Genomic DNA, 56,177 nt, shown 5'->3' on the forward strand with positions numbered 1-56,177 from the left:
CGATCCCGTAGGACAGGCGCCCCAGCAGGGTGGCGCCGAAGGGGCGTGCGGCGCGCGGGACGCGCAGAACGGAGGCATACGAAAGAGACACGACGGCATTCCTCGTGAGGGCGGCGCGCGAAGGGCGCCGGGACGTGCGGGGACACCGGAGGGGCCCACCCGGGACGGGGTCCGGGGCGAGGGCGTGGAGCGGCACACGCCCGGGGGCCGTGGCCCGGGTCTACGCACGGAGGAATGACATGCGGGCAAATTATCAGAGCGGGCGCGGCGGCAGCGGCGCACGTCCCTCGGTGGTCTCCGTGATCTCCGGGTTGGCCGCCAGGATCTCCTCGGCCGCCTCCCACAGCCGGGGGAGGAACCGCAGCACCTTCTCGCCCCGGGCCGGCAGCTCGTCCGGCCCCGCCACCCCGGTGAGCGCCGCCACCGCCGCCCGGAACGCCGGCAGCCGCTCCGCGTGCAGCGCCGGGGCGTCCGCGGCCAGCACCGTGTGGCAGCGGGCGAACGTCGCCACGATCCAGAAGACGGCCTCCCGGTGCTCGCCGCGCTCCACCAGTTCCCGGCTTCCGTCGACGGCGACCGGCCGCGCCTCGGCGGTGAGGTCCCCGCTGAAGAAGAACGGGGTGCGCGCCACCGGCACCGTCGCGTCGAACGTCCGGGCCAGCTCGTCCAGATGGTGCCCGACCGTCTCCGCGGGCACCTCGGCGCAGCCCAGCAGGTCCAGCAGTTCACGGTGCAGCTCCGGCCGCCCGTACGCCTCCAGCACCTCGCGGGCCGCCCGGTACCGCAGCCGGATCGTCGGATTGCGCAGCGCCGCCACCAGCAGCACATGCGTGGTGACCCCGGTCGGGAACATCCACGCCGTCACCCGTTCGTGGAACGGGGCGCCGGGATCGTACGCGGCCAGCCGGGACTCGATCCGGTGCCGTGCGTCCAGGCACCGGGCCCGCACCCGATCCCGCTCGGCGAACCGGGGCGCCACCGCCGCGTGCAGCGCCCGCAGCGCGCCGCTCGGATCGTCGATCACCGTGTCGGTGCGGAAGGCGCCCGCCAGATGGTACGAGGAGAGCACGGCCCCCGGGTCCCGCAGCTGGGCCCACGGCTCGATGCTGACCTCCAACAGGGCGCCCCCGTAACGGAACTTGCCCGGCTTGACCGGTGGGTCGTCCGCCTCCGTCACCACCATCACGTCCACGTCGGACGAGGGCGCAAGCTCGGCGTCGTCGGGCTTCCCCACCGTCGATCCGCCGAAGTAGGCGCCCCGGTAGCCCGGGAGGTCGCGGGCGTGCGCGGCCACCCAGCGGCGCGCGGCGGCGCGTGCGGTTCCGACTCTCATCCGGACGACTCCTCGGGGCGGTGCGGCGGGGGGCGGTCCGCCGAGCGTAGATCACGACGGGTGCGGGGGTGCGGCGCCGGCCGTCCGCCGGGACCCGAGCGCCGCCGTACCGTACGCCCGCGCCGGGCCGCCCGCGCATCCGCTGGAGCGCGAGCACGGGCATCACGCGGCGAGCCGGCTCAACCGCGCGCCGATCGAGGCCGCGTCGGGGCGGTCCAGTTCGTCCACGACCAGGCCGTCGGAGAGCAGCAGGACCCGGTCGGCGTACGCGGCGGCGACGGGATCGTGGGTCACCATCACACAGGTGCTGCCGTCCCGGTCGACGCCGTCGCGCAGCAGCCCGAGGATCTCGCGGCCGGTGGCACGGTCCAGGGCGCCCGTGGGCTCGTCCGCGAAGAGCACCTCGGGGCGGGAGACCAGGGCGCGGGCGATCGCCACCCGCTGCTGCTGGCCTCCGGACAGCTGGCCGGGCCGGCTCCGCTCCCGGCCGGTCAGACCCACCCGGGCCAGCGCCTCGCGGACCCGGGCCCCTTCGGGGCGGTGCCCGGCGAGCCGGCCGGGCAGCTCGACGTTCTGCTCCACGGTCATCGCGGGCATCAGATTGAACGCCTGGAAGACGAACCCGGTCCGCCGGCGCCGGAGTTCGGCCAGGCGCCGTTCCGGAAGCCGCGACACCTCGGTGGAGCCCCAGCGCACCGAGCCGCGGGTGGGCCGGTCCATCCCGGCCAGACAGTGCAGCAGCGTGGTCTTGCCCGATCCGGAGGGGCCCATCACGCCGTGAACGTCCCGGGCCGCAGGGCCACCGACACCCCGCGCAGGGCCCTGACCGCCGTGCCGCCGCGCCGGTACTCGCGGTGCAGTCCGTCCGCCCGCGCGGCCCATTCCGTGGTGGTGCTCGTCGTCTCAGCCATGGCTCCATCCTGGGGCCGTGCGCGGCGGCGATCGATCCCGGCAGCCCCCGGACCGGGGGTTCGGAAAACCGAACCACCGAGGGGCGCGAACCGCCCGTACGAGGTGCCCCTCCGGGGCCCCGCCGCCCGGTAGGGTCGGGGCACGCCCGCTCCCGACACCCCGGTGAGGTCCGCGATGCGCAAGATCATCTACTCCATGTCGATCTCCCTCGACGGCTACATCGAGGGCCCGGACCAGGACATCGGCTGGCACCGGGTCGACGACGAACTGCACCGGTACTTCAACGAGACCATCGCCGAACTGGGCGGATTCCTGCACGGGCGCGTGGTGCACGAACTGATGGCGGACTTCTGGCCCACCGCCGACGAGGACCCGGCGAACGCCGGAGCGACGGCCGAGTTCGCGCCCATCTGGCGCGACATGCCGAAGTACGTCTACTCCCGCACGCGGGACCACATCGACTGGGCGACCGCCGTCATCCACGACGTCGTGCCCGAGGAGGTGCGGGCGCTGAAGGAGCGGCCCGGCGGCGACCTCGGGCTCGGCGGCGCCGACCTCGCCGCGTCGTTCGCGGCGCTCGACCTGATCGACGAGTACCGGGTCACCGTTCACCCCGTGCTCATCGGGCGCGGGCGGCGTATGTTCCCGCTGACGGACACGGTCACCCCGCTCCGGCTCCTCGGGACCCGGTCCTTCGGCAGCGGGGTCGTGGAACTGCACTACGCGCGCGACACCGAACGCGGGGACTGACCCGTACGCCGACGGCGGCGCACGGGCCCGTCCCGACGCTCACGCGGCCAGCAGGCCCGAGGTGTCCAGGACCTGGCGGATCGCCCGGCCCGAGGCCAGCTCCTCCATCGCGTCGTTGATCCCGTCCAGGCCCAGGGTCCCGGTGTGCATCAGCTCCACCGGCATGAGTCCGGCCCGCCACAGGTCCAGGAAGCGGGGGATGTCCCGGCGCGGCACCGCGTCGCCCATGTACGAACCGAGCAGCGACTTGCCCTCGCCCGCGAAGGTGAGCGCCGGCACCTCCAGCGTCCGGTCCGGGGCCGGCAGCCCCACCGAGACGACCTTGCCGCCGCGCGCCACGGCCGTCAGGCACGCGGCCATGACCTTCGGGCTGCCCACGGCCTCGACCGCCACCTCCGCCCCGCCGGACGTCAGTTCGCGGATCGCGGCGACCGCCTCCTCGGGGGCGTACGCGTGCGTGGCGCCCAGCCGCAGGGCCAGGTCGCGCTTCTCCGGCACCGGGTCGACGGCGATCACCGGGTACGCCCCGGCCGCCCTCGCGCCCAGCACCGCAGAGAGGCCCACCCCGCCCAGCCCGTAGACCACGGCCGACTGACCGGGGCGCAGCGCCGCCGTGTTGATGACCGCGCCCGCCCCGGTGAGCACCGCGCAGCCGAACATCGACGCCACGGTGAACGGGATGTCCCGGGGGATCGGCACCAGGGACTCCTGGGCGACCACCGTGTGCGAGGAGAACGCCGAGACGCCCAGCTGGTGGTGGACGGGTGCGCCGGAGGCGTCGGTGAGCAGGGAGGGGCCGTGCAGCAGCGCCCCGGCACCGTTCGCGGCGGCGGCCTGGGCGCACAGGGCGGGCCGCCCCGCCGCGCAGTCGGCGCAGAAACCGCAACTCGGCACGAAGACGAGCGCCACATGGTCACCGGGGGAGACCCGGCGCACCCCCGGCCCGGTCTCCTCGACCACGCCGACCGCCTCGTGGCCGAGCGCCATCGGCAGCGGGCGGACCCGGTCCCCGTTGACGACCGAGAGGTCCGAGTGGCACAGGGAGGCGGCCGCGACCCGGACCAGGACCTCGCCCTCGCGCGGGGCGCCGAGCTCCAGCTCCTCCACCGCGACCGGACAGGAGTCCGTGTACGGCCGCGCGGTCGAGGTCCGGCGCAGGACGACGGCCCGGGTCCTCATGCGTCCGCCCCCTCGCGCGGCGTGCAGCGCAGGACTTCGCGGCTCTCCAGCAGCGGGACGACCCGGCCGAGGACGATCTCCCGGAAGTGCGGGGTCTCGCAGTGCGCGGTGAAGTCGGCCTCGCTCGCGTACTCCTCGTAGAGCGCGATCGCGCGGGGGTCCTCGGTGCCCTGGTGGACGCGGTAGGCGAGATTGCCGGGCTCGGCGCGGGAGGCGGCGGCCATGGTGTCGAGGAGCGGCAGGACGGTGTCCTCGGCGCCCTCCCGGGTGCGGTAGCGGGCGATGACGACGTAACTCACTTCGGTACTACTCCTGGGGTGGGGAGGGCCTCTTGAGGGCGCCCGGCGGGACCGGCGGCAGCTGGTCGCGGCGCAGATGCCAGAGGCGGGGGTCGGAGGTGGCGGCGGCGACCGAGCCGAGGGCCAGGGCGAGCGCCACGTCCGAGGGGTCTTCCACGAAGCCCGCGGCCACCGACGGGGACATCGCGCGCTGGGACTGCGCGCTCATCCGGGCGATGATCGGGGCGGGCATGACTTCGACCAGGTCCGGCGCCCCGCGCGCGATCGCGTCCGTGGAGCGGCGCAGATTGGACCGGTCGGTGACGAACACCTTCATCATGGTCAGCAGGCCCAGCGGCCGGCCCTTCTCTATGAGCGAGAGCCGGGTGCTGACCACGCCGTGCGCGCCCATGTTCTTGAGGAACTCCAGCGCGCCCCGGTCCTGCGCCAGACCGGGGCTGCTGTCCACGTTCACGAACACGAGCTTCCCCGCCCGGCCCAGCGCCGGCACGACCTGGGGCAGCTGCCCCACGGCGAACGACGCGAGGATGCACACCCGGGCCGGTGCGGTCAGGAACTGCCGCAGCGGCTGGGCACCGACGACGGACGCGATCACCGGCACCTCGGCGAACGCCGAGCCGAGCCGGGGGTCGAGCGGGGCGCCGGACCGGGACGGGGAAGGGGTCATGGCATGGCCTGCCTGGGAGGAGAGGTGCGACTGCGCCGGATCAGTTCAGCGGAGACGTACCGAATCGGCTGGGAAGGCCCAGTTTGCCAGGGTTGAGAATGCCGGCCGGGTCCAGGGCCTTCTTCACCGCGACGAAGGTCTCGAAGCCCGCGCCCAGCGATTCCCGCAGGTAGGGGCCGCGCAGCAGACCGCAGCCGTGGTGGTGGCTGAGCGCCGCCGCGTGCTTGATCAGCACGGCGTTCGCCGCGTCCCACACCGCGCGGTACCAGTCGCGCCGCGCCTCGGGGGCCACGTCGCCGCGGAGCGAGAAGTAGACGCAGGCGCCGTCGGTGTAGGCGTGCGACTGGTGCGCGGAGGCCGCCAGGGTGCCGGGCACCGCCTGGATCGCGGCCACCACCTCGTCGTAGATCACCGGCAGGTCGGCCCAGGAGGCCGCCATCTCCAGGGTGTCCGCGACGAAGCCCGGACCGGGGGTGAAGCCGTCCGAGGACTTGCCGACCAGCATCCGCTCGTCCAGCCAGCGCTCGAACACGGCCCGGGAGTCCAGCTCGGGGCCGTACTCCGCGCAGACCTCGGCCGCCACCTTCAGCGAGGCGTCCACGATCGCCGGGTCGCCCTCGTCCGCGATCAGCAGCAGATTGGTCTCGGGGTGGCCGAAGTGGGTGCCCGACTCCAGGGCGTCGTACAGCCGCAGCACCGCCGGGGTCGCCCCGCGCTGCATGATCTTCCGGCAGGCGTCCAGACCCTCGGCGAAGGTCGCGAAGCCGAACGCGACGGCGTTCGCGTACTCCGGGAGGGGGTGCACGCGCAGCCGCGCCGAGACGATGACGCCGAGCGTGCCCTCGGAGCCGACGAAGAGCTGGCGCAGGTCCGGGCCGACCGCCGCGCGGGCGTAGTCCCCGTAGGTGGCACGGGTGCCGTCGGCGTGGATCACGTCCACGCCCACGACCATGTCCTCGATCTTGCCGTAGCGGGTCGAGAGCTGGCCGGCGCCCCGGCAGGCGATCCAGCCGCCGACCGTGGAGACGGCGAACGCGGACGGCCAGTGGCCCGTCGTCACGCCGTACTCCTCCTGGAGCTGCTTCTCGAAGAGGTCGCCGAACATGCCGGCCTGCACGTCCACCACGTTCGACTCGGCGTCGAAACCGGTGATCGCGTTCAGCCGGCACACGTCGAGCACCACCCCGCCGAAGACGGGGAGCGCCGCCCCGGTCACGTTGGAGCGCCCCGCCGACGGGGTGACGGGGATACCCGCCTCGTGGCAGATCCGCAGCACGGCCGCGACCTGGTCCGCGTCGGCCGCCTCGACGACCACGGCGTCCGGCGTCGCGGGCCGTCCCTCGGTCTCGCCGATCATCGAACCGGCCCACCAGTCACGGGTCCGCGCGACGACCTCAGCGCGCTCCACGTGGACGGCCTCCGCGACCTCGCGCAGCGCCTCGATCACGGTCTCCGGCACCTCGACCGGGCTGCTCTGGAGCGCGGCGTCGCCGTCCCCGACGGGGGTGTTCCGGGCCCACTTGGCGGGGCTGGGCGCGCCGACCGTGTAGTCGCCCCGGTTGAACGGATGGGTGATGGTCTGACGGCTGATCATGCTGCGGCCCCTTCGAGGAGTACGGACTTTTCGTGGCGGACGGAGGCGAGGTAGTCGGAGACGGAGCGCTCCACCTCGGACTGGCTGAGGTTCAGTTCGCGGCCGAGGATCGCGCCGACGGTGCCGGCCGCCTCGGCGGAGGCGTCGCGGGCGAAGAGCCGGGCGCGGGTGCGGCGGGAGAGGACGTCGTCGACGGAACGGGCCAGCTCGGCCCGTGCCGCGTACACCACCTCGGCCTTCGTGTACGGGAGTCCGGCGACGACCGGTTCGGCCAGCGCCGGGTCCTCCTGGATGAGGTCGCCGACGAAGCGGGCCTCGGTGCCGAAGCGCTCGCCGAGATGGGCGGCGAGCCCGCCGGACGCGGCCACGGCCTCGGCGTCGTAGCCGGCGCCGCCGAGCAGCGGAAGGTCGGTGGTGCGGCTCTTCCCCCGGCGGCCCAGGACGGTCATCACCTTGTCGATGACCAGCTCGCCCATGTGCCGGCTGGTGGTGAGCTTGCCGCCGGTCACCGTCACCATGCCGGTGCGGCCGACGCTGATGTGGTGGTCGCGGCGCATGTCGAGCGTCGCGCCCTCCTTGCCGCCGACCAGCGGGCGCAGCCCGCCGATCGAGCCGACCACGTCGTCCGGGGTGAGCTTCCCCTCGAAGGCGGTGTTGGCGCCCTCCAGCAGGAAGTCCATCTCCTCGCGCGTGCAGTGCACGTCGTCCGGCGAGCCCTGGTAGTCCTCGTCCGTGGTGCCCAGCACCACGGCGTTGCCCCAGCGGGTGCAGGTGGCGCGGCGGGCCCGGCCCGGGATCGGGACGGTGACCGTGCAGTTGATCCGCACCTTGTCCCACGGCACCACGATGTGCACGCCCTTGGCGGGCCGCACCTGGGGCCGGTGGCCGTCGACGGCCTTGGCGTCCAGTTCGTCGGTCCACACCCCGGTGGCGTTGACGACCGCCCGCGCCCGGATGTCGAAGGTGTCGCCGTCCGCCGAGACCCGCGCCCCGGAGACCTTCCCGGCCTCCATGAGCAGTCCTTCGGCCTTGGCGCCGTTCAGCACGGTCGCGCCCAGGGCGGCGGCCGTGCGCACGATGGTGAGCACCAGCCGGGCGTCGTCGGTGCGGGCGTCGAAGTAGACCAGCCCGCCCTTGAGGTTCTCCGCGCGCAGCGTCGGCGCCTGCGCGAGGACCTCCGGGACGGTCAGCCGCTGGTGCAGCTTGCCGATCCGCCAGCCGCCGACCAGGTCGTACGTCCAGAGCAGACCCTCGAAGCCCTTGGCGAGCCGGGCGTCGAAGACCCCCTCCTTCTCCAGGATCGGGAAGAGGAACGGCAGCCGGTGCACCAGGTGCGGGGCGTTCTTGCGGAAGCGGTGGCGCTCCAGGAGCGAGTGGCGGACCAGGTTGACGTTGCCCTGCTCGATGTAGCGCAGGCCGCCGTGCACCATCTTCGAGGACTTCGACGAGGTCCCCGAGGCGAAGTCGTCCTTCTCGACGAGCGCGGCGCGCAGCCCCCGCGAGGCGGCGTCCAGCACGGCGTACGCCCCGGTGACGCCGCCGCCGATGACGAGGACGTCGTACGTGTCGTCGGCCAGCCGCCGCTTGGCCGCCGCGCGGTCCAGCAGCAGCGGGGTGCGGCGGGTCGCCGCGGCGGCGCGCCGCGGTTTCCTGGCGGGCATGGTGATCACAACATCAACTCCTGGTGGTTCACGGTGCGGCGGCCGCGTGGTCGGGCGGCCGGTCGCGTGCCGACGGCCGGCGGGCCGTCAGCGAGGGGTGAGGGGGGTGAGGGCGGGGTCCTGGAGATGGCCGATCAGCACCTCGCGCCAGGCCCCCCGCTGGGCGGCGCGTTCGTCCGCGCCGAGGGACGGTTCGAAGATCCGGCCCCGGGGCTGCGCCTCGACGACCTCCTCCAGGGAGCCCCACAGCCCCTGGGCGACCCCGGCGAGATAGGCGGTGCCGCGCAGGCTGGCGGTGGCCGAGTCGGCGACCCGCTCCAGCGGCAGACCGGTCAGATCGGCCTGGATCCGCAGCAGCGGGTCGCTGCCCGCGACCCCGCCGCCGACCCGCAGCCGGGTGAACGGGGCGTTCATCGTGGCGGCGACCCCGTCGACGAGGTCGCACACCGAGTGCGCGATGCCGTCCAGGACGGCGCGGGCCAGATCGGCCCGGGTGGTGGCGAGGGTGAGCCCGGTGAGGGCGGCGGTGGCCTCCGGGTGCCAGACCGGCGTCCTGACCCCGGCGAGCGCCGGGACGAAACGCGGGGTGCGGCCCGGCCGGGTGGGGACCCGGCCCGCCTCCTCACCGAGCTCCTTCGGCGACGCGAACAGGCCCAGGTCGTCGCAGAGCCAGCGCAGCGCCGACCCCGCCGTGGAGGTGTACGCCTCCAGGCTGTAGTGGCTGGTGGAGCCCTGCCGGTAGCCGGGCTGGGCGAGGACTCCGGCGATGTCGGGCCGGGGCAGGGCGGGGGTGGTGCCGGTCGCGGCGTCGACGAAGGCGCCCGTCCCGTACACACACATGCCCTGCCCGGCGGCCAGCCCGCCGAGCGCGATCAGGGCCGCGTGCTGGTCGCCCATGGAGGCGGCCAGCGGTACGGAGATGCCGAGGGCGGCCGGGTCGGTGGTGCCGAACCCGGCGTCGTCGGAGCGGAGCTCGGGCAGCAGGTCGAGGGGGAAGCCGAGATGGCCGATCCACTCCTCGTCCCAGGCGTGGTGCTGGAGCAGATAGCCGCCGGTGGACGCGGCGTTGGTCGGGGTGGTGGCGTGCACGGCGCCTCCGGTCAGCCGCCAGATCAGCCAGGTGTCGACGGTGCCGAAGAGCAGCCGGCCCGCGCGGTACGCCTCGGCCGCCTCCGGGTGCGCGGCGATCTGCCGGGCGGCCCAGAGGAACGGCGCGCGGGCCCCGACGGGGCGGCCCTGCCGGGCGGTGAGGACGGCGTCCCACCGCTCCTCGTGCGCGGTGAGTTCGGCGGCGTACCGCCGGTCCTGCCACACCACGGCGGGCAGCAGCGGCCGCCCGGTCACGCGGTCCCACAGCATCGCGGTGGCCCGCTGGGTGGAGAGGGCCACGGCGGTGACCGTGATCCCCTCCGCCCGCGCGGCGGCGACGGCCCGGCGCGCCACCTCCAGCGTGGCGGTCCAGATCTCCATCGGGTCCTGTTCGACCGAGTGGTCGTCCGGGTGGCTGACCGCGATCGAGCGGTAGAACACCTCGTGCGCCCCGCCGGAGTCGAGTACGACTCCGGCCCGGGTGCCGGTGGTGCCCTCGTCGATGGCCAGCACACCGCGCCGGGAGGCGGCGCCGGGGAGCGTCTGCGTCATTGCGGGCCTTTCCTTGCGAGCGTCGCGAGCTGTACGGAGGGGGAGAGGGACCATCGTGGGGTGCGGCGGGACCGGCGGACGGTCAGCGCGCGGCGGTGGCCGGCGCGGATTCCCGCGCGTCCGGTCCGGCGGCGTCCTGCCCCGCCATCTCGTCGGGCGAGGGGGCCTTCATCGGGTCCCACTTGATCGCCAGGCAGGTGATCATGCCGAGCAGCGGCACGACGGACAGCACCAGGAAGGTGTCGGCGAGGCCGAGCCCCTCCTTGATCTGCGGGAAGAGGTAGAGCCCGGCGACACTGCCGAAGCTGCCGACCATTCCGGTGACGCCGGTGCCCAGCGCGCGCACGTCGCTGCTGTACGAGAGCGCGGCGATGGACTTGCCGTTGGCGCCCGGCCCCGTGGAGTGGCAGAGGATGAACAGCACCGGCAGCAGGAACGCCACCGCCGTGGGCACCTTCTCGAAGGTCAGCCCCATCGCCACCAGGGCGACGAACACCCCGGCGAACCCGGCGGCGGAGCTGAGCCGCAGCCCGAGCCGGCGCCCGAAGTACGCCGACAGCAGCCCGCCCGCGATGCCGAAGGCGTTGAACACCATCGAGCCGATCGTGGCCTTCTCGAAGCTCTCGCCGAAGATCGTCAGACTGATCAGCGGGAGGTACCAGCCGACCGCGAAGTACTGCATCGACTGACCCAGTGAGATCACCGAGGACAGGATCGTGCGCGGCAGGTAGTCGCCGCGGAACAGCACCCCGGCCTGCCGGAAGCCGATGGCGGGGGCCTCGCTCGCGGCCCGGGTCGCCTCGTCGGGCTTCCCGGCGACCGCCTTGATGCCGTAGATCCGGTCGAGGTTGAGGACCGCCTCGTCCAGCCGGCCCTTGCTCGCCAGCCAGGTGGGGCTCTCCTTGAGCATCAGCCACTGGCCCAGCAGCAGCGCGACCGCGACGACCGCGGCCGACCCCACCGACCAGCGCCAGATGTCCGCGCCGACGTCCAGGTTGAAGAAGAGCAGGGCGAGCGCCAGATTGCTGGTGGTGGCGACGTACCAGACGGCCTGCCACAGATTCAGCCGGCCGCCCAGCTTGGCGGGGGTGTACTCGGCGAGCAGCGCCATGGCGACGGCGAAGTCGATGCCGTACGCCACGCCCACCAGCACCCGGCCCAGCCAGACGACGGTGAAGTCGCCGGCGAACGCGGCGAGCAGCGCGCCCGCGATGGCGAAGACCTTGGCGAGGAGCAGCGGGGGTACCCGGCCGATCCGGGTGGCGAGCCAGCCGCCGAGCGGGTTGAAGACGATCGCCAGGGCCGGAGCGGTGGCCGTGAGGATCGAGACCTGGGTGCTGGTCAGCTCCATCTGGGTCGTCATCGGCCCCAGACCGGCGCTCAGCGCCGCGTTCGAGTAGGCGTCGAGGAACAGCCCGCCGAATACGAGGAACCAGATGACCTGCGCCCGGCCGGTGATCTTTCCCAGCCCATCGATGAGCGCAACGACGTCGCCGACGCCTTTGACGCTCGGACGTTGTGCCATGAATCCGCCTTCGAGGAAGACCCATCGGCGGCACGGGGAGCACAAGAAAACAGGCATGACGAAACCACCGACAGGTGGTCTATGTCTGTGCCTGCCAAAACACTGCGGAAAGCGCCGCAGCACGTGAAGTGCGACTTACACGAGGAGGTTAGGAACGTCCCCGGAGGCGCGTCAAGGGTTTCCGGCAGGTTACCCAAACGTGACGAACGGTCCCGGAGCCGCCGCGCGGCCCCGGGACCGCGCAGGTCAGCGCCCTGCCTGGAGCGCCGCCCAGGTGGCCGGGCCCACGATCCCGTCGGCGGACAGACCCCGGGCCGACTGGTAGGAGCGCACCGCGGTCGCCGTCGCCGGACCGAAGGTGCCGTCGATGCCGACCGTCGTGCCGAGCGCCGCGGTCAGCGCCCGCTGGAGCCGCTTCACCGCGTCCCCGGAGCCGCCCTCGGCCAGCGTGGGCGTGCTGCCCGCCGACAGCAGCGCGGTCCAGGTTCTGGCCCCCACCACCCCGTCGGCGTCCAGCCCGCGCGCCGTCTGGAACGCGGTGACGGCCGACGCGGTGGCCGGTCCGAAGCTGCCGTCGACCGAGCCCGCCGGGAAGCCCTGCGCGTTGAGGAGCGTCTGCACGGCGCTCACCTGCGGGCCCGCCGAACCGCTTCGCTGGGTCGCGTACGAGGGGAAGCTGAGCGCGTCCGTGCCGGGCGAGCCGCCGGTGCTCCCGCCGACCAGCTGCATGTAGCGGTTCCAGTCCCAGTACTGCCCCGGGTCGGTGTGGTCGTTCCCGGGCGCCTCGCTGTGGCCGATGATGTGCGCCCGGTCTTTCGGGATGCCGTACCGGTCGCACAGGTACGCGGTCAGCGCGGCCGAGGAGCGGTACATGCTGTCGGTGAACCAGGTCGGGTCGTCGATGAAGCCCTCGTGCTCGATGCCGAGCGAGGAGGAGTTGGCGCTGCGCGCGTGGTACGCGGTGTCGGCGTCCCGCACCATCTGGGTGATCTGGCCGTCCGAGGAGCGGATCACGTAGTGGGAGCTGACCTGGGAGGCCGGGTTCTGGAACCAGCTGATGGAGCCCGCGTACGAGCCCTGGGTGACGTGGACGACCACCTTGTCGATCGTCGCCGAGCGGCCCTTGGCGTAGTTGGCCGGGTCGGCCGGCACCCAGAGGGCGGAGGGGTAGTCGGCGCTGCGGGTGCTGACGGCGGTGGCGGCCGCGTCCTTGCGCGGGGAGACGGGACGGGCGGTCACCGAGACGGGTTCGCCGTCGGGGGTGACGGCGTCCAGTCCGTCCGCGAGGAAGGTGAAGACGGTGTCGGCGTAGAGGGCGGCCGTGGGGCCCTGCGAGCCGCTGTAGCGGGCGACGACCGGGTACCAGGCGTTCAGGTCGTCGCGGTCCTTCGCGTCGAGGCCGAGGCTGTCGGCGTACCCGCGCAGCACCGCCGCGCCGCCCAGGATGTTGGTGGTCGTGTCCGTGCGCAGCCGGATCAGGGGGGCGCCGGTGAGGTCGGCGGCCCGTTCCAGGGTGTGCTGGGCGGGGTTGCTGACCAGGTGCATCACCCCGAAGCCGTTCGCCTGGCTGGGGCGTCCGTGGTGGCCGTCCAGCCGGGTCTCCCCGTAGCCGACGGCGGCGAGCAGATCGCGCGGGACGTCGTAGGCGGCGGCCGCGCGGGCGAGGGCCCGGTTCATCGGGTGCCCGGTGTCCGTCGAGGCGAGGGCCGGGGTGCCGGTCGCGGCGAGGACGGTGGCGGTGAGGGCCGCCAGCACCGAGGCGCGGGCCTTGGTGTGGGCGGCGGCGCGTGTGGGCATACCTGCTCCTGCTCTGTGGGGGAGAAGAGGAGCGGCCCCCGGGCCCGACGGGCGGGCCGAGGGGCCGCGAAGCCCGCCCAGGGTATCGATCTGTTCAGGGCATGACAACGAACCTCAGGCGTGTCGAACGGCCTTTCACCCCAATGGAGTTGACGGCATCAGGGGGGCCGGGGCCCGGGGTGATCGGGCCGCCGGGCCCCGGTCCGCGGACCGGGGCCCGGCGCCACGGACTACCAGCGGTCGCGGTGGATGACGTCGGCCACCGGGCGGCGCCGCACCGGACCGAAGTTCCCCATCGGCCAGCCGACCGGGATCGCCGCGAAGGTCTCCATGGACTCCGGGATGCCCAGGGCCTCCTTCCACTCCCGCTCCAGCATCAGATGCCAGATGGTGATGTTCGCCGCGAGCCCCAGCGCCCGGGCGGCGAGCAGAATGTTCTGCACCCCCGGGTAGACGCACGAGCCCTCGGCCAGCGCCTGGAAACGGGTCTGGGTGCTCGTCATGTGCTCGACCCCGGCGGGACCGAGCGCCTGCGCGTAGGCCACGAGCCCCTCCTCGTCCAGCCGGGGCTCGGGGAAGCGGTAACAGGGCACGATCAGCGCCGGGGTGTCCGCGAAGTGGTCGCGCTGGTACTCGATCGCGGCCACCATCCGCCCGTACGCGGCCTCGTCCATGCCCTCCGGCGCGAACTTCCCGGTGGTCGCGAGGTATGCGTCCACGCACCGCTTCCACAGCGGCGCCAGACGCGCCATCACCTCACGGTCCGTCACCACCACGTACTCGTAGCACTGCATGTTGCCGCCGCTGGGTCCCCAGACGGCGGCCTGTATCAACTGTTCCAGCGTCTCCTGCGGAACCGGCTCCGGCTTGAGGCGGCGCATCGCGCGCATCGTGGACATCGTGGCGAACAGGGCCTCGGACGCGGCCGCTTCGGCCCCGCGCGTCGTTTCAGTGGTCATGATCGCGGAGTGTACGGGCGCGGGCGCCCGCGCCCGAGGAGCCCCCCCGCCGTCAGCCGGTCCGGCGCAGCCGCACGACCGGGATCTCGCGCGAGGTGCCCTCCTGGTACTGCGCGTACCGGGGGAAGAGCGCCACCAGGCCCGGCCAGACCCGCTCCTTCTCCCGCGCCGACAGCGTGCTCGCCTCGGCCGGGAAGCGCTCGGTGCCCACCCGCAGCTCCACGGCGGGATTCTCCAGCAGGTTCAGATACCACAGCGGATGGCTGTCGGAGCCGCCGTTGGACCCCACGATCAGATAGTCGTCCCCGTCGCGCCCGTACATCAGCACCGTGCGCCGCACCGCCCCGCTGCGCCGGCCCACGTAGTCCAGCAGCAGGCAGGGTACGCCGAGCTGCGTGGTGCCCTTGGTGCCGCCCGAGGACTCGTACAGCTCCGCCTGCTTCGCCACCCAGCCGCTCGGGCTGAGCCGCGGGGCCGCCCCGCCGCCGTTCTCCACCGTCATGCCGACTCCCTCGCTCGTCCGTCCGCCCATCGTCGCATCCCCACCCCGCCCACCACGGGATTCGCACACCTGGACAGGCTTCCCATCGCACGGGGGAACGCGGACCGGAACGGCCTCCGACAGGGCGTATAAAAGGTTCCTCCGGACCGGCCGGCGTCCCCCGACGGCACTCACACCGCACGCGGCAAGGCGTCACCGCGTACGACAGGCAGGAGTGCCCCCATGAACACGGCAGACGAGATCCGCACCTTGCTGGTGACGAACTTCGGGACCGACCCGGTGGCGATCGGCCCCGAGGTGCCGCTGCGTCAGCTGCGGCTGGACTCCCTGGCCCTGGAGGAACTGCGGCTCCTCATCGAGGACCGGCTCGGTGTGGACCTCGACGACGTCCAGCTCACCTCGCGCGACACCGTCGGCCGGCTCGTCGAGGCGGTCCGCGGACGGGCCGCCGCATGACCGCCCCCCACCGGGCCGCGCCGTTCGCCGCCGCCGTCACCGGCATCGGGCTCGTCACCTCGGCCGGCGTCACGGCCGCCGCCGCCTGGCACGGGGTCACCTCCGCCCAACAGGCCCCCCACGTCCCGCACCGGACCGAACTCCACGACCTGCCCTGCGACTTCATGTACACCGTCGCCGGGCTCGACCCCAGGGCGGTGCTCGGCGTCGCCGCCCAGCGGCTCATGGACCGCTTCTCCCAGTTCGCCGTCATCGCCGCCCGCGAGGCCGTCGCCGACGCCGGACTCGACCCCTCGGCCTGGGACAGCGGACGCGTCGCCGTCGTCATCGGCTCCGCCCACGGCGGACTGCCCTTCTACGACGAACAGCACACCGCCCTGACCGAGCGCGGCGCCCGCCGCGTCTCCCCGAAGCTCGCCCCGCTCTCCGTCGTCAACGGGGCCGCCAGCAGCGTCGCCACCGACCTCGGCGCCCAGGGGCCCAGCCAGGCCGTCTCCACCGCCTGCTCCTCCGGCACCGTCGCCATCGGCACCGCCCACCAGATGCTGCGCACCGGAGCCTGCGACATCGTCGTGGCCGGCGGCGCCGAATCCGTCTGCTCCCGGCTCCTCATCGCCAGCGCCTGCCGCCTCAAGGCCGTCTCCACCCGGCGCGACGACCCGCAGGCCGCCTGCCGTCCCTTCGACACCCACCGCGACGGCTTCGTCGTCGGCGAGGGCGCCGGACTCCTCGTCCTGGAACGCCCCGAGCACGCCGCCGCCCGGGGCGCCACCGTCCGCGCCCTGGTCGCCGGTTACGGGGCCTCCAGCGACGCCTACTCCGCCGTCGCCCCCGACCCCGACGGGCTCGGCATCGAACGCGCCCTGCGCACCGCGCTCGCGGACGCCGGACTCACCGCGACGGACATCGGCCACGTCAACGCCCACGGCACCTCGACGCTCGCCAACGACCTGATCGAGGGGACCGTGCTCCACCGCGTCCTGGGCGACCACCCCCTGATCACCTCGACCAAGGCGATGACCGGGCACACCCTCGGAGCGGCCGGCGGCATCGAGACCGCCCTCACCGTCCTCGCCCTCCAGCACCAGCTCGTCCCGCCCACCGCCAACCTCGACGCCCCCGACCCCGAGATCCCGGTCGAGGTGGTGAGCAAGGAGGCCCGACCGGCCGTGTTCGACGCCGCCGCCAAGACCTCGCTCGGCTTCGGCGGGCACAACGCCGCGCTGATCCTCACCCGGGCCTGACCGACGGGACCCCCACCCCATGCCCCTGCCCACGCCCGACGAGACCGTCCGCGCCCTCACCGTGCGCGGACTGCGCTACCGCTACCGCGTCCTGCGCTGCCCCGAGCCCCGCACCGAACCGGTCGTCCTGCTCGGCGGCGCGCTCCAGGGCATCCACGGCTGGCCGCAGATGGACGCCCACCTCGGCCCGTACGCCGACGTCGTCACCATCGACCTGCCCGGCGCGGGCGAGGCGGACCCGCTGCCGTCCGGCGGCGACGGGGACGACCTCCTGTGCGAGGCGGTCACCGGGGTCCTCGACGACCTCGGCGCCGCACGCGTCAACCTCTTCGGCTTCTCCTACGGCACCACGATGGCGTTCGGCTGCGCCCGCAGCGACCCCGGCCGGATCGCCCGGCTGGCGCTCGGCGGGGTGCCCGCCCACATCGGGGACGCGCAGCGCGAGCGATGGGCGGCCGCGGTCGCCCGGCTGCGGGCCGGGGACGCCGAAGGGCTCGCCGTGCTCGCCTCGGACGTGCTGCTCTGCACCGACCCGGAGCGGCCGGTCCACCGCAGGGCCCTCACCCGCAGCTATGTCCGCCGGGCGTTCACGCAGGCGCTGACCCGGTCCCCGCACGCCGAGCGCTCGCTGATCCGGGCGCTCGGCCACCGGCCGGACTTCTCCGGCGGACTGAGCGGGGTGCCCGCCCTCGTCTTCGCGGGCGAGCACGACACGGTGACCTCCGCCGAACGGCAACGGGCCTTCGCCGCGACGATCGAGGGCAGCCGCTTCCTGACGATCGGGGAGTCCGACCACTGGGTGGTGCTGGAGCGCTCCGAGGACGTGGCGGAGCTGATCACCCGCTTCTTCACCGACCGCCCGCTGGAGGGCGCCGCCGCGCTGCGCCCCGTCGCCCCGCTGCCGCGTCCGCGCGCGGCGGACGCGGCGCCGCCGGCGGTCCGGGGCCGGGACGCCCGCTGAGCGCCCCGGCCCCGGACCCGCTCCGGTGGATCAGGGGCGGCCCTCCACCGTGACCCGCACGATCTGCGGGTCGTGGTCGCTCGCCTGGTCGGCGAACTCCGCGTTGATGTGCACCACGTCGTAGTCGAACCGGCGGATGCCGGGGCTCGTCAGGATGTGGTCCAGCGTCTGCGAGTTCCCGTCGTACACATAGCTGTACCGCTCGTCCGCGGGCAGCGTGGTGATGAGCGGCTTGAGGACCTTGCCGTCGGTCAGCGCCGAGACCGTCGGCGAGAACGCGAAGTCGTTCAGGTCGCCGAGCGTGATGACCCGGGCCGACTTGTCCGCCGCCAGCAGGGACTTGACGAAGGCGTTGACCTCGGTCGCCTGCTGGATCCGCTTGGTCTCGGAGCTGCGCGAGGGCTCCTGGTAGCGGCCGTGCAGCGGCTGGTCGCCGCCCTTGGAGGCGAAGTGGTTGCCGATCACGAAGACCGGCTTGCCGTGGAAGCGGAACTCGCCCACCAGCGGCTTGCGGCTGTCCGCCCACGCGGCGCTCGCCGGGTTGATCCGGCCGGGCGACACCGACAGGGCCACGCCCTTCTTGGTCGGCACGGCGGCCACCGGGGTCGTCGCGTCGCCGCCCGCGCGGTCCACGAAGGAGACCCGCTCCGGGTTGAAGAGGAACACGTTGCGGATGTTGCCGCCCGGCTCCCCGCCGTCCTGGCCGTCCTGCGGGGCGACGTACCGCCAGGCGTAGCGCGGCCCGCCCGCCGCGACGATCGCGTCGGTGAACCGCTTCAGCGTGGCCTCGGAGCCGACCGTGCCGTCGTTGACCGCGCCGTTGTCGTCCTGGATCTCCTCCAGCGAGACGATGTCGGGGGAGGAGAGGTTGACCGCGATGCCCCCGGCGAGCGTGTCGAACTTGGCCTGGTCGTCCAGCGCGTCCAGGTTCTCCACGTTGTACGTGGCGACGGCGAGTTCGCCGCCCTTCTGCCGCCGGGTGACCTCCCGCTCCAGGTGATGGTCGGTGAGGGTGCCCATCTCGGTGGCCTGGAGGTTGTACCCGCCGTACGAGGCGTAGTCGATGACGCCCGTGGTGGGCCCCGACAGCACGTCACCCACGTTGCCGACCGGGAAGGGGCGGCCGGTGTCGAGCGACATCACCTTGATCCGGCCGCTGTTCTGGTCGGTGTAGGAGGAGTAGAGCGTTCCGCCGCGTGCGGTCGGGTTCTGCTCCGGGGCTACGGTCACCCAGATCTCGTCGTACGCAGTCGTCGCACCCGTGACCCGGGTGTCGGCGATCCGCACCCGGACGCCCTCCAGCGACTCGTAGAGGTCGAGGGCGTACGCGGACGGCTTCAGCGGCAGTCCGTCGATCGAACCGCCGCCCGCCGTCGGGCTGTAGGCGGCGGGTACGGAGGCGGCGTCGAGCACCACCGGGGCGGGCAGCGGGTTGCCGGAGGACAGCACGGTGACCCGGGGCGCCGTGATCTCGGTGACGGACTGGGTCGTGGACGAGGGGTAGTACTCGTCGACCACTCCGCTGACCAGCACCGCGTCGCCCACCGCGACCTTCGCGTCGGCCGAGCCGGTGTAGACGAACACCGCCTCGCTGGTGCGCGGGTCGGCGTCCGGAGCGGTGTCCTGGATCCAGAAGCCGCGCGAGCCCGAGGTGCGGACGGCGGTGACGACGCCCGGGACGCCGGTGACGGCCTTGCCGTCCAGCGGAGAGACCCGGGTGGTGCCCTGGATGTCGTGGACGCGCACGGTGCCGGGCTCGGTCGGATTGCCCGGCTCGCCGGGGCCCTCGCCGCCGCCGGAGGTCTCGCCCGCCGCGTTGACCGGGGTGGGCGTCCCCGCGGCGAGGTCGGCCGCGTTGTCGTCGGTGTCCGCGAGGGAGGCCGGGCGGGCCACGGAGGCGGCGGCGGAGGCGCCGGTGGCGGGGCCGCTGCCCTCCCGGACGACGGCGGAGCCGTAGCCCACGAGGTCGACGATCCGGGTGTCGGCGGCGCAGTCGGCCGCGGTCTTGCAGGTCAGCGGGGTGGTCCCGGAGACCAGGGCGATGGTGCCGCTGGTGGCGGACATGGCGACGGTGCCGGTGGCGTCCGGGGTGGGCAGGGCGACGGTGCCGCCGGTCCCCGCCGCCTCGGCGACCAGATAGCGGCCGCCCGCGCCGACCGAACCGCTCAGTGCCGAGACCTGCCACAGCGAACCCGCGGAGGGGGCCCCGGGCAGGTACTGGACGCTGTACCCGGACAGGTCGAACGCGCCGGAGCCGACCCCGGCCAGCTCGACGAAGTCCCGGGTGAGCGTCGCGCCCGAGTTCCCGCCGCCGCCGTACACCTCGGAGATCACGACGGTGGAGGACGGAGCGGCGAAGGCGGCGGGCAGCGCGGTCGCCGAGAGGGTCACGGCTACCGCGCCGGCCAGCAGGACGGAACGGTGTCTGGATATACGCACGGAAACTGCCCCTCAGAGTGTGGTGAGGGTGCACAAGCTATGCGCGTAGAACAGCCGATGACAAGGCATCAGAGGTTAATTCCAGGAATCGGTCCGATCCGGTCCGGACCGGGCGCGGGCGGTCAGATACAGCGCCGGGACCGGGAAGAGCAGCAGGAAGAGGTTGGGGATCCACCAGGTGGGCGACCAGTCGCCGCGCAGCGCCCAGAAGGCGACCGCCTGGAGACCGGCGGTGCTGGTCAGGGTGAGCGAGACGGTCATGAGCGTGTGCTGTCCGGGCCGGCCGCGCCGGGCGAGGACCAGGGCGGCCAGGCCCGTGGCGCTCGCGGCGGCGTCCAGCGGGAGGAAGGAGTAGTTCCAGTCGGTCATGACCGGGTCGGTGTAGTCCTTGTAGGCCAGCTCGGCGGGGATGAGGCCGAGCAGGGCCGTCGCCCAGTAGAGGGCGAACCCCAGATCGGTCACGAGCATGGTGGCCTTGACCGTGCCGAGGGCGGAGGGCCGCCGGGGCGGGCAGGAGGCGAGGGCGGCCGGACGTGCCATCAGTGGGAGAGCCCTCCGCCCAGATACATCACGGCGACCCCGAGCACGATGAGCCCCGCGCCCGCCACCGTCGCCGTGCGCAGCTGCTCGTCGAAGAGGAGCACCCCGCCGACCAGGGCACCCACGGTGCCCAGACCGGACCAGACCGCGTAGACGGGGCCGACGTCCAGGCTCTTGAGGGCCTGGGCGAGCAGGACGAACGCCGCCGCGTAGCCGAGGACGACGACCACGGTGGGCCACGGCCGGCTCAGTCCGTGCGAGGCGCGCAGCGAGAGGGTGGCGATCACCTCGGAGACGATGGCGCCCGCCACCATGACGAACCCCATCAGACGCCCTTCGCCGGCTCGATCATCCCGCGCACCAGGGCGCGGAGCCGGCGGTGGTCCTCGCCGCGCGGGTCGGCGAGACCGAGCAGCCGGGCGGTCCACCAGCCGTCGACGGCCATCCGGACCAGGGTGCTGACCCCGGGCGGCAGCCCGTCCCGGTCCAGGCGCTCCTGCCAGGCGCGGTAGCGCTCCTGGAGGACGTCGAGCACGGCGGGGCCGTTGGCGGCGGCGAACAGGGCGACCGGGACTGAGCCCTTCGTCGGGTCGTCGTCCTCGGGGGACTCGGGCGGGATGGAGGCGTCGAGCCAGGCCAGGGTGAAGGCCCCGGGCGGGGCGTCCTCGCCGGGCAGGACCGCCTCGAAGCGGCCGACGAGCCGGCGCACCACCCCTTCGACCAGGGCCTGGCGGGTGGGGAAGTGGTGCAGCAGCCCGCCCTTGCTCACCCCCGCCTCGGCCGCCACGGCGTCCAGCCGGACCCCGTCGATGCCCCTTTTCAGCAGCACGCTCTCCACTGCGTCAAGGATTCGATCATGCATCGACGGGCCCCGTTTCTCCGACTTTCGGCATTGTCCGACCGTCTGGACGGTCGAATGCAGGCTAGCATGGCGCCCGAGGCCATTCCCGGGAGGGTTCCGGGGGGTGTTCCGAGGGTGGGGCAAAGCGGCTCCATTAATCGGAACCGTTAATTCCATGCCGACGTCCGGGCGCTCCGGGCGCGGGTTGACATGGCGTCGGCGACTTGCCTACGTTCTTTTCGATGGGGCCGGTTCGGACACGGAAAGCGGCTGAAGTGATCTTTCAAACGGGGGGATTTGAATGGTTCACGGTTCGTCCGAGAGGTAACGGCGACTCCCGGGTGCTCCCGAGCCCCGGTTGAGCGACCACGGCGAGCGCATTCCGGTGGATCAGCGTCGATCCGTCGCGCTCGCGCGTCCGGGAATGACGCACCGGACCAGGTGACGGCTCGTTTTCGAGTTCTTGCGATATGTCCTCGGCATGCGCCCAGGACATGATCGCCCTTTTCTCTGGAACATCCGAATGAGGCGGGCGCCTGTGGCGTGCCCGCATTCCGGTGGGAGAGTTTCGTGAACGCTCGATTAACATTCCCCGACGTCTACGACCGGCTCGACGAATACCGTGCGGCCTCCGATCTGATGAGCGCGGGAATGTACCCGTACTTTCTCCCTCTCGACGGGCACGAGGCGTCCGTCGTCCGACGCGCCGGCCGCGAGCTCATCATGTGCGGCTCCAACAACTACCTGGGCCTGACCGGCGACGACCGCCTCGTCGGAGCCGCCGAGGACGCCCTGCGCCGGTACGGCACCTCCTGCACCGGCTCCCGCTTCCTGAACGGCAACACGGACCTCCACGAGCAGTTGGAGGCCGAACTCGCCGCGTTCCTCGGCAAACCCGCCGCGCTCGTCCTGCCCACCGGCTACCAGGCAAACCTCGGTGCCGTCGCCGGACTGCTCTCGCCCCGGGACTACGTCGTCGCCGACCGGGAGGCCCACGCCTCGCTCATCGACGGCTGCCGGCTCAGCGGCGCCCGGATGCGCTGGTTCCCGCACAACGACGCCGAAGGGCTGCGCACCGCCCTGGAGCGCATACCCGACGACGCCGCCCGGCTCGTCGTCGTGGACGGCGTCTACTCCATGGAGGGCGACCTCTGCGACCTCCCCGCCGTCGTCGAGGTCTGCGCCGAGTACGGCGCCCGGCTCCTCGTGGACGACGCCCACGGCCTCGGGGTGCTCGCCGAGGGCCGGGGCACCGCCGCCCACTTCGGACTGACCGACCGGGTCGACCTGATCACCGTCACCTTCAGCAAGTCCCTCGCCTCCATCGGCGGAGCCGTGCTCGGCAGCGAGGAGGCCATCCACTACCTCAAGCACCACGCGCGCAGCCTGATGTTCAGCGCCTCGCCCACCCCCGCGAGCACCGCCACCGCCCTCACCGCCCTGCGGGTGCTGCGCGCCGAACCCCATCGCGTGGGCCGGGTCCTCGCCAACGCGGCCCGGGTGCGCCAAGGCCTGGCACGGGCCGGCATCCCCACCGGCGACAGCCCCACCCCGATCGTCCCCGTCCCGATGGCCGGGGCCACGGAGACCCTCACCGCCTGGAACCGCCTGGTCGAACGCGGCGTGTACGTCAACCCGGTCATCCCGCCCGCCGCCTCGCCCCGGCTGCGCACCAGCTACACGGCGGCGCACACCCCCGAACAGCTCGACCGGGTCGTCGAGGCCCTCGCCGCCGAGGTCCCGGCCGGCGGCCCCCGGCACCGTGCCGCGGCAGCGGCCACCGCGGCCTGATCCGGTGCGGCCCGCCACCGGCGCCCTCCCGGCCGTGGCGGCGGCGGCCGGGGTGATCGCCACCGCGTACGTACGCCCCTGCGCCGACCGCTTCGGGACGGGATCCGTCCTCGCCGCACTGCTCGTCTGCGCGGCGGCGGGCGCGCTCGGCTGCCGGTTCGCCGCGCGGCTCGCCACCGCCCGGCTGACCGGGGCGCTGGCCGCCGCACTGCTCGGACTCGGCACCGCCCTGGCCCTGCCCGGCACCCCGGCGGCGACGGGCACCGCCGCGGCCGTGCTGCTCGCCGGGGTCCCGGCGGCGGTCTTCGCCACCGGCTGCCTGCTGCGCGCCCTCGCCCCGTCCGCCCTGCGCGCCTGCGTCCGGGCCGGGCCCGCGCTGGCCGCCGGGGGAGCGCTCGGCGCGCTCTGGCCGCCGCAGGCCCGCGCGGCGGCCGGCGCCTGCCTCTGCGCCGTCGCCCTGCTGCTCCTCCTCCCGACCGCCACGCCCCCGACCGACCGAACCACCGACCAAGGAGCCTGACCATGAGCCGACTGCGTCTTGCCGCACGAGCGCTGCGCCTGACCCTCAGCGGGGCCCACGCCGACCCCACCGCGGACTACGACGCGGCCAGTTCGGACTACGACACCTTCTTCAGCCCGGTCATGGGCGGCCACTCCGTGGCGGCCCTCGACGAGGTCACCGTGGCCCCCGGCAGCGACGTCGTCGAACTCGCCTGCGGCACCGGCCATCTGACGGCCGAACTGGTCCGCAGACTCGGGGGCCGGGGCTCGCTGCGGGCCGTCGACAAATCGCCCGGCATGCTGGGCGTGGCCCGGGAGAAGGTGCACCCGCTCGTCCGCAGCACCCCGGAGCTGAGGGTGGAGCTGAGCGAGGGCGACATGGAGACCTACGTCCAGGGGCTGCCCGCCGGCTCCGCCGACCTGGTCGTCGTCGGCTGGGCCATCTGCTACGCCAAGCCGGTGCGGCTGCTCACCGAGATCCGCCGGGTGCTGCGCCCCGGCGGCCGGGTCCTGGTCATCGAGACCCGCGCCGACGCCCACCACGCCCTCACCCAGGGCCTGGAACGCGTCTTCGCCGACGACCCCTCGCTGCTCACCAGCATGGTGCGGGTCTCGCTGCCCAAGGACGCCGCCACCGTGGCGCGCTGGTTCGCCAAGGCGGACCTCACCGTGGACGTGCGGCGGGAAGGGTCCCAGACGATCCCCGCCCACACCCCGGCCGACGTCATGGAGTGGGTGCAGCGCTCGGGCGCGGCCGCCGGCTTCAAGACCGCCGTGGACCAGACGCGCGAACAGCTCGTCCTGGACCGGGTCGAGGCGGCCCTGGCCGAACTCCTCGCCCGCGAGGGCACCCTGGAGATCGAGCACACCTTCGTCGTGGTGGCCGGCGGCAGACCCGCCGCCGGGCGGGGCGACCGCACCCCGGCGAACGAGTCGGCGGGTGCCGCGTGAGCGACGCCGCCACCACGACCGCCGGACCGCCCTCCCGGGCCGGCGGCCCCCCGCCCGGCCCGCAGGCGGCTCCCGACGGCCGGCTCCAGAAGGCCCTGCGCCGCTTCGCGCACGCTCTGGTCGGCCACCCGAAGCTCGTCATCGCTGCCTGGGCCGTCGCCATCGCGGCCTGCACCCCGCCGGCCACCGGACTCACCGACGTCCTCACCGACCAGGGCGCCTCCAAGGTCGTCCCCGGCACCAGCAGCGCCCGCGCCGACGCGCGGATCAAGGAGTCCTTCCCGCACCGCTCCGAGCGGGAGGTCGTCGTCGTGGTCCAGGGCAAGGACGTGCGCACCCCGGGGGTGCGCGGTCTGCTGGCCGACCTCGACACCCGGATCGCCGCCCTGCGCCGTGACGGCGAGGTCGAGCGCACCTCCTCCGCGTTCACCGTCTACCGCGACACCGCGGCCGGGTTCCTCACGGGCGTCCGCGAGCGCGTCCGCGCAGGGGCGACGACCGAGGCGGACCGGCGCGCGGCCGTCGACGCCGAGGTGCGGCGGGGTGCGGTCCCCGCCGCGCTCGCCGGACCCGCCCGGGAGGCGGTCGCCGCGGCCGACGCCCCGGCGGTCACCGCCGTCGCCGCCCGGTTCGCCCGGCAGGCGGACTGGTCCGCGTTCCCCCTCGACGTACCGAAGGAACTTGTCGACCGGCTCGTCGCCCCCGACGGCACGGCCGCCCTCGCCTCGGTCGGCTACACGGACAAGGCCGGCAGCGACCCGGACGTGGAGTGGCTGCGCGACACCGCCCGCACCCTCGCCGAACGCGCCGGGGCCGGAGTCGAGGTGCACGTCACGGGCGAACTCGCCCTGATCCACGACACGTACGAGAAGGCCGAGTCCGACAACGCGCTGATGGAGTCGGTCGCGTACGTGATCATCTTCGTCGTCCTGCTCATCTTCTTCCGGGCACTCGTGCCGGCCGTCCTCACGCTCGCGGTCGTGGGCCTGTCGATGAACGTCAGTCAGGCCGCGCTCAACCTGCTGGGACGCGAGGTGACGCTCACTCAGTTCACCGTCACCATCATGCAGTTCGTCATGCTCGGCGCGGGCGTCGACTACAGCATGCTGCTCTCCTCGCGCTACCGGCAGGAACGCCTGGCCGGACGGAGCCCGAGGGAAGCCGCCGTGCACGCCACGGTGCACGCGGGCGAGAGCATGGTCCTCGCGGCCGTCGCCGTGGCCCTGGCCTTCGGGGCGACACTGCTCTCCCCGGTGGACTGGATCCCGCCGCTCGGCTACGGCGGCCTCCTCGGCATCCCCATCGTGCTCGCCGCCGCCCTCACGCTCACCCCGTGCCTGCTGGCCCTGCTCGGGGACCGGTTCTTCGCCCTCGGCCGGTCCCCCCTCTCCGATCTTGAGCGCCACGGGGCGATGGCCCGGCATCTGCGCCGCACCGCCGAGTTCGCCCGCCGCCGCCGGGCCGCGATCGTGGTGCTCTTCCTCGTCGCGACCGTGCCCTTCGCCCTGCTGGTGAGCGGCAACCGCTCCACGTCCGACCCGGTCGCGCTGAGCCCGGCGACCGATTCCCGGGCCGGGTACGAGACGGTGGCCGGCACCTGGGGCGACGCGGCGGTGCTGCCCACGATCGTCACCGGCCGCGCCGCCGACGGCATCCTCGACGACGGCCGGCCCACCCCCGGCGGCCTGGCCGCCGTCGCCCGCCTCACCGACACCCTGGCGGCGACCGACGGCGTCGCCTCCGTCGACTCCCTCAGCCACCCCTTCGGCACCCGCTGGAGCGCGGACCGGCTGGCCGCCGCGGGCACGGGCGTCACCGAGGACTACGCCTCGAAGGACGGCGCGCTGCGCTTCGTCGTGGCCCTGAAAGACGATCCGTACTCCGAGGCGGCGGCCCGCACCGTCCAGCGCCTGGACACCGTCCTGGCCCGCGACGGCGCGGCGGTGGGCACCCTGGACCTGGGCGGCGCCACCCAGGTCGACCGCCAGTACGGCGCCGCCCTGAGCTCCAGCTTCTGGCGGATGGTGCTGCTGGTGAGCCTCGGCGTGTTCGTCATGCTGGTGATCACCCTGCGCTCGCTGCTGGTGCCGGTCCGGCTGATCGCCACGATCATGCTCAGCAACGTCTGGGCGATCGGACTGACCGTGCTGATCTTCGCCTGCTGGCGCGGCGACGCGATCATCGACGACCTGCCGATCTTCCTCACCGTCCTGATGATGGGGCTCGGCATGGACTACGAGATCTTCCTGGTCACCCGCGTACGCGATCTGATCCGGGGCGGACTCGACCAGGACGAGGCGACCATGGAGGCCGTCGTCGACACCGGCCGGGTCATCAACGCGGCCGGGCTGGTGATGGCCGGAAGCCTGGGCACCATGGCCCTGTCGTCCACGCTGATGCTCAGGGAGTACGGCGCCGGGCTCGGCCTCGCCGTCCTGCTGGACGCCACGGTGATCCGGATGCTCTTCGTCCCGGCCTCGCTGATGCTGCTGCGGACGTACAACTGGTGGCTGCCGCCGCTGCCCGGCCGCCGCCGCGCCGCCGCCCCCTCGGGCAGCGGATGACCGGGCCCGTGCCGGACGTGCTGGGCGCGCTGCGCCGCCGGCACGAGCGGGCCCCGCTCGCGTCGGCGGCGGCGCTCTTCGCCGTGCTGGCCGCCGTGCGGCTGGCCGGGGCGTTCGACTTCACGCTGATGGTGCTGTCCGTCGCGCTGAGCGCCTGCGCCCTGCTGGTGGTGGAGCGCGAGGGCTGGCACCGGACCGGGCTGCGCGGCTTCCCGCCGCGCACGGCGCTCCTGACGACCGGGCTCGTCGCCCTGGTCTACGCCCAGACGTTCCTGGCCGCACGGGGCGCCTTCGGCGCGGGCGACGACAACTGGACGGTCTGGGTGCCCCGGATCTTCCAGGGCATGGTGCCCGGGGCGCCCTGGGCCGACACCGCCGCCATGCTGCTCTGCCTCGGGCTCCTGGTGCCGCTGGTCGAAGAGGTCTGCTACCGGGGCGTCCTCTACGAGGCGGTCGAACGGGAGCGCGGCGGGGCCGCCGCCGTCGTCACCACCGCCGCCGCCTGGTCGTTCGTCCACCTCGGCGACTACGGCCTGAAGCCGTTCGACGCCGAGGTGGCGGCGGGCGCGGTGCTGTCGGTCTTCCTGATGGGCCTCGCGCTCGGCCTCTGCCGGGCCGTCACCGGATCGGTGCCGGCCTGTGCGGCGGCGCAGGGGGTCTGCAACCTGATGCTGCTCGCCGCGGTGTACGCCGCGCGATGACCGGGACGCGGCGCGGCGCCGGACCGGGTGTCAGGACGGCAGCCGGTCCAGGAAGCCGCTGACTGAGGTGATGCGCCCGTCGTCGGCGAGGGCGATCACGTCCGAACCGGCCACGGGCGCCGACCCGTCGGCCCCCGAGACCAGCTCCCAGCCGAAGCGGGCCAGGGCGTGGTGCCCGTCCACCTCGCCCAGGGGCCGGAACGTGAAACCGGGGAACTGCTGCTGCGCCCCCGCGATCGCGGCGGCCAGCGCCTCGTGGCCCCGCACGTCGGCCAGCGGGTCGGTGTAGGTGGCGTCCTCGGTGAACGCCGCGGCGACGGCCTTCTCCAACTCCTCGGCGGTGGGGGCGTTCCAGGCGGCGAAGTAACGCTGGACGGCGTCGTCGTACGCGGTCATCGTGGGGTCCTCTCCTCGGTTCCGGCCCGGTGGCCGGGAGCGCTGTGCTCGTGAGGAACACGATGTCGGACGGGCCGTGGGGGCGTCGATTACCTCCGAGGTCAAGAGGTCGAGGCCGGGCGGAGGAGCCGCCGGGAACGTCGCGCACGGATACGGCCGTTCAGGCGGAGGCGTCGGGGATGATGTGCACGGCCGCCTCCTCGGCGGAGGCCGCCGCGCCGTCGATGCCGACGTCCTCGCCCGCCGTGGTGTCCGGGTCGTTCAGGTCGAGTTCACGAGTGAGCCGGCCGGCCCGTACGGTGCCGACCTCCGCGTCCCAGGGCTCGCCGTCCCCCTCGGCCAGATCGCCCACGCCGTCCCCGTCCGGGACGGAGCCGTCGGGCAGTTCCCGGGCCAGCCGGTCCTCCAGCGTCTCGCCGCGGTGCTGTTCGGACGCGGTGGTGCCGCGGTCCTCGACGGCCCACGGGCGCTCGGGCGGGGAGTACCCCTCGTCCAGGACGTCGGTGAGGTCCGGGTTGTCGAGGGTGTCCTCCGGTTCGAGCTGCTCGACGTAGTCGGCCGCCTCCGGCTGCTGGGGCTGATAGACGTCGTCGCCCCGGTCGGCATCATCCATGACGCTTTCCTTCCGGGTGTCGGGAATCCCCGGCCTGCGCGCCGGCCCGGTCAGCCGTGGCCGGCCCCTTCAGGATAGGCGGCAGGGGCCGGGACCCGCAGCGCGCGCTCGGTGCGGGGGCGTCGCCGGCCGGGGTGCGAGACCATGGAGGGGAAGGCCGCAGTCCGTCGTGGAAAGGCCGTCATGGAGTATCCGGAGAGCTATCAGCTGGTGTTTCAGTCGTCCGCCGTGGAGGACGACGCGGTGGTGGTCCACCGGACCGACCGGTCCGGGGCGGGCGGGCACCCGGTCTACGAGGACGAGACCGGGATCGTCCGCGCGGAGATCAGCGACCAGGGGGAGGTGCGGATGCTCGCCAGCGGCGGGCACCAGCTCCTCGGCACACCCCTCGTCGTACCGGAACCCGGCCCGTAGGCCCTGTCCGGACACGGCCCGGCACCGCCGCCCCGACCCCCGTCGCCCCCGTGGTCACCACCACGGGGGCGTTTCTTTATCACGGCTCCCAGACGGCCGCCATCCTGCCCGAGCAGGACAATTCGGCGTCAGTCGTCCAACACTTGGTCGAAATTTTGCCCCCGGGGGGCTGCTGCCGGAGGACACCAGGCACACTCGACCTGTAGGAATCTCGCCACGAAGAGGATCACGCATGATCACGTTGAAGAAGGAAGACGGCCCGGCGGATCTGGACGGGGTCACCCACCTGTCCATCGGGGTGTCCTGGGACCCGACGGCCGGTTCCAGTGGCGGGCTGATGGGGAAGATCCGCCAGAAGAAGGGCACCGACCTCGACCTGATCGCCATCGCGATGGCGGACGGCGACCCGGTGCGCCTCGCGGGCCTGGACTCCCTGGACCCGCTGGGCAACGGCTCGCTCCAGCACAGCGGCGACAACCAGACCGGGCGCGGCGACGGCGACGACGAGACCGTGACGGTCGACTTCGCGCGCATCCCGCAGAACATCACGTCGATCGTCTTCATCGCCGCCGCGTACAAGAAGCGCAGCTCCTTCCAGGACGCCCGCAACATCAGCTTCAAGGTGTACGACGCGACGGGCGGCAGCTCGCAGCAGGTCGCCGACATCTGGCCGAGCCTGCTCACGAACGACAACGGCTGCGCCGTGGCCAAGGCCATGCGCGTCGGCGGCAGCTGGAAGCTCCAGGTCATCAACGAGACCGGCAAGATCAAGCAGGGCGACGAGCAGGCCCTGATGCGCTTCGCCGTCAGCAAGTAACCGGCGCACGCGTCCGGGATACGGCCCCGGTCCGGGGCAGGCGGGGCAGACCACCCCGCGGCCACGGACCGGGGCCGTCGCGCGCTCCCGGGGCGCGCCGGACACCGACCGGTGGGCGACATGCCCGTATCCGGGTCTTTCCATGCGATCTCTCCGGTTACGGTGCCCCCATGTGTCACTACTGCGGCTGCCGCGAGATCCCCCTGATCAAGGAGTTCATCGCCGAGCACGAGACCGTCACGGACACCGCCGGAGAGGCCCTGCGCGCCCTGGACCGGGGCGAAACGGACCGCGCCACCGGCCTGGTCGCCCGGATGGCCGGGGAGCTGCGCGCGCACTGGAAGGGCGAGGAGGACGGCCTCTTCACGGTCATGGGCGACGATCCGGAGTACGCCGGCTACATCGACACGCTCGTCCTGGAGCACCGCCAACTCGCCTCCTTCCTGGCCACGGTGGACCTGACCCTCCCTCAGGACGTGGTGCGGCTGCGGGAGTCCGTCGACGAACTCCACCACCACATCGCCAAGGAGGAGGACGGTCTCTTCCCGGCCTCCCTCACCGCGCTGTCCGGGGACGAGTGGGACCGCTCGATGGCCGCCTGGCGCGCGGCGCATCCGCACGCCCCGGGCGGCCCGGGACGCTGAACGGGCCCGCACGCGCCGGGATGCGGGCCCGGCGGCGGGGTCCATCAGGTCAGGATCCGACCGCACGACCGCGTAGCGTGCCGTCATGGCCGTGAAGAAGAAGACCTCCGCCCCGGTCCCCGTCCTCACTCCCCGGGCCCTGGGCCGGGCGACCCTGGCGCGCCAACTCCTGCTGCGCCGGACCGTGATGAGCGCCGGGGAGGCCGTCCGCCACCTCGTCGGTCTCCAGGCGCAGAACGCGAAACCGCCGTACTACCAGCTCCTCGCCCGGCTGGAGGGATTCTCGCCGGCCGAACTCTCCGCACTCATGGAGTCCCGCGAGGTCGTCCGCATCGTCACCCTGCGCTCCACCGTCCACACCCACACCGCCGACGACGCTCTGACCCTGCGCCCCCTGGTCCAGCCGGCCCGCGACCGGGAGCTGCACATGTTCCGCGCCGGACTGACCGGCGTGGACCTGGACCGGCTCGGCGCGCTCGCCAGGGCGTACGTCGAGGAGGAACCCCGCACCCCGAAGGAGATCCGCGCACACCTCCTCCTGGAGTGGCCCGACGCCGACCCGCAGTCCCTGAGCACGGCCGCCCGCTGTCTGCTGCCCCTGGTCCAGGTCACACCGCGCGGCCTCTGGGGCCGGAGCGGCAAGGTCGCCCTGACCACCGTGGAGCACTGGCTGGGCCGGTCCTCCCGCCCGGCCGCCGCACTCGGCGCCACCGTGCTGCGCTACCTCGCCGCCTTCGGCCCCGCCTCCGTCAGGGACTTCCAGTCCTGGGCGGGGCTGACCCGGACCCGGGAGTCCTTCGAAGCCCTCCGCCCGGAACTGGTCACCTTCCGAGACGAGCACGGCGTCGAACTCTTCGACCTGCCCGACGCGCCCCGCCCCGACGAGGACACCCCCGCCCCGCCCCGGTTCCTGCCCGAGTTCGACAACGTCCTCCTCGGCCACGCGGACCGCACCCGTCTCATCCCGCCCCACCTCAAGGGGCGCAACGGGGTCGGCAACCAGGCGTACGGATCGGTGCTGGCCGACGGCTCCCTCGCGGCGATCTGGCGGCACGGCACCGGCACCGGACCGGCGCCCGGGACGCTCACCGTCCAGCCGCTGCGCCCGCTCACGGCGGCGGAGCGCGACGCCGTCACGGAGGAGGCCGCGGCCCTCCTCGCCGCGACGGGGGAGCCGGACGGCGCGGCCGGGCCGTACGACGTGCGGTTCGCCTCCTTCGTCGACTTCGGGGACTGAGCCGCTGCGGACCCCCGGCCGGGCTGGTTGACTCGAAGGAGCCCGCCGCCCCGCCCGGGACGGCGGACAGTCACCGTCCGGGTACGGCAGGTCGTGATGGACCGATTGCTCATCGTGGAGGACGACGCGGCGACGGCACTGGCGCTGCGGGAACTGCTCGCCGCCCGGGGGTACCGGGTGCTGCACGCGGCGGACGGCCGGCAGGGGCTGCGGCTCCTCTTCGCCGAGCGGCCCGCCCTGATGGTGCTGGACCTGCGCGTGCCCGAGCTGGACGGCTGGCAGGTGCTGGCCCGCGCCCGCGACCTGAGCGATCTGCCGGTCCTGGTGCTCTCCGGCCTCGACGCGGCGGCCGACCGGGTCCGCGCGCTGCGCGCAGGCGCCGACGACTATCTGGTCAAGCCCTGCGAACCGGAGGAACTGGTGGCCCGGATCGAGGCCCTGCTGCGCCGCGCCGGGCACCGCGAGTGGACGGGCGGCGAGGCGCTCGGCGGACTGCGGCTGCTGCCCGAGCGCCGGGCCGCCCTCTGGCACGGCGGCGAGGCCCGGCTCAGCGCCATCGAGTACGGGCTGCTCCGGGCGCTGGTCCGCAACCGGGGCCGGATCGTCACCACCGAACAACTGCTGGACCAGGTCTGGGACGACCCGCTGGCCGTGGGCCGCGACCGGGTCAAGTTCGGGGTGCTGCGGCTGCGCCGCAAGCTGCGCGCGGCGGGCGGACCGGGCGCCGGCGACCCGGTGGAGGTCCTGCGGGGCGTGGGATACCGCTTCGCGACCGGAGGTCCCGGGAGCCCGGGGGACCATGGAGGCCCCGAAGGGCCGGGCGACCCCGACGGCCCCGGCCCGGAGGTCCGGGACCAACGTCCCGGACCGTGACCCCGGACACACGGCACCACGTCCGGGACGAACGTCCCGGACCGCCGCCCCGGCCCGGACGACAACCGTCCGGCAACCGGGACGCACCGCGCGGGGCAACCGTGCCCGGTCACCCTCGACCCGGACCGTTCGTTCCGCGCGCCACGGCGCCCTCGGGGAGGAGACAGCGACCATGCACAAGCCGAGGTGGCCCACCGCCCGGTGCCTCGACTGCCGGGGTGTCGCGGCCGTGCTCCTCGTCGCGCTTCTGGACGTCCTGCTGGGCGAGGAGATCAGGCTCCTGCCGCTCTACGCGGTCGGCCCGGCCCTGGCCGCCTGCCGGGCGTCGGTGCGCGGGGTGCTCGGCACGGGGCTGTTCGCCGCCTCGCTGGCCGCGGCGCTCGCCTTCGACCAGGGTCTGCTCGACTCGCGCCGGGGCATCGCCTCCCTGCTGGCCATCACCTTCGTCACCCTCTTCTCGGCCGCCGCCGCCCGCATCCGGCTGCGCGGCGAACGCCGCCTCGCCGCGGTGAACGACATCGCGGACGCCGCCCGGCGGACGATCGTGGCCCCCGTGCCGGTGAACCGGGGCCCGGTGCGCATCGCCTCCAGCTACGAATCGGCGGCCGAGGCGGCCGGCATCGGCGGCGACTTCTACGAGGTGATCCCGATCGCCGGCGGGGTCCGCATCCTGATCGGCGACGTCCAGGGCAAGGGCCTGAACGCGGTCGGCGTCGCCGCCGCCGTCCTCGGCGCCTTCCGGGAGAGCGCCCCCGTCGCGGACCGGCTCGACACGGTCGGCGTGAAGCTGTCCTGCGCCCTCCTGCGGCGCGGTGACGAGCGCTTCGTCACCGCCGTCGTGGCCGAGGTGACCTGGGACGGCACCATGAGGATCCTGAACTACGGCCACCCCGGCCCGCTCGTCGTCCCGGCCTCCGGCGACGCCGTGCGGGCCGAGCCCGACCATCCGGGCACCCCGCTCGGCCTGGACGGGCTCGTCGAGTGCCGCCCCGGCCGGCACACCCGGGTCCTGGCCGCCGGGGACCGGGTCCTCTTCCACACCGACGGGCTCGACGAGACCCGCGACGAGGCCGGCCGCTTCTACCCGCTCATGGAACGCGGCACCCTGCTGCGCGGCGGCAGTGCCGAGGCCGGACTGCGGCGGCTGCGCGCGGACGCCTGCCGGCACGCCGCGACCCGCCACGCGGACGACTCGGCCCTCCTGCTCCTCGACTACCGCGAGGAACACGGCCCCCGCCCCCGTACCGCCCCTGCCGACCCGGCCCCGCCCCCGCTGCGCACCGCCGACCTCGGCTGCCAGGTCTGCGCCGTCACCGAATGCCCTCTCGCCGACCTGCTCCGCTCCCGCGAGGCGTCCGGCGCGCCGGCCGACGGGGCGTCGGCGGAGCGCCGGGAGACGACGGCGGTCTGAAAGGGGCCGGGGCCCTCCCGGGACGGCCTGCGGCAGCAGCTCCGCCCGCCGGGCTAAGGCAGCAGGCCCGCCCGCCGGGCCGCGACGACCGCCTCCAGGCGGGTGCGCGCGCCCAGCTTGCGCATCGCGGCGCGGAGATACCCCTTCACCGTTTCCGGGCGGAGCCCCAGCCGTTCCGCCGCCACCGCGTTGGTCGCGCCGGCCGCGACACAGGCCAGGACGTCGACCTCGCGGGGCGCGAGCTGGACGTGGCGCTGTCCGGGGACCCGGGTCCCCGACGCGGAGGCCAGCCGCCCGCACACGGCCAGCAGCTCGTCACGGAGCGCGGGATCGACCACCTTCGGCACGAGCGCGCGCAGCTCGCGGTGGGCCTCCCGCACGTCCTCCCACGCGGCGGGCGAGGCGGTGGGGCCGGCGACCTCCTCGCGGGTCGCCGCGAGCAGCGTCTGCACCTCGTCGCGGACGACGAGCGCCTGCTCCACGTCACGGGCCGCGGCCACGGCCGCGTCGAAGGTGCGGTCACCGAGCGTCAGCGGCTCGCGCAGCGCCCCGTACAGCACGCCCCGGACCCTGCGGCGCACCACGACGGGGACGGCGACCACCGAACGCAGCCCCTCCGCCGCCACTGCCACGTCGTATTCGTGGCTGATGTGGCGCGAGGAGTGGTAGTCGGTGACCGCGCACGGCCGCGACAGCGCGATCGACTTCCCGCCGAGCCCGCTGCCGGCCGAGATGACCAGCCCGCGCAGGGCCGAGGTCTGCGCCCCGTTCAGCTCGGCGATCCGGGCGTGGCGGGCATCGGAGAGCAGCCCGCCGAAGGCCACGGGCAGCCCGCTCGTCCGGCGGAGCCGCAGCAGCGCCGCTTGCATCTCGACCGCATCGCCCGATTCCGTCACGCCGACGTCCTTCCACCCGGCCCCGGGGGCTCGCACCCCCGCGCACCCCCGTTCGGGGGTGGTGAGACCTGAGTCACTGTTTACATGATGTTAAGTGACCGGTCCGGCCCGCATCGAGGGTCCGCAACGAGGAGGGCACATGTCGGCAACCAGTGCGACGGAGACGTTCCGGGCCGCCCGGGACTTCCTGCTGGAGCACCGCGAGGACTACACCGCGGCGTACGAGGGCTTCAGCTGGCCCCGCAGCGAGCACTTCAACTGGGCGCTCGACTGGTTCGACGTCATCGCCGAGAACAACGACCGCACCGCCCTGCACATCGTGGAGGAGGACGGCGACCGCACCGAGATGTCCTTCGCCCGGATGTCCGCCCGCTCCAACCAGGCGGCGAACTGGCTCCGCGCCCAGGGCGTCCGCGAGGGCGACCGTATCCTGGTGATGCTCGGCAACCAGGTCGAACTCTGGGAGACCGCGCTGGCCGCGATGAAGCTGCGCGCCGTCGTCATCCCCGCCACGCCGCTGCTCGGCCCCGTCGACCTGCGCGACCGGGTCGACCGCGGCCGGGTCCGCCACGTCCTGGTCCGGGACGCGGACACCGGGAAGTTCGACGAGGTGCCCGGCGACTACACGCGCATCTGCGTCGGCGCCGAGACCGAGGGCTGGATCTCCTACGCCGGGGCCGACGCCCAGCCGGAGACGTTCACGGCCGACCGCGAGACGGACGCCGACGAACCGCTGATGCTCTACTTCACCTCGGGCACCACCGCCAGCCCCAAGCTCGTCGAGCACACCCACGTCTCCTACCCCGTGGGCCACCTCGCGACGATGTACTGGATCGGGCTCCGCCCCGGCGACGTCCACCTCAACATCTCCTCGCCCGGCTGGGCCAAGCACGCCTGGTCGAACCTCTTCGCCCCGTGGAACGCCGAGGCGACCGTCTTCATCTATAACTACACGCGCTTCGACGCGGGCCGGCTGATGGCGGAGATGGAACGTTCCGGCGTCACCAGCTTCTGCGCCCCGCCCACCGTGTGGCGCATGCTCATCCAGGCCGACCTCTCGCAGCTGAAGACCCCGCCCCGCGAGGTCGTCGCCGCGGGTGAACCGCTCAACCCCGAGGTCATCGAGACGGTCCGGCGCGCCTGGGGCGTCACCATCCGCGACGGCTTCGGCCAGACGGAGACCGCCGTCCAGGTCGCGAACTCGCCGGGCCAGGTGCTGAAGTCCGGTTCGATGGGCCGCCCCAGCCCCGGATACAAGGTGGTGCTCCTGGACCCGGTCAGCGGGGAGCCCGGCGCGGTCGAGGGCGAGATCTCCCTCGACCTGTCCGGCCACCCGGTCGGCCTGATGACCGGCTACCACGGCGACCCGGACCGCACCGCCGAGGCCATGGCGGGCGGCTACTACCGCACCGGGGACATCGGCTCCCGCGACGCCGACGGCTACATCACCTACGTCGGGCGCGCCGACGACGTCTTCAAGGCGTCGGACTACAAGATCTCCCCGTTCGAGCTGGAGAGCGCCCTGCTGGAGCACGAGGCCGTCGCCGAGGCCGCCGTCGTGCCCGCCCCCGACCCGGTGCGCCTCGCCGTCCCGAAGGCGTACATCGTCCTCGCCGAGGGCTGGGAGCCCGGACCGGACACCGCCAAGGTGCTCTTCGCGCACTCCCGGGCCGTGCTCGCCCCGTACAAGCGGGTCCGCCGGCTGGAGTTCGCCGATCTGCCCAAGACCGTCTCCGGCAAGATCCGCCGCATCGAGCTGCGCGAGGCTACGGCCCGGGGCGCGGGCACCGAGTACAGCGAGGGGGATCTGGCATGAGCGAGCAGACCACCACCGGCACCGCTTCCCCGGGGCCGTCGCAGGCCCGGCACACCGCGGGCACCGCGTCCCCGCAGCCGACCGTCACCGGCACCGCGTCCCGGCAGCCGTCCTACGCCCACGGCACCGGCTCCACGCCGCTGCTCGGGGACACCATCGGACGCAACCTCGACCGGGCGATCGAGGCGTATCCCGACCGCGAGGCCCTGGTCGACGTACCGTCCGGACGGCGCTGGACGTACACGGAGTTCGGCGCGGCCGTGGACGAGCTGGCCCGCGCGCTGATGGCGTCCGGGGTGGCCAAGGGCGACCGGGTCGGCATCTGGGCGATCAACTGCCCGGAGTGGGTCCTCGTCCAGTACGCGACCGCCCGCATCGGCGCCGTGATGGTCAACATCAACCCCGCGTACCGGGCGCACGAGCTGGAGTACGTGCTCAAGCAGGCCGGGATATCGCTGCTCGTCGCCTCGCTCGCCCACCGCACCAGCGACTACCGGGCCCTGGTGGACGAGGTCCGCGCCGACTGCCCCGCCCTGCGCGCCGTGCACTACATCGGAGACCCGTCCTGGGACGAACTCCTCGCCGCCGCGCCCGCGGTGAGCCCCGCGCGGCTCGCGGAGCGGGAGGCCGGGCTGTCCTGCGACGACCCGATCAACATCCAGTACACCTCGGGCACCACCGGCTTCCCCAAGGGCGCGACGCTCTCCCACCACAACATCCTCAACAACGGCTTCTTCGTGGGGGAGTTGGTCGCCTACACCGAACAGGACCGGGTCTGCCTGCCCGTGCCGTTCTACCACTGCTTGGACATGTGAACACCTATGCAACCGCCAATGACCTGCGCATACTGGGTCCCATGAGCGAAGTACCGGACATCAGGGACCTGGACCCAAGCGAACTGATGGATATTTACGCCCGGAAGTCCACTGTGGTCGCCGGACGCCGAGGCGAGCTGTCCACCAAGGCCCAAGTGGAGCGGGGACGAGACTGGGGTTCCTGGAACAAGCTCACCGTTCGGAGGGTATGGAAGGACACCCTTAGCGCCTCGAAGAACATCAAGCGCCCGGACTACGACCGAGCACTTCAGGCTCTGGCAGACGGAGAAATCAAGACCCTGTGGTGCTACAAGCTTGACCGCTTCACACGCAAGGGAGCGCTGGCAATCCTCCGGGTGCTGGAGAACCTGGACCAGACCGGGTCCCGGATCATCTTCGGTGATGACGGGCTGGACTCGTCTGACCCGAACCACAGGCGGATGATCATCTGGAAGGCGGAAGACGCCTACGAGGAGTCGCTGAGGATCAGTCAGCGGGTCACCGACACCAAGAACTGGCAGCGGAACCATGGCGAGTGGGTCTCCGGGAAGGTCCCGTACGGCATGCTGGCGAACGAGAACCGCCACCTGGTGCCGGACCTGAGCCCCGCCATCCCGGGAGTACCTGATGGGCCTACCAAGGCGCGCGTGGCACAGGGGGTGTTCGTACTAGCTGCCCTGGGGCTGAGTCTCCGTGCCATCTCCCGGACGCTGCACCGCTACGGCATCCCGTCACCCACGGGAAAGGCGACCTGGGCCGCGAACCAGATCTACCGCATGATCAACAACGGCGCCTATTCCGGCTGGCAGGTCCACTGCGTCGGCAACCAGCGGGGGGTCATCTACACGACACCGAAGGGTAATCGGGTACGCGTCGGAGACGGCCTTGTACCTGACGCCCGGCGCCTGCGTGCCGTCCGAGCCATCGCCGGACATTCCAAGCCCACAAACAGCTACCAGGGGAAGGCCACCAATCTGCTCACCGGCCTCACCAAATGCTCCGGCTGCGGGCGGGCGGCCCCTGTCAGTTCCCGGAGCTACACGTGCACCACCCTGGTGAGCGGGCCTCCGTGCACAAGCCCAGCGTCGGTGTACCGCCCGCCCCTGGAGGCGTACGTCGTTTCCCGCTGGCTGGACCGACTGACAACAGCGGAGTTGGACGACCCGCTGCTGGCCATCGTGGCAACCCGCTGGGCGGCCCTCACGCGCCCTGAGGAGACCCAGGAAAGCCGGGAGGCGGCAGCGGTACTCAAGGCCAGCGAGGCGGCCCTAGAGAGGCTTCTGAGGGACCGCCGGGCGGGGCTCTACGAGGGGCCAGCGGCGCGCTTCTTCGACCCCGCCTACCGGGAGGCCATGGACGACTACAACCAAGCACAGGCGCAGCTCCGGGAGCACACGGGCTCGGTGCCGGACATAACCTTCCTGACGGCCAGGGACAGCGCTCAGGAGGCATGGGACGAAGCTGACATGGACATGCGCCGCGATCTGCTCCGGCTGGCCATCGACACAGTGGAGCTGACCAAGAGCACGAACCACGGACCGTTCAATGGGGACGAGCGCGTGACTATCCACTGGGCAGCATGACCCGCGTCACATACATGAGGGCCCCCGGGAGGTTGACGGGGGCCCTCCGTCATGCGCTGGCGGTCAGCGGTGTAGAGCGGGTGGAACGCCCCACCCCAGAAACAAGCCTCTGACCTGCATAAATGTAGAAGATGTAGTTTCTGTACCTAGTCTGACATTCCCTATAGAAACCCATAGCTAAACCGGAGCCGCCTTCATACCTACACTTCCTACACCTACCCCGCCTGGCATTCGACTCCCTAGATAGAGAGTGAGGGAGGGTTGATCCCGCGCACGTAGAACTGACTCGATGTCCGGCGGACAGCGGTCCCCACCCCTTTGCAAGTGGCGCCCCTGCCTCTCCCAGGGGAGCGCCCTGCCCCGTTCCTCATGGCCATCACAGCCATGCGGAGCGCTTGCCCCCTTGGTCCAGTGGCCTAGGGCGTCGCCTTGTCAGGGCGAAGGACACCGGTTCGAATCCGGTAGGGGGCGCGGCGCAAGCGCACGGAGACGGAAGCGATGCGCACTCTGGCACCTAGCTCAGCAGGTGAGAGCGCCCGCCTGATACGCGGGAGGTCACTGGTTCAAGTCCAGTGGTGCCAACCGGTGCAGTCCGGGGGTCTTGACCGGCCCTACGTACTGCACCCTGGGTGAAACCGGCTCGTAGTAGCTGTGCCTAGTCAGCATAGGGAACCGGGCGGCGAGTAGCCCTCCATGTCACGTAGCTCAACGGAAAGAGCGCTGGGTTGTTAACCTGGTGGTTGCTGGTTCGAATCCAGCCGTGACAGCAAGCGCGCAGTCCCCTGGTTGGGGCCGGGTTGGTGTCCGGTAGGGGTCCATTCCCCGTCATGCTGCGCGTCACCACGTTTCGGTAGCTCAGTTGGCAGAGCAAGGGACTCTTAATCCCGAGGTCGCAGGTTCGAGCCCTGCCCGAAGCACGCTGGGAAGACACGCATGGTCCGTGGACCAGGGCGCAAGCCCGTAAGTGGCAGACGGGGCGTGTCACGCATCAGGGTGGTTACCTGGTGTAGTGGAGCACTGACATGTGAGGCGCGAGGCCGCTTGAGGCCGTTGCCGGTTCAGTGCTCCGCGCTACCGTCGATAGCCCAGCGGAAGAGGCGACGCGCTTAGAACGCGTTCAGCGGGGGTTCGAATCCCTCTCGACGGACGGCGTAGCCAAAGGGCCGGTCCAGGGCAACCCCCTGGGCTGTAAGCGGGATTGACTGCCCCGCACGCGCATTGGGACGTGGCCTAAATGGAAGGGCGTCCGGTCTCCAAAACCGGAAGGCGTAGGTTCGATTCCTACCGGCTCAGCCTTGCCCCCTTAGCTCAGTTCGGATAGAGCGGCTGTTTCGTAATCAGCGGGTCGGCGGTTCGAATCCGTCAGGGGGCCCCGTGGATATCGCCTAGTGGCAGGGCACCTGGTTTGGGGCCAGGATCGCGGGGGTTCGATTCCCTCTATCCGCACCAGGCTTCGCCACTGAGAGAACCTGTTACCGCACAGGCCGCAGGGCGGAGCCACCTACGAATGTCCGGAGGTGGTCCACGTGCCGCGCAGGCCGCGCATGTCGTGCACCATCCCAGGGTGCCCCGAGAGCACTCCCAGGGGAGGCCGCTGTGAGGAGCACAGGCGCCAGGATGCGGCCATGCGGGCCGAGCGAGGGGCCTTCAAGTACAACACCAGCCGATGGCAGCGTGTGCGGAAGGCGTTCTTGTACGCCAACCCCTGGTGCGTCCTGTGCACTGCCCCCGCCACGGTCGCAGACCACTACCCCCTGTCCCGGCGTGCGCTGGAAGCCCGGGGGGTCAATCCTGATACCCCCACCCATCTGCGTGCGCTGTGTACCCGCTGTCACAACAAGGAGACGGCACGTCATCAGCCTGGTGGGTGGGCTGCTGAGCGCTGAGGAGCGTGTCCGATGCCTGCTGAGATCCCTGTCGTGGCGTTCACGCGCGCTGGCACGCTCATGTCTGCCGCGCTGGTGGGCGATCCTGTGGAGGGTCACACGCTGCCGAACGACGGCCGTGTCGGTCTGATGGTCACGAACAGTGACACTGTGTCACGCAACGTGACCATTCATCTGTCGCGGACCGTGGACGGGCAGCCCGTGACACCTCGGACGCTCTCTGTGGCGGCTGGCACGACTCTCGCCTTCGGCCCGTTCGCCCCTGGTGACTACGGGACCGACGTCCAGGTGACCGTGGACAGCGCCCTTCTGGGCCTTGTTGCGGTCCGTGTGGCCTGATCACAGCGTGTGATACCCCACCCTGGGGGGTGACCCCCTCCCACCTGGGCAAACGGGCGGCAGGGAGGCAAAAAGCTAGCCCCGCAACCTGAGCAGTTTGCGCGGAGACCACGGGGGGTCATGATGGCAGCTCTGATGGGCCGCGCGGCCTGGTATGGCACTGGTTGTAGCTGTTGCGGGGGTGCCCGGACGAGTGGCCAGGTGCGAGCTGCTGAGCACCGTGCCTGGCTGACCGACTGGGCCGATGACCTGGAGCACGCCGAGGGTGAGCGGTACGCCCTGGAGGTACTGACCCGGCATGTGCCTGAGAGCCTGCGGGCCGCGTACGTACCGACCTCGCTGTGGGCATGAGAAAGCCCCCGGGTTTCGCGCCGGGGGCGTCCCTGGTGCCTACTGACCCTCGCAGTACGTGACCCATTGGTCCGCGTCGTAGTCAGGGTCATCCACCTCGAATGGCAGTTCGTCCCCTTTCAGGTACGCCTCCACGCTGGCCTTGCCGCCGGTCTTTGCCGCCTTGCAGATATCGAGCCTGAGGGTGGCTGTGTAGCTGTCCCTGGTCGTCTCCCACGCCTCGCGCCGAGTGTCTGTCTCGTTGAACGTCTGAGCGGCGCTGGGGGCCTCTGATGGCGGCTCCGCGCTGTCTTCGCTGGAGCACCCTGCGAGGACCAGGACTACGGCGGCTAGCGCCGGAAGAATCATCTGTTTCATGGCACACAGGGTAGCCTACGGAATGTAGTGTTCCAGTAACGATACGTCAGGCTCCGCGCTGTTTGCCTCATACCTGAGCACGAGGGGGCCCCCTGGCGACGCGACCAGGGGGGCCGAGTGGCACCTACGAATATTCGGGGGTGACCTAGCGCTTGTGCGCGATCGTGGTTACGTGCTCTTCCGATTCGCTCACGCTGCCCCCTTCGTTTGGTTGGGGGGAACACCATACCGCAGGGGGAGACATGGCCGATCCGCTACGGAGTAAGCCCCCGCTCCAGGTGGTGCGGGAAGGTAACCCTGGGAAGCGCCCGATTAACCCCGGTATCGTGACGCCACCGGCGGACCTGGAGGAGCCTGACTGGACGGCGGTCTTCCCTGGCGCTGCCGCAGGCACAGTCCGCTGTCGCCAGATGGCATCCCGCGAGTGGGCCCGGGTGATTCCAGTTCTCCGCTACACCGCTGGGATCGGCGCGGTTGACACCGTAGTCCTCACCGACTACTGCGTGTGCGTCGCCCGAATCGACCAAGGTGAGCGCGCCCTGTCTCGGGATGGGGTCCTCATGGAGGGCGAGCGAGGCTGGCAGAAGAATGGCTGGACTACGGTCCTGGGCCAATACCGTTCGCAGCTTGCTCGGTACGTGGGGGAGCTTGGCCTAAGCCCCTCGGCGCGTGGGCGCATTCAGCCGCCTGAGAACGGCGGAGACGATGACGGGGACGTGTTCGACTAGCACTAGTGCGTGGACATGCGAAAGCCCCCAGGGGGTTCCTGGGGGCTTTCGGTTCCGCCTCCTAGTTGACCCATCCGCCGTAGCTTGACCAGATGGGGCCGCAGGTGTCGGACTCCATGGCCCTTCAGTCATTCAGCTTTTCCGTGCTGGCGAACGTCGGGCCATCAAGCTCCGTCACGAACAGCGCTTCGGTCATGGTCGGCATCGTGGAGTTGTAGATCATTGTTCGTTCCCTCCGTCGTGATTGGAGCGCCAACGTAGCAAGGGGGGTACTCCGTGTCAACGCTTCCTGTCCCCCGGGGTGCGCTTCTAGAGCTTGGCTTGACGCCGGAGGAGATTGACCAGGCCGCGCGCAGTCGCCCCCTGGTGGTTGCCTGTCAGGCATCTGAACAGCCCGGCGCCTACTTCAGTGTGGAGGCCGCCCGTCGTGCCGTCAGGGCCACGGAGAGCTTCAAGCACACCAAGGGTCGCTGGGGTACATCGCCGCTCAAGCTGGCGCCCTGGCAGATCGTCTGGGTCGTAGCCCCCATTTTCGGGTGGCTGTGGCACGACCCGGAGCTAGGCCGGGATGTACGGGTGATCCGCTCTGCGTGGATTGAGGTGCCCCGGAAGAACGGCAAGAGCACGCTGTCCTCTGGTATCGGGCTCACGCTGCTACTTGCGGACCGCGAGCATGGCGCGGAGGTTTACGCCGCTGCTGGGTCGCTGCCGCAGGCTGAGCGAGTCTTCGATGACGCCAAACGTATGGCGCTGACCTCCAATGCCGTAAAGGGGCGCGTGGAGGTCCTTCGGGGCGTGATTCGCGTACCGCGCACAGGCGGTGTCTTTCGTGCCCTATCCAAGATCGCGGAGACCGCGCATGGCCTCAATGTGAGCGGGGCCATCATTGACGAGGTGCACGTTCACAAGAAGCGTGACCTGGTGGACGCCATCGAGACAGGAACCGGCGCCCGGGATCAGCCCTTGGTGGTCTTCATCACGACGGCGGACGAGGGCGACGAAGGTTCGATCTACGACGAGAAGCACACGTACACAAGGCGCCTGGCGGAACAGGTCATCTCTGACCCCGGCCATTTCGGCGTCGTGTGGGCCGCTGAGGAGTCAGACGATCCGTTCGATGAGGCCACATGGTACAAGGCCAACCCCGGCCTAGGCACAAGCCCCTCTCTGGCGTACATGCGCCGAGAGGCCGCCAAGGCGAAGAGCACCCCCAGCTACTTCCCGACGTTCTGCCGCCTCTCGCTCAACCGCCGCATGCGCGCTGCCACCCGCTGGCTCCCCATGCCGTTGTGGGACGAAAACGCGGGGGTCGTGAACGATCGCAGCTTCCGCTATCGCCGTGCGTGGGGCGGTGTTGACCTGTCTGCCGTATCGGACATGTCGGCGTGGGTCATGGCCGTGGAGTCGCGCCAGCCGGGTGTGGACCTGGAGTTGGTGGCGCGCTTCTGGCTTCCCGAGGAGCGGGTAGACGAGCTAGAGCAGCAGCTACAGGTGCCGCTCAGGCTGTGGGTCCGCGAGGGCTGGATCCAGCTCACCGAGGGCGACGCGGTCGATTACGACACGATCGAGCGCCAGATCATCAGCGACTCCCGCCGCCTGAACATGCAGAGAATCAGCTATGACCGGATGTTTGCCGGTCAACTGGTTCAGCGCGTGGAGCACAAGACCAAGGGCGTGGATCTCCGACCGGTGCCTCAGACCTACCTAGGCATGGGGCCGGGCTCGAAGGAGCTTGAGCGCCTGCTACGGGAGGGGCGCATCCGTCATGGTGGGAATCCGGTTCTCCGGTGGCACGCGTCATGCGTGGAGATCCTGACGGACGGCAACGACAACTTCCGTCCCGTCAAGCCTAACCGGCAGAAGTCATCGAGCCGGATCGATGGAATTGCTGCCGCCGTGATGGCCATGGATGGGTATGTTCGCCGTCCACTCCGCCGCATGCGTGCTGCATCCGCCTGACCACATCCGAATATTCGTAGGTACTACCCGGGGAGGGCGCATGGCGCTGACGCCGATGGACGACCTGACCCGGCTGTACACGAAGCTCCAGAAGAGGGCTTCCGCCGCGCGCCAGTGGTCTTCCTACTATGACGGTGACGTACCGCTCAAGTTCACATCGCCGGAGTTCAAGGGGCAGACCGGCGCTCTCTTTGAGGGCTTCTCCGACAACTGGTGTCAAGTGGTACCGGATGCCACGGTGGAGCGCCTTGTCCCCATCGCGTTTCGCCTCCAGGACGGCACCAACGACACCGAAGCGTGGAGCGCCTGGAGGCGTAACAACTGCGACGTGGAGGTAGGGCTAGCCTTTCTGGAGGCCCTGATCTCGGGGCGGTCCTTCGGGTTGGTGTGGAAGCCGGATGGTGTCCATACGGAGATCACGTTTCACGACGTGCGCCAGGCCATCGTGGAATACGTCCCGGGTAAGCGTAGGCAGCGACGCGCGGGCCTGCTGGTCTGGAAGGACGGCGGCCAGGAGCGGGCGAGTCTCTTCTATCCGAACGCCGTTTATCTCTGGGTTCGCCAGTCGTCTACGACCTTCGGGCTTCCGGTTGCTGACGGAAGCGGGTGGGTGTCCGCTGGGACGCTGAGGAATCCGCTTGGCGCGGTACCGCTTGTGGCCCTGGAGAATCGCGCCCGTCTGTACGGGAAGCCGACCAGCGAGATTGCCAGCGTGGCGCCACTACAGGACAGCGTCAATACGCTGTGGGCGCACCTGATGACGGCAGCAGATGAGAGGGCCGTACCCGCCCGTGCCGTCCTGGGCATGGATCGGCCAACGCGGGAGATCATCGATCCGGAAACGGAAGAGGTGATCGGGGAAGAGGACCTTCCCATCGATCGCTTCCGGCGAGACCGGCTGCTGTGGCTAGAGCGTGAGGGAGCCCAGATCGCGGAGTTCAGTGCCGCTGATCTGACCAACTACACCTCCGTGATTGAGACGGCGGTACGGCACATCGCGGCCCAGACGCGCACACCCCCGAGTTACCTGACTGGTGAAATGGTCAACATCTCGGCCGATGCGCTGGTTGCCTCGGAGGCCGGGCTGGTGGCCAAGGTGCAGGAGCGGCAGCGTTTCTTTGGGGCGTCGCTGCGTGAGCTAATGCGGCTAGAGGCGCTGGCGGCTGGCAATCCATCTCGTGCCGAGGCGCTGGCCATGGGAACGGTTGTTTGGCGCGATGCTCAGTTCCGCAGTGAGGCCCAATACGCCGACGCGCTGACCAAGTACAAGACCATCGGTGTTCCGGATGAAGAACTGTGGAGCCGCATTCCGGATGTCACGCCTGAGGTGGTGGAGCGCTGGAAGGCGATGCGTGACGACCAGGCAGCGGCCATCGTGGGCGGCAACTTCGCCGCGCTGTACGGGCCCAAGCCGGAGGGTGAAGAGCCCGAGGAGTAGGGGGTTCGGTGGCCACGCGCAAGGCGCCCAAGGCGATGACCGACGCGGAGTTGCTGAAGGCTATCCGGGATCTCACCCAGGAATTTGATGCTGCCGTTGAGGCCGCTGGATGGGACGACTCGGGACCAGAGGCGCAGCGGCTGTCGGCGGAGATCGAGCGATACGCCAGTGAGTCACGCCACCGAATGGAGGCTGCGCAGGCTGCTAAGAAGGCGGCCTCTCGCGACGCCAAGGCGCGCAAGCCCAGCGTTGCCGGTCCGGGTGGCAAGTTCGCTCCTGAGTCGGAGGACATCGAAGCCGTTCTCCGGGAGGCGCTGAAGTCCTCTCAGCCTGGACCGGACGGCAAGACGTACTTGCTACGTCTCGGTGGTCGGTCGCGGAGACAGCAGCAGGCCATCCGGGAACTAGCTGCTGAAGGTCTGCTGAAGAAGACCGGGCGGGGCCACTCGTCCATGTCCGGGGGGCTGCGGCAGGCTGAGGCGTACAGCGGCCAGACGTACACGATCACGAAGGATGGAGAGCAGCGGCTACGGGAGATCCTGGCCGCCAAGGGGGAGCCCCTTCCCGGGAAAAGGGCTGAGCCAGTGTCTCGCCCCGCTGCTCGTCCTGCACTGGCCGCCCGCCCGAGTTCGAGACCTGCGCCCGAGATGCCGTCTGCGGGTCCCCGTGCCGGTACCGCGTCGGCCGCCTCCCGCCGCCTGGCAGAGGCCAGGTATGAAGAGGTGGCGGCACGATCCCGGGGCGTTGTGGCAGCAGTAAAGGAGATCTGGTCGCACCTGGAGCCTGAGCGGATCCTAGCTGCTCTCCAGGGGGAGAGCGGGCTAGCCATTCTCAATTTGGTGACCGCAGGCCAGCTTTCGGTGGCCCAGGGCGCTGAGCTGTTCGTGACTAGCGCGATGCTCAGTCAGGGTGCGGCATCCGGGACGGCGGGGCTTCTGGTCCCACGCCAACTCGCCGGGATCGCAGCGGACGGCCGGTCACTAGCCACGCTGCTCTACACACCCGGCATCACAACGTCCAGGGCGCTAGCCCTGGGGGCGACACCTGAACAGGCGTCCGCGATGGGCCTAAATCAGCTCGCCCGTATGGTGGCTACGACGATCACCGACACTGCCCGCACGGCCACGTCAGTCGCGATGACTGCCAACCCCCGGTGCGTGGGCTATGTGCGCGTGGTCAAGCTTCCGGCATGTTCCCGCTGCATCATCCTGGCGGGGCGCCAGTACACCCACTCAGAGGGGTTCAAGCGTCACCCGCGCTGTGATTGCGGCATGGAGCCCATGAGCGAGGCGGAATGGCAGTCACGGGAAACGGCCAGCAGTCCCAATGACCTCTTCAAGCAGATGTCCCCTGAGGAGCGCCGCAAGCGATTCGGTGCTGCGGGGGCAGAGGCTCTTGAGGCGGGTGCGGATATGGGTCAGGTGGTCAACGCGCGACGCGGCATCTCGACCACCAGCACCGGCAAGAAGGTGACCACGGAGGGCACCACCAAGCGAGGTGTCGGCGGTAAGGCTCTGACCTCTGACGGGTTTACCTCTCCTGGCGGTCGAAAGAGGCCGCGCACCAAGGAAGCCCGGCTAATGCCGGAACAGATCCTTGGCCAAGCACACGGCAACCGTGAGCTTCAAATTTCCCTGCTGCGTAAGCACGGGTACATCACATAGGAGCGACTCCTTATGCAGACTCTTCCCTTCCACCCTCTGACCGGTGACCAGGCTCTGGGCTTCCGCAAGAGCGGTACGCCGATCTGGCCCATCAAGGGTGGCTCCGGAGAGGGCGACCCGGGCAGTGACCCGGGCACTGAGCCCGACGGTAAGCCCGGAACCGACCCCAACGACAACCCGGGCACCGACCCGGAAGCCGTTCTGGGCGATGCCGGGAAGAAGGCGATCAAGGCGGAGCGCGATGCCCGCAAGACTGCCGAGAAGGAGCGTGACGACGCGCACGCGGAGGTCAAGCGCCTACAGCGGGCCAACGCAGCCGTCAAGGGTCACGACCTGGAGGCGATCAAGGCGGAGATCCGCGAGGAGTTCAAGGAGCAGATCAACTCCGCAGCCCTCCGGGCGGAAGCCAAGGGCCGTCTGGCTGATCCGTCCGACGTGGGCCGGTACCTGGACGTCAAGACGCTGGACGGTGAAGAGGCCATCAAGGCCGCCGTGGATCAGCTACTCAAGGACCGCCCATACCTGGCAGCCGCTTCGACATCGGACAAGCCCTGGGGCGAGGTGGGCGGGGGCAAGCAGCCGAGCGGCGACCCTGAGCCGTCCAGCCCCCAGGAGCGGATGGCGCGGGCGTACGGCAGCAAGGCCAAGAGCTAGAACCACCTACGGATATCCGTAGGTGGCCCCATCTTCAGATAGGAACAACATGGCTGGCGAACTGACGCTAGTGGAGGCGGCCAAGCTGTCGCAGGACGATCTCCAGAAGGGGGTCCTGGAGACCTTCGTCCAGGAGTCCTCGGTCCTGGACCGCATTCCGCTGCTGCCGATCAACGGCAATGCGTACGCCTACAACGAGGAGAAGACGCTGCCTGGCGTCGCCTTCCGGGCGGTCAACGAGGGGTACGCGGGCTCCACGGGTACCGTCAACCCCAAGTCGGAGAAGCTGGTCATCCTGGGCGGGGACGCCGATGTGGACCGCTTCATCGTCCAGACGCGAGGCAACCTCAACGATCAGCGAGCGATTCAGACCCGCATGAAGGTCAAGGCCGCGTCGTACAAGTTCCAGGACCACTTCATCAACGGTGATGTGGCGGTGGAGCCCAAGGGCTTCGATGGCCTCAAGAAGCGCCTCACCGGCAACCAGGTCTTTCCCGCCGGTACCAACGGCCTTGGTCCGGTCGCCGGTGGTCACGACTTCTTCGATGCGCTGGACGACCTGATCTCCCGGGTGCCTGGCCTGAACGGCGGGAACGGCGCACTTTACACCAACTCGAAGATCATCGCCAAGATCAAGTCGTCTGCGCGCCGCCTCGGTGGCTACGAGATGGTCAGGGACGCGCTGACCCAGAAGATGGTGGCCACGTACAACGGCATCCCGCTCCTGGACATCGGCCAGACCGCCGCTGGCGACGACATCATCCCGATGACGGAGGCACAGGGCACCTCCAGTGCGGCGGGCTCGATCTACGCCGTGAAGTTCGGCTCGGCCGAGGGTGACCAGGCGGTGACCGGGCTGACCAACGGCGGTGTCCAGGTGCGAGACCTGGGCGAGCTGGACACCCTCCCGGTGTACCGCACCCGGCTGGAGTTCTACTGCGGCCTCGCGATCTTCGGGGGCAAGGGCGCTGCCCGCCTGACGGGTGTCCTGGCCGCCTGATGCCCCCGCGCAAGCGCACGGCGACCGCCCCTGAGGTGGAGCACCGCTCCGACTGTCGTGGCCCTCGGATGGAGAGCTATCCGGCTCATCCGCCAGAGGGCCCGGCGGTCACGGTGACCCGCTGCCAGGAGTGCGGAGCACAGGAAACCACGTAAACGGGAGGGGTTCGCATGGCGTTGCCACCACTGGCCACAGTTGAGGATCTGGCCGGGTGGATGCAAGTGGACCCCGCCACCCTCCCGGCGTCCGCTGCCTCCACGCTTGAGCGAGTCTCCGCCATCATCCGGGGCGAGGCCCGCAACCTATTTCAGCGCCGGACGTCCACGCTACGACGTACGCCGGTCGATGGGGTGATCTCTCTGCCCCTCCGGCCCGTGATCTCTGTTGAGTCGGTCACGTCGGAAGGCCACCCCGTCCCCTACCGCTGGGAAGAGGAGACGGAGAGGCTGTACGTGAGCACTTGGGTGCCCGTCTCGGTGACGTTCACGCACGGGTACGCAGAGGTTCCCGGGGATGTCATCGCAGTCGCTCTGACAGCAGCACAGCGTGTTCTCAGCAATCCGAATGATCTCCGTCAGGAGACCGTAGGGGCCGTCAGCGTGACCTACGCAGCGGAGACCATAGGCGCCAGCCTGTCTCAGGCGGACAAGGATCTCCTTGCCAGGTACCGGCGGCGCTTCGCAGTGACGCGGGTGATCTGATGAGTCTTCTGTACGGCGAGAGCGTCACGCTGGTTCGAGCCCCGATGAAGGTGGACCGCTATGGCAACCCATCAACCGAACGGGACTGGACTGCGGCCGAACGCTGGACATACCACAGCGTCATGGTCCAGCCGGAGGGCTCGGCAGAGGATGTCGGGGATCGCCCCTCTGTGATCACGGGGTGGCGACTGATCACCCCGAAGGGGATGGGGTTCCCGGCGCTGCCCACTGACCGAATCGAGTGGGGCGGCATGACCCTGGAACTAGACGGGGAGGTAGGCGTCTTCAAAGTTCGAGGGCGTGTCCATCACGCGGAGGCGCGGCTACGGAGGTCGTCTGGATGAGTGAGGCGCGGATCACATACAACTTCGACTTCATCCGGGCCCTGCCTAAGTCGGAGGCCGTCCAGCGGCTGGTCATGCAAAAGGCCAGCGATATGGACGCAGCACTTCGTAGCGTAGGCGCACAGACCCGGGTGGACCACCAGACGGGTGAGACGCGGTTCCGAGCGGCTGTCATCGCTGGGTACGAAGAGACGGCCACCAGGGAGACCACGCGGCGCAACCTCCTGCTGGCTCTTGACGCTGCCACTGATGTCCATGGGTAGGCCCGTCGTCATCTTTCCAGACAGCGTACTGCTGGCCATCAACTACCTGCGCCCGCTTGCTGGTGTCCCCGTGTACTCCCGGGTACCGAACCCCCGCCCGGGGACCTTCGTACGCGTGGAGCGCATCGGTGGGGTCCGCCGCAACTTGATCCTGGACCGGCCCAGGCTCGATATCGAGTGCTGGGCTGACACAGACGCGTCAGCCGCTGACCTCTGCGCCCTTGTGCGCGCTCACGTGCTGGCCATGTCAGGGCGACGAGGGGACTCCACGGTGTACGACGTGGCGGAGGTGTCCGGCCCCATGTGGCTGCCTGACAGCGTGTCGGGCCAGCCGCGCTACTCATTCGCTGTCGATTTCTCGACACGCGGCAACCGATTGGAATCGACATGAGCGGAAACGTCTCGAACCCCCGACTATGGGAGGGTGCTGACCTGTGGACAGCACCCGTAGCCACACCGCTGCCCGAAGCGCTGGACGATGACATGACCACGGTGCCCGCCTGGAAGGCCGTGGGACTCCTCAGCGAGGACGGCGCCAGCGAGTCCCGGGACGAGGACACCACGGACTTCTACGCATGGGGCGGTAAGTTGATCCGCACCAAGCGCAGCAAGCACAAGCGCACTGTCAAGGTCACGTGCCTCGAAGACAACCTGGTGGTGTTCGGACTGGTGAACCCGGGTTCCGTCGTGACCACCGCCAACGGTGTCAACACGCGCACGGTCAAGATCCCTAAGGGAGACCGCCGCGCCTTCGTCCTGGAGCTAGTGGACGGCGACATCACGCGACGGCGCCATATCCCGGATGGTGAGATCACCTCCGTGGGCGAGGTCAACCTGAGTGAGTCTGTTCTCCAGGTGTTCGAGCTGACGGTCACCATCTACCCGGCAGCGGACGACACGCTGTACATCGACTACGACAACGACGCGTCTAACGCTGCTGCTTAGCACCTACGAATATTCGTAGGTGCCCACGCGGGGCCCTGGTTTCTGGGTGGGATCAGGGCCCCGCGCAACCACCCACCCACCACCCGCCAAGGAGATGCCATATGGCCACGAAGAGCGATGCCACGCACACCCCTGCCACTGTGGAGTTCAACGGCGCCGTGTACCGCGTGCCGCCCGCAGAGGACTGGGACATTGACGTCCTGGAAGCGATCGATGACCAGCGGATCACGCACGCGGTCAAGGCCCTTCTGGGGGAGGAGCAGTACGCCACCTTCCGCAAGGCCAATCGCAAGGTGGCCGACCTGGGGCGGTTCTTCGAGGTGGCCGGTAAGGCTGTGGCGGCGGGAAACTCCTAAGCCTGCTACCGCTCATCCGGGAGCACGGGGACGCCATTGAGGCAGACTTGGCCTTCCGGGGTGTTGACTTGCTGGACCTCTGGCGCCGCAAGATCAGCCCCCGGAAGATGGCTGTACTCATCTGGGGTCTACCTCCGGATTCTGCGACACGGCAGGCGATCAATGGGGGCGCCCCGCTCTGGTCGGTAACGGACTACATCCTTGCGGACCTTGTGGACGTCCAGGCGCGCGCCGTCTGGGTCGCTGCTAACAAGGACGTCCCCAGGCATGACCAGAGCCCGCCGCCAGCGCCGTACAGGCGTCCGGGCGACGATGGGCCGCAGAAGGCGAAGATCAGCGCCGCTGCCCTACTAGCTCACAGAGAGCGCACCAGAAGGGGGTAGCGTGAGCGCGAACAGCCCAGAAATTGCGATCGCCTATGTGTCGATCGTGCCGGAGATCCAGGGGTTCACCCGTGAGCTTCGGAACCAGATTGTGGGGCCAGCGGGAGACGCAGGCGCGCAGGCTGGTGAAGCGGCTGGCGGCGGCCTGCGGGACAAGCTCAAGGTAGCCGCTGCCGCTGCCGGGGTTGCCGCTGGCGCCGTCCTCGCCAAGGGACTGGCTGACGCCATCGAGCAGGCCAACGTGACCAACCGGCTTCAGGCCCAGCTTGGAGCCACGGGCAAGGATGCCAAGCGCTACGGAGAGATCGCGGGAAAGCTCTACTCCAAGGGCATCACCGAGAACTTCGAAGAGGGCGCAGAGGCCATCCGGGCTGTAGTCAACGCAGGCTTGGTGAAGCCCGACGCGACGAATGCTCAGCTTGAGTCGATCGCAACCAAGATGAACGACGTCGCAACGACCTTCGGCACCGACATGTCGATGCAGACTCAGGCTGTCAGCGCACTGATGAAGAACGGCCTGGCAAAGAACGCGGGCGAAGCCCTGGACCTGATCACGTTTGGGCTTCAGAAGTTGGGGCCCAATGCTGAAGATCTCCTGGAGACCTTCCAGGAGTATCCGCGTCAGCTCCAGAAGCTGGGCCTGGACGCCCGAGTATCCCTGGGCCTGTTCTCCCAGGGGCTCAGGGCGGGTGCCAGGGACACGGACATTGTGGCCGATGCCCTGAAGGAATTCGGTATCCGGTCTATCGACATGTCCGCAGCCTCCCGTGAGGCGTACAAGGCTCTCGGCATCAACGCTGTGAAGATGGAGCAGCAGATCGCCAAGGGCGGAGCCGGAGCGCGGAAGGGGCTGCAAACGGTCCTGGACCGACTGCGAGCCATGAGGGACCCAGTGGAGCGGAACGCTGCGGCGGTGGGCCTCTTCGGGACGCAGGCGGAAGATCTGGGTAGCGCTCTTTTCAAGCTGGATCCAAGCAAGGCGACCGCTGCCCTGGGTAGGACGGGCGGCGCCGCCAAGGCAATGGGGGACACCCTCCGCAGTGGGCCCATGCAGCAGATCAAGGTATTCCAGCGCACGGTACAGCAGCAGCTCGTAGACGTGCTGGGCAAGTACCTGATCCCGCAGCTTCTGAACGTCAAGACGTACGGGTCCGCTGCATTCGGCTGGCTCAAGGGCAACGCAGGCTGGCTGCTGCCCTTCGCATCCGGAGTCAGCGCCATTGCCCTGGCTGTAGGGGTGTATGTGGGGGCCGTCAAGGTGGCGGCCTTGGTCACCCGGGCATGGGCAGCGGCTCAGGCTGCGGTCAACGCGGTCATGGCGATGAGCCCGGTCGGGCTGGCAGTCCTAGCGCTGGTGGGCTTGGCGGCGGCGCTGTTCGTGGTCTGGAAGCGATCTGAGACCTTCCGGTCCGTCGTGCTGCGTGCGTGGGGCGGAATTCAGACCGCTGCCCTGTACGCGTGGAACGTCGTTCTGAAGCCCGTTTTCCAGGCCATTGCGGCGATCGTCGTCTGGCTATATGGGACGATCCTGAAGCCCATCTTCGGCTTCATCGGAGGACTCCTTGGGGTCCTCTGGGCGGTCTTCAAGTTCTCCTTCACACTGATCATCGGCATCATGACCGACCTGGCCAAGATCGCGCTGTGGCTGTGGAATGTGGCTATCGGCCCGGTCTTCGGCTGGATCGCAACCAAGGCCGCGTGGCTGTACAACACGGCGATCAAGCCGCATCTGGGATCGATCATGTCGGCCCTTAAGGATGTGGGGGCCGCCGCCAAGTGGCTGTGGGACGAGGTGTTCAGCCCAGTATTTGGCTGGATCGCCTCGAAGGCCAAGACGATGTGGGAGAAGGGTGTCAAGCCCGCCTTCAACGCACTGCGTGAGGGTGTCAAGGCGGTGGCCAGCGGGTTCGAAACCGCAAAGAATGCCATCAAGACTGCGTGGGGCAAGCTCAACGAGATCGCCCGCAGTCCGGTTTCCTTCATCGTGAACACGGTGTACTCGAAGGGCATCGTCCCGGTGTGGAACCGGATCGCGGGAGCCTTCGGTGCACCCAAGCTGAAGACGCTACATTTCGCGTCCGGTGGCATCCTCCCGGGTTACACGCCGGGGCGGGACGTCCACCTAGCCGCGCTGTCTGGCGGTGAGGCAGTGATGCGCCCAGAGTGGACCCGTGCCATGGGGTCTGGCTACATCAACTCCATGAACGCCATTGCCAAGAGCGGAGGCGTCAGTGCCGTGCAGCGGGCCATGGGCGGGGGATTGCCTGCGTTCAAGGATGGGGGAATCTTCGAATGGGTTGACAGCAATCTCCTGGGCGGCTACGGCTCCAAGGCATGGGATAAGGCCAAGGCAGCAGCCTCCTGGCTGAAGGACGGCCTGGCCAACTCGGCCCGCGCTGGGGTGAACGCGGTGGTTAATCCGCTGCTGAGCCGAATCCCGGGTGCGGATACTGGGTGGGGTAAGGCCATCCGTGGCGTACCGAACAAGATGATTGACGCGCTGTTCGGTTACGCCAAGAAGGCGGATTCCAAGGCTTCCCCGAACGTCACCTACAAGGCGGGTGCTGGGGTCGCGCAGTGGAAGCCAGTAGTCCTCAAGGCACTGTCGATGATCGGCCAGCCGTCCTCGCTGCTGGGCACGGTGCTTCGGCGGATGAACCAGGAATCTGGCGGCAACCCTCGTGCGATCAACAACTGGGACATCAACGCCAGGAACGGGACACCCTCCAAGGGGCTCATGCAGGTCATTGACCCGACGTTCGCCAGCTTCGCAGGCAAGCTCCGCAGTCGGGGCATCTGGGACCCGCTGGCCAACGTGTACGCCTCCATGCGGTATGCGATGAGTCGCTACGGGAGCCTGCCAGCGGCGTACGACCGGGCCGGAGGTTACGACTCGGGAGGCTGGCTACAGCCCGGGGCCACGCTCAGCGTGAACGCCAGCGGCAAGCCCGAGCCCGTTTTCACTGCTGGTCAGTGGTCGATCCTGTCCACGTTGGCCGCACGTGGAGCCGAGGGTGACCAGCGTATGAGCCTTGACGGCGCTCGGCTGACTTTGGTCACCGAGGGCGGATCGTTTGAGGCATACGTAGACACGCGGGCGGACTCACGTATTGACGCTGGGCTCACTCGCCCGGCCTTCCTAGGGAGAAACCTATGAGCACTCCGGCCGAGGGGGACATGACCCCTGACGGCGACCCGCTGGTGGTGCCGTACACACAGGAGTACGTGGACGATGACGGTAACACCGTGATCGTCGGATATCCGTCAGGCAGCACGACCGGCTACACCGGTACCCCCGGTACCTCCGCCGATGGTCCAGGGATGGGCGTCAGCGAAGAGGGCGGGTACGGGGCCTGATCACCACTGGGCCACCCCCGAATATTCGGGGGTGGCCCCCTTTATGGAGGTTCATCTCATGGTGTACGCCAACCCAAACCTCATGGCTGTTGATGGCAGCACCTTCGAGGGTGGAACCCACGCCTGGAC

The 56,177-nt window shown here is 70.7% G+C and carries 51 protein-coding genes, 8 tRNA genes and 2 pseudogenes (2 of these 61 running past the window's edge); 40 read left to right on the forward strand and 21 right to left on the reverse strand.

Annotated features, from left to right (window positions below):
• The 3 genes and pseudogenes from ACWCXC_RS15275 to ACWCXC_RS15285 all read right to left on the reverse strand — a co-directional run.
• Window positions 1-91: the beginning of an MFS transporter gene (locus ACWCXC_RS15275; protein ID WP_450889059.1), read on the reverse strand. 1,151 nt of this gene lie to the left of the window's left edge; only the first 91 of its 1,242 coding nucleotides appear in the window; it begins with the start codon at window positions 89-91; its stop codon lies off the left edge, out of view.
• A 162-nt stretch (window positions 92-253) separates the two neighbouring features.
• Window positions 254-1,333 carry a hypothetical protein gene (locus ACWCXC_RS15280; RefSeq protein ID WP_450889061.1) on the reverse strand — a complete coding sequence of 360 codons (1,080 nt, stop codon included), beginning with the start codon at window positions 1,331-1,333 and terminating at the stop codon, window positions 254-256.
• A gap of 162 nt (window positions 1,334-1,495) precedes the next feature.
• Window positions 1,496-2,244 (reverse strand): annotated as a pseudogene (locus ACWCXC_RS15285) (ABC transporter ATP-binding protein).
• A gap of 175 nt (window positions 2,245-2,419) precedes the next feature.
• Here ACWCXC_RS15285 and ACWCXC_RS15290 point away from each other — a divergent pair.
• Window positions 2,420-2,995: a dihydrofolate reductase family protein gene (locus ACWCXC_RS15290; protein ID WP_450680429.1), complete on the forward strand. Its 576-nt coding sequence runs from the start codon at window positions 2,420-2,422 to the stop codon at window positions 2,993-2,995.
• Between the two features lie 39 nt (window positions 2,996-3,034).
• Here the strand turns inward: ACWCXC_RS15290 and ACWCXC_RS15295 are convergent, their stop codons facing one another.
• The 10 genes from ACWCXC_RS15295 to ACWCXC_RS15340 form a co-directional block, all read right to left on the reverse strand.
• A complete protein-coding gene (locus ACWCXC_RS15295) occupies window positions 3,035-4,174 on the reverse strand; it encodes a zinc-binding dehydrogenase (RefSeq protein ID WP_450680428.1) in 1,140 nt (379 codons plus the stop codon).
• Window positions 4,171-4,473, reverse strand: a complete 303-nt coding sequence (locus ACWCXC_RS15300; RefSeq protein WP_450680427.1) for a putative quinol monooxygenase — start codon at window positions 4,471-4,473, stop codon at window positions 4,171-4,173. The genes ACWCXC_RS15295 and ACWCXC_RS15300 overlap by 4 nt, the downstream gene beginning before the upstream one ends.
• A gap of 7 nt (window positions 4,474-4,480) precedes the next feature.
• Window positions 4,481-5,140 carry a glycerol-3-phosphate responsive antiterminator gene (locus tag ACWCXC_RS15305; RefSeq protein WP_450680426.1) on the reverse strand — a complete coding sequence of 220 codons (660 nt, stop codon included), beginning with the start codon at window positions 5,138-5,140 and terminating at the stop codon, window positions 4,481-4,483.
• Between the two features lie 40 nt (window positions 5,141-5,180).
• Window positions 5,181-6,734, reverse strand: coding sequence for an FAD-binding oxidoreductase (locus ACWCXC_RS15310; RefSeq protein WP_450889064.1), 1,554 nt, complete (start codon window positions 6,732-6,734; stop codon window positions 5,181-5,183).
• Window positions 6,731-8,404: an FAD-dependent oxidoreductase gene (locus ACWCXC_RS15315; RefSeq protein ID WP_450680424.1), complete on the reverse strand. Its 1,674-nt coding sequence runs from the start codon at window positions 8,402-8,404 to the stop codon at window positions 6,731-6,733. The genes ACWCXC_RS15310 and ACWCXC_RS15315 overlap by 4 nt, the downstream gene beginning before the upstream one ends.
• A 78-nt stretch (window positions 8,405-8,482) precedes the next feature.
• The gene (locus ACWCXC_RS15320; protein WP_450889067.1) at window positions 8,483-10,036 is read right to left on the reverse strand and encodes an FGGY family carbohydrate kinase; all 1,554 of its coding nucleotides are present in this window, start codon (window positions 10,034-10,036) and stop codon (window positions 8,483-8,485) included.
• 82 nt (window positions 10,037-10,118) lie between these two features.
• The gene (locus ACWCXC_RS15325; protein ID WP_450889069.1) at window positions 10,119-11,561 is read right to left on the reverse strand and encodes an MFS transporter; all 1,443 of its coding nucleotides are present in this window, start codon (window positions 11,559-11,561) and stop codon (window positions 10,119-10,121) included.
• A 246-nt stretch (window positions 11,562-11,807) separates the two neighbouring features.
• Window positions 11,808-13,358, reverse strand: coding sequence for a peptidoglycan recognition protein family protein (locus ACWCXC_RS15330; protein ID WP_450889071.1), 1,551 nt, complete (start codon window positions 13,356-13,358; stop codon window positions 11,808-11,810).
• Window positions 13,359-13,588: 230 nt separating this feature from the next.
• The gene (locus ACWCXC_RS15335; protein WP_450680420.1) at window positions 13,589-14,317 is read right to left on the reverse strand and encodes a nitroreductase family protein; all 729 of its coding nucleotides are present in this window, start codon (window positions 14,315-14,317) and stop codon (window positions 13,589-13,591) included.
• 52 nt (window positions 14,318-14,369) lie between these two features.
• Window positions 14,370-14,819: a nitroreductase family deazaflavin-dependent oxidoreductase gene (locus ACWCXC_RS15340; protein WP_450680419.1), complete on the reverse strand. Its 450-nt coding sequence runs from the start codon at window positions 14,817-14,819 to the stop codon at window positions 14,370-14,372.
• Window positions 14,820-15,041: 222 nt separating this feature from the next.
• On the opposite strand from ACWCXC_RS15340, the gene ACWCXC_RS15345 reads away from it, so the two are divergent.
• The 3 genes from ACWCXC_RS15345 to ACWCXC_RS15355 are packed head-to-tail and all read left to right on the forward strand — an operon-like array spanning window position 15,042 to window position 17,480.
• Window positions 15,042-15,275 (forward strand): acyl carrier protein, encoded by a 234-nt coding sequence (locus ACWCXC_RS15345; protein WP_450680418.1) that lies wholly within the window; start codon window positions 15,042-15,044, stop codon window positions 15,273-15,275.
• The gene (locus tag ACWCXC_RS15350; protein WP_450889074.1) at window positions 15,272-16,519 is read left to right on the forward strand and encodes a beta-ketoacyl-[acyl-carrier-protein] synthase family protein; all 1,248 of its coding nucleotides are present in this window, start codon (window positions 15,272-15,274) and stop codon (window positions 16,517-16,519) included. Before ACWCXC_RS15345 ends, ACWCXC_RS15350 begins: the two co-directional genes overlap by 4 nt.
• 19 nt (window positions 16,520-16,538) lie before the next feature.
• Window positions 16,539-17,480, forward strand: a complete 942-nt coding sequence (locus tag ACWCXC_RS15355) for an alpha/beta fold hydrolase (protein ID WP_450889076.1) — start codon at window positions 16,539-16,541, stop codon at window positions 17,478-17,480.
• A 30-nt stretch (window positions 17,481-17,510) separates the two neighbouring features.
• On the opposite strand, the gene ACWCXC_RS15360 is transcribed toward ACWCXC_RS15355, so the two are convergent.
• The 4 genes from ACWCXC_RS15360 to ACWCXC_RS15375 form a co-directional block, all read right to left on the reverse strand.
• Window positions 17,511-19,919, reverse strand: a complete 2,409-nt coding sequence (locus ACWCXC_RS15360) for an endonuclease/exonuclease/phosphatase family protein (RefSeq protein ID WP_450889078.1) — start codon at window positions 19,917-19,919, stop codon at window positions 17,511-17,513.
• 75 nt (window positions 19,920-19,994) lie between these two features.
• Entirely contained in the window at window positions 19,995-20,459 is a 465-nt protein-coding gene (locus ACWCXC_RS15365; protein WP_450889080.1) for a DUF5360 family protein, read from the reverse strand.
• Window positions 20,459-20,785: a DMT family transporter gene (locus ACWCXC_RS15370; protein ID WP_450680413.1), complete on the reverse strand. Its 327-nt coding sequence runs from the start codon at window positions 20,783-20,785 to the stop codon at window positions 20,459-20,461. Before ACWCXC_RS15370 ends, ACWCXC_RS15365 begins: the two co-directional genes overlap by 1 nt.
• The gene (locus ACWCXC_RS15375) at window positions 20,785-21,297 is read right to left on the reverse strand and encodes a TetR/AcrR family transcriptional regulator (protein ID WP_450889082.1); all 513 of its coding nucleotides are present in this window, start codon (window positions 21,295-21,297) and stop codon (window positions 20,785-20,787) included. Before ACWCXC_RS15375 ends, ACWCXC_RS15370 begins: the two co-directional genes overlap by 1 nt.
• Window positions 21,298-21,870: 573 nt before the next feature.
• Here ACWCXC_RS15375 and ACWCXC_RS15380 point away from each other — a divergent pair.
• Genes ACWCXC_RS15380 through ACWCXC_RS15400 form a run of 5 tightly spaced genes read left to right on the forward strand, consistent with a single transcriptional unit; the run spans window position 21,871 to window position 27,808 of the window.
• Window positions 21,871-23,091 carry an aminotransferase class I/II-fold pyridoxal phosphate-dependent enzyme gene (locus ACWCXC_RS15380; RefSeq protein WP_450680411.1) on the forward strand — a complete coding sequence of 407 codons (1,221 nt, stop codon included), beginning with the start codon at window positions 21,871-21,873 and terminating at the stop codon, window positions 23,089-23,091.
• A gap of 4 nt (window positions 23,092-23,095) precedes the next feature.
• Complete coding sequence (locus ACWCXC_RS15385) at window positions 23,096-23,611, forward strand: hypothetical protein (RefSeq protein ID WP_450680410.1); 516 nt, start codon at window positions 23,096-23,098, stop codon at window positions 23,609-23,611.
• 2 nt (window positions 23,612-23,613) lie between these two features.
• On the forward strand, window positions 23,614-24,543 hold the full coding sequence (locus ACWCXC_RS15390; protein WP_450889085.1) for a class I SAM-dependent methyltransferase: 930 nt from the start codon (window positions 23,614-23,616) through the stop codon (window positions 24,541-24,543).
• Entirely contained in the window at window positions 24,540-27,107 is a 2,568-nt protein-coding gene (locus ACWCXC_RS15395) for an MMPL family transporter (RefSeq protein ID WP_450889087.1), read from the forward strand. The genes ACWCXC_RS15390 and ACWCXC_RS15395 overlap by 4 nt, the downstream gene beginning before the upstream one ends.
• A gap of 8 nt (window positions 27,108-27,115) precedes the next feature.
• The gene (locus ACWCXC_RS15400; protein WP_450889089.1) at window positions 27,116-27,808 is read left to right on the forward strand and encodes a CPBP family intramembrane glutamic endopeptidase; all 693 of its coding nucleotides are present in this window, start codon (window positions 27,116-27,118) and stop codon (window positions 27,806-27,808) included.
• Window positions 27,809-27,838: 30 nt separating this feature from the next.
• On the opposite strand, the gene ACWCXC_RS15405 is transcribed toward ACWCXC_RS15400, so the two are convergent.
• Both ACWCXC_RS15405 and ACWCXC_RS15410 read right to left on the reverse strand, forming a co-directional pair.
• Window positions 27,839-28,204, reverse strand: a complete 366-nt coding sequence (locus tag ACWCXC_RS15405; protein WP_450680406.1) for a nuclear transport factor 2 family protein — start codon at window positions 28,202-28,204, stop codon at window positions 27,839-27,841.
• Window positions 28,205-28,364: 160 nt separating this feature from the next.
• Window positions 28,365-28,817, reverse strand: coding sequence for a DUF5709 domain-containing protein (locus ACWCXC_RS15410; RefSeq protein ID WP_450889091.1), 453 nt, complete (start codon window positions 28,815-28,817; stop codon window positions 28,365-28,367).
• 183 nt (window positions 28,818-29,000) lie between these two features.
• Here ACWCXC_RS15410 and ACWCXC_RS15415 point away from each other — a divergent pair, with 183 nt between their 5' ends.
• From ACWCXC_RS15415 to ACWCXC_RS15440, 6 genes are all read left to right on the forward strand, one after another.
• Window positions 29,001-29,231 (forward strand): DUF6296 family protein, encoded by a 231-nt coding sequence (locus ACWCXC_RS15415; protein WP_450680404.1) that lies wholly within the window; start codon window positions 29,001-29,003, stop codon window positions 29,229-29,231.
• Window positions 29,232-29,463: 232 nt separating this feature from the next.
• A complete protein-coding gene (locus ACWCXC_RS15420; RefSeq protein ID WP_450680403.1) occupies window positions 29,464-30,048 on the forward strand; it encodes a TerD family protein in 585 nt (194 codons plus the stop codon).
• 170 nt (window positions 30,049-30,218) lie between these two features.
• Entirely contained in the window at window positions 30,219-30,692 is a 474-nt protein-coding gene (locus tag ACWCXC_RS15425; protein WP_450889094.1) for a hemerythrin domain-containing protein, read from the forward strand.
• Between the two features lie 85 nt (window positions 30,693-30,777).
• Entirely contained in the window at window positions 30,778-31,929 is a 1,152-nt protein-coding gene (locus ACWCXC_RS15430; RefSeq protein WP_450680401.1) for a winged helix DNA-binding domain-containing protein, read from the forward strand.
• Between the two features lie 96 nt (window positions 31,930-32,025).
• Entirely contained in the window at window positions 32,026-32,802 is a 777-nt protein-coding gene (locus ACWCXC_RS15435) for a response regulator transcription factor (protein ID WP_450889097.1), read from the forward strand.
• Window positions 32,803-32,974: 172 nt separating this feature from the next.
• The gene (locus ACWCXC_RS15440; RefSeq protein WP_450889099.1) at window positions 32,975-34,213 is read left to right on the forward strand and encodes a PP2C family protein-serine/threonine phosphatase; all 1,239 of its coding nucleotides are present in this window, start codon (window positions 32,975-32,977) and stop codon (window positions 34,211-34,213) included.
• Window positions 34,214-34,266: 53 nt separating this feature from the next.
• Here ACWCXC_RS15440 and ACWCXC_RS15445 read toward each other — a convergent pair whose 3' ends face one another.
• Window positions 34,267-35,082, reverse strand: a complete 816-nt coding sequence (locus ACWCXC_RS15445; RefSeq protein ID WP_450889210.1) for a response regulator transcription factor — start codon at window positions 35,080-35,082, stop codon at window positions 34,267-34,269.
• Window positions 35,083-35,248: 166 nt separating this feature from the next.
• Between ACWCXC_RS15445 and ACWCXC_RS15450 the strand changes: the two genes are divergently transcribed.
• The 13 genes and pseudogenes from ACWCXC_RS15450 to ACWCXC_RS15510 all read left to right on the forward strand — a co-directional run bounded on the left by ACWCXC_RS15450 (window position 35,249) and on the right by ACWCXC_RS15510 (window position 41,899).
• Window positions 35,249-36,925, forward strand: a complete 1,677-nt coding sequence (locus ACWCXC_RS15450) for an AMP-binding protein (RefSeq protein ID WP_450680398.1) — start codon at window positions 35,249-35,251, stop codon at window positions 36,923-36,925.
• A gap of 140 nt (window positions 36,926-37,065) precedes the next feature.
• Window positions 37,066-37,737, forward strand: a pseudogene (locus ACWCXC_RS15455) (AMP-binding protein); the annotation flags it as partial.
• A 44-nt stretch (window positions 37,738-37,781) separates the two neighbouring features.
• Window positions 37,782-39,323, forward strand: coding sequence for a recombinase family protein (locus tag ACWCXC_RS15460; RefSeq protein ID WP_450889101.1), 1,542 nt, complete (start codon window positions 37,782-37,784; stop codon window positions 39,321-39,323).
• A gap of 397 nt (window positions 39,324-39,720) precedes the next feature.
• A tRNA-Asp gene (locus ACWCXC_RS15465) sits at window positions 39,721-39,794 on the forward strand.
• Window positions 39,795-39,831: 37 nt separating this feature from the next.
• A tRNA-Ile gene (locus ACWCXC_RS15470) sits at window positions 39,832-39,905 on the forward strand.
• A 112-nt stretch (window positions 39,906-40,017) separates the two neighbouring features.
• Window positions 40,018-40,090: transfer RNA gene (locus tag ACWCXC_RS15475), tRNA-Asn, on the forward strand.
• A gap of 77 nt (window positions 40,091-40,167) precedes the next feature.
• Window positions 40,168-40,240: transfer RNA gene (locus tag ACWCXC_RS15480), tRNA-Lys, on the forward strand.
• A 157-nt stretch (window positions 40,241-40,397) separates the two neighbouring features.
• Window positions 40,398-40,470 (forward strand) — tRNA-Leu (locus ACWCXC_RS15485).
• A gap of 72 nt (window positions 40,471-40,542) precedes the next feature.
• Window positions 40,543-40,616 (forward strand) — tRNA-Trp (locus tag ACWCXC_RS15490).
• Between the two features lie 4 nt (window positions 40,617-40,620).
• Window positions 40,621-40,695, forward strand: a tRNA-Thr gene (locus ACWCXC_RS15495).
• Window positions 40,696-40,697: 2 nt separating this feature from the next.
• Window positions 40,698-40,772, forward strand: a tRNA-Pro gene (locus tag ACWCXC_RS15500).
• 449 nt (window positions 40,773-41,221) lie between these two features.
• Window positions 41,222-41,548 (forward strand): hypothetical protein, encoded by a 327-nt coding sequence (locus ACWCXC_RS15505; protein WP_450889103.1) that lies wholly within the window; start codon window positions 41,222-41,224, stop codon window positions 41,546-41,548.
• Between the two features lie 201 nt (window positions 41,549-41,749).
• On the forward strand, window positions 41,750-41,899 hold the full coding sequence (locus ACWCXC_RS15510) for a hypothetical protein (protein WP_450889105.1): 150 nt from the start codon (window positions 41,750-41,752) through the stop codon (window positions 41,897-41,899).
• Window positions 41,900-41,938: 39 nt separating this feature from the next.
• Here ACWCXC_RS15510 and ACWCXC_RS15515 read toward each other — a convergent pair whose 3' ends face one another.
• Window positions 41,939-42,256, reverse strand: a complete 318-nt coding sequence (locus tag ACWCXC_RS15515; RefSeq protein ID WP_450889107.1) for a hypothetical protein — start codon at window positions 42,254-42,256, stop codon at window positions 41,939-41,941.
• Window positions 42,257-42,666: 410 nt separating this feature from the next.
• Here ACWCXC_RS15515 and ACWCXC_RS15520 point away from each other — a divergent pair, with 410 nt between their 5' ends.
• The 12 genes from ACWCXC_RS15520 to ACWCXC_RS15575 all read left to right on the forward strand — a co-directional run.
• The gene (locus ACWCXC_RS15520) at window positions 42,667-42,984 is read left to right on the forward strand and encodes a P27 family phage terminase small subunit (protein ID WP_450889109.1); all 318 of its coding nucleotides are present in this window, start codon (window positions 42,667-42,669) and stop codon (window positions 42,982-42,984) included.
• Window positions 42,985-43,305: 321 nt separating this feature from the next.
• The gene (locus tag ACWCXC_RS15525) at window positions 43,306-44,943 is read left to right on the forward strand and encodes a terminase large subunit (protein WP_450889111.1); all 1,638 of its coding nucleotides are present in this window, start codon (window positions 43,306-43,308) and stop codon (window positions 44,941-44,943) included.
• Window positions 44,944-44,983: 40 nt separating this feature from the next.
• Window positions 44,984-46,381, forward strand: coding sequence for a phage portal protein (locus tag ACWCXC_RS15530; protein ID WP_450889113.1), 1,398 nt, complete (start codon window positions 44,984-44,986; stop codon window positions 46,379-46,381).
• 8 nt (window positions 46,382-46,389) lie between these two features.
• Window positions 46,390-48,045 carry a VG15 protein gene (locus ACWCXC_RS15535; protein ID WP_450889115.1) on the forward strand — a complete coding sequence of 552 codons (1,656 nt, stop codon included), beginning with the start codon at window positions 46,390-46,392 and terminating at the stop codon, window positions 48,043-48,045.
• A gap of 12 nt (window positions 48,046-48,057) precedes the next feature.
• On the forward strand, window positions 48,058-48,699 hold the full coding sequence (locus ACWCXC_RS15540) for a hypothetical protein (RefSeq protein ID WP_450889117.1): 642 nt from the start codon (window positions 48,058-48,060) through the stop codon (window positions 48,697-48,699).
• A 49-nt stretch (window positions 48,700-48,748) separates the two neighbouring features.
• Window positions 48,749-49,699, forward strand: coding sequence for a major capsid protein (locus ACWCXC_RS15545; protein ID WP_450889119.1), 951 nt, complete (start codon window positions 48,749-48,751; stop codon window positions 49,697-49,699).
• Between the two features lie 374 nt (window positions 49,700-50,073).
• A complete protein-coding gene (locus tag ACWCXC_RS15550; protein ID WP_450889121.1) occupies window positions 50,074-50,400 on the forward strand; it encodes a hypothetical protein in 327 nt (108 codons plus the stop codon).
• A gap of 994 nt (window positions 50,401-51,394) precedes the next feature.
• Window positions 51,395-51,952, forward strand: a complete 558-nt coding sequence (locus ACWCXC_RS15555) for a phage tail tube protein (protein WP_450889123.1) — start codon at window positions 51,395-51,397, stop codon at window positions 51,950-51,952.
• Between the two features lie 101 nt (window positions 51,953-52,053).
• Complete coding sequence (locus ACWCXC_RS15560) at window positions 52,054-52,308, forward strand: hypothetical protein (RefSeq protein WP_450889125.1); 255 nt, start codon at window positions 52,054-52,056, stop codon at window positions 52,306-52,308.
• A 384-nt stretch (window positions 52,309-52,692) separates the two neighbouring features.
• A complete protein-coding gene (locus ACWCXC_RS15565; protein WP_450889127.1) occupies window positions 52,693-55,848 on the forward strand; it encodes a transglycosylase SLT domain-containing protein in 3,156 nt (1,051 codons plus the stop codon).
• Entirely contained in the window at window positions 55,845-56,048 is a 204-nt protein-coding gene (locus tag ACWCXC_RS15570; protein ID WP_450889129.1) for a hypothetical protein, read from the forward strand. The genes ACWCXC_RS15565 and ACWCXC_RS15570 overlap by 4 nt, the downstream gene beginning before the upstream one ends.
• A 58-nt stretch (window positions 56,049-56,106) precedes the next feature.
• Window positions 56,107-56,177 carry the start of a hypothetical protein gene (locus tag ACWCXC_RS15575; protein ID WP_450889131.1) on the forward strand. The gene runs 2,236 nt beyond the window's last position, so only the first 71 of its 2,307 coding nucleotides appear in the window; the start codon lies at window positions 56,107-56,109; its stop codon lies beyond the right edge, outside the window.

It is taken from the genome of Streptomyces sp. NPDC001515 (genome assembly GCF_053597115.1).

Excerpts from the sequence above, each read along its gene's own strand:
- ACWCXC_RS15280 (WP_450889061.1), bottom strand. The coding sequence starts at position 1,333 with ATGAGAGTCGGAACCGCACGCGCCGCCGCGCGCCGCTGGGTGGCCGCG.
- ACWCXC_RS15290 (WP_450680429.1), top strand. The coding sequence starts at position 2,420 with ATGCGCAAGATCATCTACTCCATGTCGATCTCCCTCGACGGCTACATC.
- ACWCXC_RS15295 (WP_450680428.1), bottom strand. The coding sequence starts at position 4,174 with ATGAGGACCCGGGCCGTCGTCCTGCGCCGGACCTCGACCGCGCGGCCG.
- ACWCXC_RS15305 (WP_450680426.1), bottom strand. The coding sequence starts at position 5,140 with ATGACCCCTTCCCCGTCCCGGTCCGGCGCCCCGCTCGACCCCCGGCTC.
- ACWCXC_RS15310 (WP_450889064.1), bottom strand. The coding sequence starts at position 6,734 with ATGATCAGCCGTCAGACCATCACCCATCCGTTCAACCGGGGCGACTAC.
- ACWCXC_RS15320 (WP_450889067.1), bottom strand. The coding sequence starts at position 10,036 with ATGACGCAGACGCTCCCCGGCGCCGCCTCCCGGCGCGGTGTGCTGGCC.
- ACWCXC_RS15325 (WP_450889069.1), bottom strand. The coding sequence starts at position 11,561 with ATGGCACAACGTCCGAGCGTCAAAGGCGTCGGCGACGTCGTTGCGCTC.
- ACWCXC_RS15330 (WP_450889071.1), bottom strand. The coding sequence starts at position 13,358 with ATGCCCACACGCGCCGCCGCCCACACCAAGGCCCGCGCCTCGGTGCTG.
- ACWCXC_RS15335 (WP_450680420.1), bottom strand. The coding sequence starts at position 14,317 with ATGACCACTGAAACGACGCGCGGGGCCGAAGCGGCCGCGTCCGAGGCC.
- ACWCXC_RS15340 (WP_450680419.1), bottom strand. The coding sequence starts at position 14,819 with ATGACGGTGGAGAACGGCGGCGGGGCGGCCCCGCGGCTCAGCCCGAGC.
- ACWCXC_RS15345 (WP_450680418.1), top strand. The coding sequence starts at position 15,042 with ATGAACACGGCAGACGAGATCCGCACCTTGCTGGTGACGAACTTCGGG.
- ACWCXC_RS15350 (WP_450889074.1), top strand. The coding sequence starts at position 15,272 with ATGACCGCCCCCCACCGGGCCGCGCCGTTCGCCGCCGCCGTCACCGGC.
- ACWCXC_RS15355 (WP_450889076.1), top strand. The coding sequence starts at position 16,539 with ATGCCCCTGCCCACGCCCGACGAGACCGTCCGCGCCCTCACCGTGCGC.
- ACWCXC_RS15365 (WP_450889080.1), bottom strand. The coding sequence starts at position 20,459 with ATGGCACGTCCGGCCGCCCTCGCCTCCTGCCCGCCCCGGCGGCCCTCC.
- ACWCXC_RS15370 (WP_450680413.1), bottom strand. The coding sequence starts at position 20,785 with ATGGGGTTCGTCATGGTGGCGGGCGCCATCGTCTCCGAGGTGATCGCC.
- ACWCXC_RS15390 (WP_450889085.1), top strand. The coding sequence starts at position 23,614 with ATGAGCCGACTGCGTCTTGCCGCACGAGCGCTGCGCCTGACCCTCAGC.
- ACWCXC_RS15405 (WP_450680406.1), bottom strand. The coding sequence starts at position 28,204 with ATGACCGCGTACGACGACGCCGTCCAGCGTTACTTCGCCGCCTGGAAC.
- ACWCXC_RS15410 (WP_450889091.1), bottom strand. The coding sequence starts at position 28,817 with ATGGATGATGCCGACCGGGGCGACGACGTCTATCAGCCCCAGCAGCCG.
- ACWCXC_RS15415 (WP_450680404.1), top strand. The coding sequence starts at position 29,001 with ATGGAGTATCCGGAGAGCTATCAGCTGGTGTTTCAGTCGTCCGCCGTG.
- ACWCXC_RS15420 (WP_450680403.1), top strand. The coding sequence starts at position 29,464 with ATGATCACGTTGAAGAAGGAAGACGGCCCGGCGGATCTGGACGGGGTC.
- ACWCXC_RS15425 (WP_450889094.1), top strand. The coding sequence starts at position 30,219 with ATGTGTCACTACTGCGGCTGCCGCGAGATCCCCCTGATCAAGGAGTTC.
- ACWCXC_RS15430 (WP_450680401.1), top strand. The coding sequence starts at position 30,778 with ATGGCCGTGAAGAAGAAGACCTCCGCCCCGGTCCCCGTCCTCACTCCC.
- ACWCXC_RS15435 (WP_450889097.1), top strand. The coding sequence starts at position 32,026 with ATGGACCGATTGCTCATCGTGGAGGACGACGCGGCGACGGCACTGGCG.
- ACWCXC_RS15440 (WP_450889099.1), top strand. The coding sequence starts at position 32,975 with ATGCACAAGCCGAGGTGGCCCACCGCCCGGTGCCTCGACTGCCGGGGT.
- ACWCXC_RS15445 (WP_450889210.1), bottom strand. The coding sequence starts at position 35,082 with ATGCAAGCGGCGCTGCTGCGGCTCCGCCGGACGAGCGGGCTGCCCGTG.
- ACWCXC_RS15450 (WP_450680398.1), top strand. The coding sequence starts at position 35,249 with ATGTCGGCAACCAGTGCGACGGAGACGTTCCGGGCCGCCCGGGACTTC.
- ACWCXC_RS15460 (WP_450889101.1), top strand. The coding sequence starts at position 37,782 with ATGAGCGAAGTACCGGACATCAGGGACCTGGACCCAAGCGAACTGATG.
- ACWCXC_RS15505 (WP_450889103.1), top strand. The coding sequence starts at position 41,222 with ATGCCTGCTGAGATCCCTGTCGTGGCGTTCACGCGCGCTGGCACGCTC.
- ACWCXC_RS15515 (WP_450889107.1), bottom strand. The coding sequence starts at position 42,256 with ATGAAACAGATGATTCTTCCGGCGCTAGCCGCCGTAGTCCTGGTCCTC.
- ACWCXC_RS15520 (WP_450889109.1), top strand. The coding sequence starts at position 42,667 with ATGGCATCCCGCGAGTGGGCCCGGGTGATTCCAGTTCTCCGCTACACC.
- ACWCXC_RS15530 (WP_450889113.1), top strand. The coding sequence starts at position 44,984 with ATGGCGCTGACGCCGATGGACGACCTGACCCGGCTGTACACGAAGCTC.
- ACWCXC_RS15540 (WP_450889117.1), top strand. The coding sequence starts at position 48,058 with ATGCAGACTCTTCCCTTCCACCCTCTGACCGGTGACCAGGCTCTGGGC.
- ACWCXC_RS15545 (WP_450889119.1), top strand. The coding sequence starts at position 48,749 with ATGGCTGGCGAACTGACGCTAGTGGAGGCGGCCAAGCTGTCGCAGGAC.
- ACWCXC_RS15555 (WP_450889123.1), top strand. The coding sequence starts at position 51,395 with ATGAGCGGAAACGTCTCGAACCCCCGACTATGGGAGGGTGCTGACCTG.
- ACWCXC_RS15560 (WP_450889125.1), top strand. The coding sequence starts at position 52,054 with ATGGCCACGAAGAGCGATGCCACGCACACCCCTGCCACTGTGGAGTTC.
- ACWCXC_RS15570 (WP_450889129.1), top strand. The coding sequence starts at position 55,845 with ATGAGCACTCCGGCCGAGGGGGACATGACCCCTGACGGCGACCCGCTG.